This window comes from Brevundimonas sanguinis (genome assembly GCF_029636725.1).
GTDB classification, from domain to species: Bacteria; Pseudomonadota; Alphaproteobacteria; order Caulobacterales; family Caulobacteraceae; genus Brevundimonas; species Brevundimonas sanguinis.
On the sequence record NZ_CP116770.1, the window covers coordinates 911646 to 967372 of the forward strand.

Sequence of the window (55727 nt, forward strand, 5' to 3'; positions counted from 1 at the left end):
CGGGGCGTGGATGACGGCGGCGACCGGGCGGCCGTCCTCGACCACGGCGATGGGCACGCACCACCACGGCTTGTTCTTCATGAAGGCGACCGTGCCGTCGATCGGGTCGACGACGAAGATGCGCTTCTTCGATAGGCGCTCCGTGCTGTCGGCCGTCTCCTCGGACAGCCAGCCGTAGTCGGGGCGGGCGGTCAGGAGCGTGTCGCGCAGCAGCTGATCCACCGCCAGATCGGCGCTGGTGACGGGCGAGCCGCCGTCCTTGGACCAGACCTTCAGCCCGGCCTCGCGGTGTTCGAGCGCCAGCCGGCCTGCGGCCAGCGCCGCGTCGCGGATCAGGGCGAGGTCGGCGGCCCAAAGCGCTGAAGAAGCGTCGCTCATTTGCCCGCGATCGCCACCTTGTCGAACAGCAGGGAGGGGCTGTTGAACGCGCTGCGGAACTCCAGGTCTGCCGCGCGCTGCAGGCGGGCGTAGAGGTCGATCAGATTGCCCGCCACGGTGACTTCGCTGACCGGATAGGCGCGCTGACCGTTTTCGAACCAGAAGCCGGACACGCCCGCCGACCAGTCGCCGGTGTTGCCGTTCAGCGAGGGGCCGAACATGGAGGTGATCAGCAGGCCGGTCCCGGCCTGGGCCATCAGGGCGTCCAGATCGCCTTCGCCCGGCGTCAGATGCAGGTTGTGGGTCGAGACGCCCGACGGCCCCGCCAGCCCGCGCGAGGCGTGGCCGGTGGTCTGAAGGCCCAACTGCGCCGCTGAGGCCGTGTTCAGCAGCCAGGTGGTCAGCACGCCGTCCCTGACGATCTCGCGCCGTTCGACGGCCACGCCCTCGTCGTCGAAGGGGGTGGAGCCGAGGCCGCGCGGGCGGAACGGGTCGTCGATCAGGTCGACGCCGCTCGGCAGGACGCTCTGGTTCAGCTTGTCCTTCAGGAAGGAGCTGCCGCGCGCGATCGACGGACCGGAAATGGCGCCCAGCAGCGGCGACAGCACCTGGGTCGCGACGCGGTTCTCGAAGATGACCGGAGCCGAGGTCGAATCGATCTTGCGCGGGCCGACGCGGGCGACGGCGCGCTCGCCCGCTTTCAGGCCGATGGAGGCGGCGTCCGGCAGGTCGGACAGGTGGCGGACGGCGCGGCTTTCGCCGCCGCGCTCCATGGCGCCGTCCTTCTCGGCGATGACGCCGACGCCCAGAGAGAAGGCGCTGCCGCGATGGCGGCCGTCGAAGCCGTGCGAGGTGACGAGGCGCCACTCGCTGGCCGACCATGAGGCGTGGCCGCCTTCCGACTTGGACACGCCCGATACGGCCAGAGCCGCGGCCTCGGCTTCGGCGGCGGCCGCTTCGAGCGCTTCGGCCGAGCGTTCGGCGGGATCATAGAGGTCGAGATCGGCATGGGGCGCGGCGGCCAGCCGGTCCTGCGGCGCGAGCGAGGCGTAGGGATCTTCCGGCGCCAGCTTCGCCATGGCCACGGCGCGCTCTACCAGACGGGCGCGGGTGGCGTCGGACAGGTCAGAGGCGGACACCGTCGCCTGACGCCGCCCGATGAAGACGCGCAGGCCCAGGTCGCGGGCTTCTTCACGCTCCACGTCTTCCAGCGCGCCGTTGCGCACGCCGACGGACAGGGAAGCGCGATGGGCGGACACGGCCTCGGCCGCATCGGCGCCGGCCTTCAGCGCGGCGGAGATCAGATCGTTGAGGATGTCGGGGGAGGGCGTCTTATCGGACATGCCCCGATATGGCGGACGGAACCCGCGCCCGCAACAGCCAGACTAGAGAATGGACCAGGCGATCAGGCTGACCGCGGCCACCAGCAGGGCCAGCCACGTCAGGATCATGCCGACCGAACGGCCCAGCGACGGCCCTTCCTGGAACAGCAGGCCCAGCGCATGAATCACCCGCCCGGCGAACAGCATCCCGCCGACCGCATGGATCAACAGGGCCGGGGCGCCGAGGAAGGCCAGCAGGATCAGCCCGCACATGCCGGCGGGGATGTATTCGGCCGCATTGGAAAAGGCGCGGGTGGCGCAGACCAGTTCGCGCACGCCGCCGTCGCCGAACTCGACCAGATGTTTGCGCCGCCGGTTCACCACCACGCCCGACAGGACCAGCAGCAGCAGGATCAGCAGTCCGCCCCATAGGGCGGCCGCTTGAATGGTCGGGATCAGGCTCAATTTTCGCGCCCCACCGGATAGAGGCGATAGCGCTGGTCATAGAAGGGCGTGCGCTCATAGAACCAGGCCAGGCGCGCGTCGCCGTCGGCGGCGAAGGCGGGGTCGGCGGCCAGCTTGGCCTCGAACGCGGCCTTCAGCGCCGGATCGGCGGCCAGCATCTTTTCGGCCAGCGGTGCGATGGCGTAGGCCTCGATGTATTCGACGCGGTTCAGCACCTCGGGGAACATGCCCCAGGCGAAGAAGCTCTCGTTCGACTGCGGCTCCAGCAGAAGGACGGCGACGTCGCCCATCGGCTGATCGGTCGGCACGCGCACCGAGCCGACAGGGAAGGTCCACTCGTGGGCCTCCGCCCGGACGTCGCTGACCGAGATCGGCACATGGCCCTCGTTGGTGCGGCCCGACACCTTGGTATCGACCAGGCGCAGCATGTCGACGGCGACGGTGCGCGGGGCGTCCAGCGTCTCCATCTGCACGCCGTGGGTGCGCAGGCGCTCGATCACGTCCTGACGATAGGACGGCACCCAATAGGCGCTCGGCCGCTTCAGCGTCAGAGTCGGGTGCGAACCGTAGAAGGGCATCTGCCAAAGTTCGGCGTCCGGCTGGCCCAGCCAGCGGATCTCGGGGCGGCCCGAGGCGACGCTGTCGAACGTCTCGTAGCGGATGCCCTTGAACGGGCGGGTGCGCGAGGGCGTGTCGTCGCTGACGAAGTTGGCGGGCAGTTCGGCGGGACGCAGGGCGCGGTCGGCGGCGATGGCGGCGCGCAGGTCGCCGGACTTTTCAGCGAGCAGCTTCAGCGCCTGTTCGAGGAAGACGTAGGTTCCCAGCACCCGCTGTTCGTGCGGCTTCAGGCTGTGGTTCTCGATCAATATGGTCGGGATGTGGGCCGCCGAGCCCCAACCGTTGGAGAAGCGCTCGCCCAGACCGCCGTCGTTCAGGCCCTTCTTGGGATCCCGGTCGTCGATGGCGAAGATCAGTTCGCCGGGGATGTGCCCTTGAGCCTCCAGCGCCTCGTACATGGCGGGCTTGAAGGCGGCGTCCAGCCATTTGGCGATGGCCGGGCTGCGGCTCCAGACGCCGTCCTCGCCGTTGTAGCCGAAAGTGACGTCGTATTGATAATCGATGCCGTCAGTGACGTGGATGTCGACGTAGAGGTCCGGCTTGTACTTGTGGATCAGGCCCATGACGGCCTGCATCTCGGCCTGATCCAGCTTCATGAAGTCGCGGTTCAGGTTCTGGTTCGTCGCCGTGTGGCGCCAGCCCTGATTGCGCGGCCCGCGCTGGTTGGGGCGGGAATACGGGCCGGTGCGCTCATGGCCGTCGACGCTCAGGATCGGGATCAGGATCAGGTTGGCCCGGTCCAGCAGGTCGTCCTTGCCGTAAAAGGCGATGTCGCGCAGCAGCATCATGCCCGCGTCCTTGCCGTCGATCTCGCCGGGGTGGATGCCGGCCTGGGCCAGTAGGACGGGCTTGTTCGGATCGAAGGTCGCGCCGTCCTTGGAGGCGATCACGGCGTAGATCGGGCGCCCTTCCGGCGAGGTTCCGAACTGTTCGATGCGGATCAGGTCGCTGGCGGCGTCCAGCTTGTCGAACCAGGCGCGGGTGTCGGCGTAGCTCGGCGAGAAGTCGTGCGCCGCATCGGCCTCGAAGCCCGTGACCCACGGGTCGGCGGCGTCCCGCAACAGGGCGCGGCTGGCGCCGTTCCAGGCAGGCGCAGGAGGCAGGAAGGCCTGATCCCACGGCGCGACATTGGGCAGGGCCGATGGGGGCGTCTGGGACATGGCGGGACTCGCAAGCAGAAGGGCGGCGGCGAACAGCAGACAGGAGCGCATGCGCTTTGGTGGGCCGAATGGTCCGATGAGGCAAGCTTTCGCTGCTTCCAACCCTCTCCCGGCGGGAGAGGGCTTGAGCCTCCAAGAGCCGAAGGCGATTGGATAAGGCGAAAGGGTGAGGGGCTTGTCCTGTCCGTCGGCGTCAGCCGTCGCGCGACCTCCTCAACCGCGAACCCTCACCCTTTCGCGCAAGAACGATCGCTGCGCTCTCGTGCGCTCAAGCCCCCTCCCATCGGGAGAGGGGTCTATTTCCAGATCGGACTCTTGTCGCCCGGCAGGCCCAGGCGATCCCAGATGTCGTTGACCCGTTCGATCACATCCTCGTCCATGCGGATTTCCTCGCCCCATTCGCGCTTGGTCTCGGGCTCCCACTTGTCCGTGGCGTCCAGGCCGATCTTGGAGCCCAGGCCGCTCTCGGGCGAGGCGAAGTCCAGATAGTCGATGGGGGTGTTCTCGATGACGGTGATGTCGCGCGCCGGGTCCATCTTGGTCGAGACGGCCCACATGACGTCCTTCCAGTCGCGGGCGTTGATGTCGTCGTCCACGACGATGATCCACTTGGTGTACATGAACTGGCGCAGATAGCTCCAGCAGCCCATCATCACCCGCTTGGCGTGGCCGGGGTACGCCTTCTTCATCGACACCACGGCGATGCGGTAGCTGCATCCTTCGGGCGGCAGCCAGAAGTCGACGATCTCGGGGAACTGCTGCCGGATCAGGGGGATGAAGACCTCGTTCAGCGCCTCGCCCAGCACCGACGGCTCGTCCGGCGGACGGCCGGTGAAAGTCGTCAGATAGATGGGGTCCTTGCGCATGGTGATGGCGCTGACTTGGAAGACCGGGAACTTCTCGACCGAGTTGTAGTAGCCGGTGTGGTCGCCGTAGGGGCCTTCGTCCTCGAACTCGTCCAGCAGGACGTGGCCTTCCAGCACGATCTCGGCCTGGGCCGGGACCATCAGCGGCACGGTCTTGCACGGGGCCAGCTCGGCCTTGGCGCCGCGCATCAGGCCGGCGAACTGATATTCCGACAGGGTGTCCGGCACCGGGGTCACGGCGGCCAGGATGGTCCCCGGATCGGCGCCCAGAACCACGGCGCAGGGCAGGGGCTCCCGCTTTCCAGCCTTCTTGTGCCGGGCGTAGTGCTGGGCCCCGCCGCGATGGGCCAGCCAGCGCATGATGGCCTTGTCCTTGCCCAGCACCTGCATCCGATAGATGCCCAGGTTGAAGTCGTCCTCGCGGTCGTCCGACGGCCCCTTGGTGACGACCAGACCCCAGGTGATCAGCGGCGCGGGCTCACCGGGCCAGCAGCCTTGAATGGGCAGGGCGGTCAGGTCGATCTGATCGCCCGTCAGCACCACCTCTTGCACCGGGGCCTTCTTCACCGTCTTGGGCCGCATGGACATGACGGTCTGGGCCAGGGGCAGCATCTCCATCGCGTCGGAGAATCCGCGCGGCGGCGTCGGGTTGCGCAGGAAGGCCAGCAGTTCGCCGACTTCGCGCAGCTCGCCCGCCGTGGTGCGCTGCTTGCCCTCCAGCGTCACGCCCATGGCGACCCGCTTCACCGTGCCGAACAGGTTGGCCAGGCAGGGAATGGGGCTGATCGAGCCGTCGGGCATGACCGGCTTCTCAAACAGCACCGCCGGGCCGCCGTTGCGCAGCAGACGAGTCTGGATCTCGGTCATCTCCAGATGGGTGGAGACGGGCTCCGACACGCGGACCAGTTCGCCGTCGGCTTCGAGGGTCGCAAGAAAATCGCGCAGGGACTTGTAGGCCATGCGCTGACGCTTAGGCGGCAATCGCCCGTCTGTCACGCCATGCGCGCGTCAATAGGCCGGGACGTCGGACACCAGCGCCCACACCGGCAGGCGAAGGGCGCGAGTGGCGGCTTCGATGCCGGCGGAATCCAGATGCTGGCGGCCCGCCTCGACCCGTCGCAGGGCCTCGGGCGTCAGGTTCAGGGCGGCGGCGAGATCGGACGAAGCGACGCCTCGCTGATCCCGCCAGCGCCGAATACGGGCGCCGATGACGGCGTCGACCGGGTCAATGTTAGGGAACCCCAGAACCGAACCCATCCTTCGCCTCCCGACGGCCTGATCAGGCGGTCCCGTCAGACGGCATCCTTATCCCATTGGAAGGCGGCGTCCAGCCAGTCGCCCAGGCGCCCGTCGAGATGGGCCAGGGCGTGGATGCGCGCCATCTCCTCCGCCGACAGCTCGAAGTCGAAGATGTCGAAATTCTCGGCGGCGCGGGTTTCCTTGGCGGTGCGCGGAATGGCGATCACGCCCTGCTGGATGATCCAGCGCAGCGTGACCTGGCCGTTGGTCTTGCCGTGGGCGCGAGCAATCTCGCCGATCACGGCGTCGTCGGCGATCTTGCCCTGAGCCAGGGGCGACCAGGCGGTGATGGACGAGCCGAGCTCGCGCGCGGTCGCGATCAGCGTCTTCTGCGACAGATAGGGGTGATACTCGACCTGGTTGGTGATCAGCGGCGCCGTCGACAGGGCGGCCGCTTGGCGGAATAGGGCCGAAGGGAAGTTGGACAGGCCAATGTTCTTGGCGAATCCCTTCTCCTGCGCCTCGTTCAGGGCGCCGATGGTTTCCTCCAGCGCCGGCGTCGGCTTGGGCCAGTGCAGCAACAGCAGGTCCGGCGTCAGGCCCAAGCTGAGCGCCGATTCCTCGGCCTGACGCAGCAGGGCGTCGCGATGGAAATGCTCGACCCAGATCTTGGTGGTGACGAAGATGTCGTCGCGCGTGACGATCCCTTCGGCCACGGCGTCGGCGATGCCGTCGCCGACCGTCTTCTCGTTCTTGTAGATCCAGGCGGTGTCGATGTGGCGATAGCCGATGCGCAGGGCCTCGCGCACCATGCGGCGGGCGTCGTCGGGCTCCAGTTGCCAGGTGCCGAAGCCCAGCAGCGGAATCTCCACGCCCGAGGCGGTGACGGTCGGCTGGTTGGAATAGGGCATGGGAGGCTCCGCGAGATTCAGGAGCCTTCGATATAGGCGCCCGCTCGGGCGTCGCCATTGTCCAGCCAGTGGAAGATCCGGTCCTTCAGCGGCTCCATCCCCTCGCGGAAGGCACCCTCGTGACCGATGCGACGCGCGCCGAAGTCGCTGGGGGCGTGGACGCTGATCAGGGCGGGCTAACCGTCTAGGCGATGGACGCCGCGTCAGATCAAGGCTTGGCGGGTTCGGCGGCGGTGGTTGGGCCCAGAGCAAGCACGCCGTCGAAGGCGCCGTTCTCGTACGGCTGGACGATCACACCCCGTACAGCCGCGTCGTAAGACACAGGCAAGGGGGCGGGGCCGCAGCCGTCGCGGCGGCAGTTCCAGGATGTTCCGCCCTGCTGAACGACGTAGAGGCTCAGGACCTCGGCAGGCGGCAGGTGCACGACGGCCGGAATCAGGTTCATGCGCTCGATCGTTTTCCGTTGCGCGTGGATGTTGCCGACCAGAACCAGCATCCGGCTATCGGGCGCCTTGCGGGCGGCGGTCGCCAGTCGGTGAGCCATGTCCAGGTCGTAATAGGACTGGCTGAAGCCCTGCACGCGCGGGCTGTCGGGCGCAAAGGCGACGACCTTGAGGCTAGGCGTCTCGCGCTGCATCGCCCGCAGGCGCAGCAGCAGCTCCAGCATGGCGACGCTGCCGCGCCCGTCGTGGTGGACGAAGGGACCATGCGGATAGGCGGCCAGGATCGCGCGTGCGGCTTGCTCGGTTTCGGCCGCCATGAAGGCGTCCAGCATCGGCTGCATGCCTTCCGAGAATTCGAGCGCGACCGTCACCGGCCCCTTGTCCCGCGCCGCGCAGACCAGATCGGCGAAAGGGGCGGGGGTCTCGGTCGTGCCGTGCATCTCGCCGACGACGACGTAGCGGATCTCTTCCTTCCACAGGGCCTCGACGCCGGGAATGGGCGCACAGGCGGAAGGCGCAGCAAGGGCGGCGGCGGCTAGCAAAGTCGCGATCATGGCGTCTTCCTCATGTGGGCGCTGATCAATAGGCCAGGGCGTTGCCGTCCTTGCGCATTTCGGTGGCGGCGCCGTAGGTCCAGCGGCCCTGTTCGTTGATCTGCTTCATCACGTTCTGATAGCCGCCGAAGCCGCCGTCGGGCGGGCCGAGATCCCAGCCCATGGCGGTCAACTGCCGCTTGGTGGCCTCCGGCACGCCGGATTCCAGATGCAGCTTGCCGACGCCCTCGGCGGGCTGGCCGGTCGGTTCGGACGAGCCGTAGTGCTGCCAGCGCGGGCTGTCGCCGGCTTCCTGGGGGTCGAGGCCGTAGTCGACCATGTTGATGATGATCTGGGCCTGGCCTTGCGGCTGCATCCCGCCGCCCATGACGCCATAGGCCATCCACGGCTCTCCGTCCTTGCAGGCGAAGCCGGGGATGATGGTGTGGAAGGGGCGCTTGCCCGGCGCATAGACGTTCGGGTGGCCGTCGCTCAGAGCGAACAACTCGCCGCGATTCTGGAACATGAAGCCCAGGGTGCGGTCGTCAGGCCCGTCGGCGACCAGGCCGCCGCCCATGCCGCGATAGTTGGACTGGATCCAACTGACCATCATCCCGTCGCTGTCGGCGACGCTGAAGTAGGTGGTGTCGCCCTGGGTCGGGGCGTCGCCGGGGAAGACGCGGTCCATCACGCGGTTCGGGTTGATCAGCTTGGCCCGCTCGGCGGCGTAGGCCTTGGAGTTCAGCCAGGCGGTCGGGGCCTTGGCGAAGCGCTCATCGGCGAAGTAGCGGGCGCGGTCCTCGAACGCCAGGCGCTTGGCCTCGGCCTGGATGTGGATCGAGGCGGCGGACTGGAAGCCCATGGCTTTCAGGTCGAACTGTTCGCAGATGTTCAGGATCTGATTGGTCGACAGGCCTTGGGTGTTCGGGCCGAGCGAATAGACCTCGACGCCGCGATAGGTGGTCATCAGCGGCTCGACCCATTCGGTGCGGTGGGCGGCCAGGTCGGCGCGGGTCATCCAGCCGCCGATACGCTTGAAATAGCGCTCGATGTGGTCGGCGATCACCCCGTCATAGAAGGCGTCGCGGCCGCCCTCGGCGATCAGGCGGTAGGTGCGGCCGAGATCCGGATTGGCGAAGATCTCGCCGGTCTTGGGCGTGCGCCCGCCGGTCAGCCAGACCTTCCTGCGGTTGTCGTTTTCCTCGATCGTCGCGGCGCTGCGGTCGAAGCCGGCCATGTTGCGTTCAAGGTAGTAGGCCACGACCTGCGGCACGGGCACGCCCTGTTCGCACAGTTCGGCGACGGGCAGCAGCACATCCTTCCATGGCAGCTTGCCGTAGCGCTGGTGCGCGCTCCACCAGGCGTCGACCGTGCCGGGGACGTTGACCGTCACGGCGCCGTAGCGGGGCAGGTAGCCGTCCGGCCCGGCCTTGGATCGCGCGGTCTCCAGCGACAGGCCGCGCGGGCTGGCCCCCGAGCCGTTGAAGCCGACGACCTTTTTCTGGGCCGGGTCCCACATCAGGCAGAAGGCGTCGCCGCCGATGCCGTTGGCGGTCGGCTCCAGAAAGCCCAGGGCGGCGTTGATGGCGATGGCCGCGTCGATGGCCGAGCCGCCGCGCCGCAGAGTGTCCAACCCGATCATCGTCGCAGCGGGGTGGGCCGTGGCGGCGGCGCCGTTGGCGCCCCAGACGGTCGAACGGCCGACGAAACGCGGCCCGGTGATGCGGTCGCCGATGCCGACTCCGGCGTAAGGGTCGGGCGTCGGCGCGGGCTGGACCGAAGCCGGATTGGCGACCGGCGCAGCGGCGGGCGCCTGCTGGGCGCGGGCGGCGCCCGCCATCAAGGCTCCGGCGGGCAGGGCCGACAGAAAAGTGCGGCGACGCATGATGTTTGACTCCCCCTCGTTCGAGGCGCGCATTGAGGCCGGAACAGGGGCAGGGCGCAAGCTGCAGATAAGCTTGCCGCAAAGAAAAAGGGCCGCCCGAAGGCGACCCTTTCGATGTTCAACTGGAAGACCCGATCAGGTGATGTCTTCGTTCAGCAGACCGACCTTGAAGTAGCCGTTCTCCTGCAGGGTGTTCATGACTTCCATGAACTGATTGTACTTCACTTCCGGCTGGGCGCGGACGAAGACGCGCTCCTCACGGCAGTCCGCCACGGCGCCTTGGGCGGCGCAGACGTCGCCGGCCAGCTTGGCCAGCGTGGTTTCCTGTTCAGCGATGAACAGCGAGCCGGATTCCTGGATGGTGATGTACACCGGTTCCTTGGGCTCGGCGTTGTCGGCCGGCGGCGTCGCCGGCGGCAGGTCCAGACGGATCGACACGGTGGCCATCGGGGCCGCGACCATGAAGATGATCAGCAGCACCAGCATGATGTCCACGAACGGCGTGACGTTGATGTCCGCGTTCTGTGCCGCCAGCTTGCCGCTGCCGCCGCCGCCGCCCGAAGAAAGTCTCGCGCCCATTACGCCCTCGTCTCTATCAAGACCCGCACCCTCCGGCGGGCCAAACTGAAAGTCTCGCTCGTCTCTTGGCGTCCTCAAGCGAGCTTGTAAAGCCGTTGAATGCGAGGAAATGACGCTGCTGGGGGAATAAGATTGCGAATTCGGCGTAAGCCCGCCTTGGCCGCGATCAATTCAGCCCCGTATCACAGCCCTTTGCGGCTCAGCCCCGGGCCAGTTTGAGGAATCGCTCGGCCAGGGCCGGGTCGGCCTTGAAGGCGCCGGTGAAGCGGGTGGTGATGGTCGAGACGTGGCGGTGGTGCACGCCGCGCGTCGTCATGCACTGGTGCGCCGCATCGACCATGACGGCCACGCCCCTGGGCTGCAGGTGCGATTCGATGGCGTCGATGATGTCGTTGGTCAGGGTCTCCTGATTCTGGAGACGGCGGGCGAAGATCTCGACCACACGCGCCAGCTTGGAGATGCCCACCACCTTCTCGCCCGGCAGATAGGCGACGTAGGCCTTGCCCAGGAAGGGGGCCAGGTGGTGCTCGCAGTGGCTCTCGACCTCGATGTCGCGCAGGATGACCATGTCGTCATAGCCGGTCACGTCCTCGAAGGTGCGTGACAGCTCCTTGCCCGCATCGGCGTCATACCCGTCGAACCACTCGCCATAGGCGTCGACCACGCGCTTGGGCGTGTCCAGCAGGCCGGGGCGGTCGGGGTTGTCCCCGGCCCAGGCGATCAGGGTGCGCACCGCCTCCAGCGCCTGTTCGCGGCTGGGACGCTGGGGCGCCTCATTGGCGACGAGGACGGGCTTGGCGGGGGTGCTGCTCATGAAACGATCCGGCGGCGGCGAGAGCGCCTGTTCAGAATACTATTATATATGGACTTGGGCGCGCGGCCCTGACTGTCTATCAGGCCGCTATATGGGACACCTCGTCCGTCCCGCAAGAAAACTCGCAAAAGACCTGACCTATGGCCCTGCACATCCACGACACCCTGCGCCGTGAAAAGCGCCTGTTCACGCCGCGTGATCCGAACCGGGTGAGCCTCTATGTCTGCGGCCCTACGGTCTATGACTACGCCCACATCGGCAACGCCCGTCCGCCGGTGGTGTTCGACGTGCTGGTGCGGCTGCTGCGCCGCACCTATGGCGCCGACAAGGTGCTCTACGCCCGCAACGTCACCGACGTGGACGACAAGATCAACGCCAAGGCCGCCAGGGAAGGCGTCGCCATCGGCGAGATCACCGCACGCTATGAGGCCGCCTATCTGGCCGACATGGGCCTGTTGAACGTCAGCCCGCCCGACATCGCCCCGCACGTCACCGACTACATCGAGGCGATCACCAAGCAGATCCAGGCCATCATCGACGCCGGTTGCGCCTATGCGGCTGAGGGTCATGTGCTGTTCGACGTGTCGTCCTATCCGTCCTACGGCGCGCTGTCGGGGCGCAATCTGGACGACATGATCGCCGGCGCCCGCGTTGAGGTGGCCCCCTATAAGAAGAACCCGCACGACTTCGTGCTGTGGAAGCCGTCCAAGGCGGACGAGCCGTCCTGGGCGTCGCCGTGGGGCGAAGGCCGTCCCGGCTGGCACATCGAATGCTCGGCCATGATCGAACAGACGCTGGGCCTGCCCATCGACATCCACGGCGGCGGCATCGACCTGGTCTTCCCGCACCATGAGAATGAGATCGCGCAAGGGGTCTGCGCCCACGGCCACGCCCATGGCGACGACGCGCATGACGCATACGCCCGCTACTGGATGCACAACGGCTTCCTGACCGTGGACGCCGAGAAGATGTCCAAGTCGATCGGCAACGTCCTGCTGCTGCACGATCTGGTGCAGGCCATGCCGGGCGAGGTGGTGCGCTGGGCCCTGCTGAGCGCCCACTATCGTCAGCCGCTGGACTGGAACCAGACCCTGCTGGAGCAGAGCCGCAAGAACCTCGACCGCCTCTACGGCGCCCTGCACCGCGCGGCCTCGGTCGAGGCGGCGGAGGTCGAGCCGCCGGTGGAGTTCCTGAAGTCCATCGAGGACGACCTGAACACGCCGGGGGCCATGGCGACCCTGTTCGCCCTGTCCAGCGAGATCGAGCGCGGCATGACGGCGGGCGACGAGGGGGCGGTGGCGACGGCCAAGGGCCAGCTGATCGCGGCGGCTTCGATCCTAGGCGTGCTTCAGGCGGATCCGGCGGAATGGTTCTCGGGCGTCGACGAAGGGCTGAAGGCCGAGGTCGAAGGCCTGCTGGAACAGCGCGCGGCCGCCCGCACGGCCAAGAACTGGGCCGAGGCCGACCGTATCCGCGACCGCCTGAACGAACTGAACGTCGTGGTCATGGACGGCACGCAAGGCGCGACCTGGCGGATGAAGGGCTAGGAAACCCTCTCCCGGCGGGAGAGGGCTTGAGCGCACGAGAGCGTTAGCGATCGTTCTTGCGCGAAAGGGTGAGGGGCTTGTCCTGTCAGTCGGCGTCAGCCGTCTCGCTGCGGCCTTCGGCCGACTTCACCCGCGAACCCTCACCCTTTCGCCTTAGCCAATCGCTTCGCTCTTGGAGGCTCAAGCCCTCTCCCAACAGGAGAGGGAGAGGCTCAGCGCGCTCTTCTGATCAACTCGTCCGCCAAGACGTCGGTCAGGTATCCGTCAGCCGTCCGCCCGTTCGCCTGTTGCCAGCGGCGCAGGGCGGCGCGGGTGTTGGAGCCGATGACGCCGTCCACGCCCTGGGTGTCGAAGCCCATGCGGGTCAGGGCCTGTTGAGCGCCGATTCGCTGGTCCCGCGTCAGGGGGCCGTCGTTGGGCCAGGAGGCCTTGAGGGGCGGCTTGCCCGCCACCCCGTCGGCGATCATGCCGATGGCCAGCGCATAGCTGACCGAGTTGTTGTAGCGGCGAATCACATAGTGGTTGGGCAGGGCCAGGAAGGCCGGCCCCTTGGCGCCCTGCGGCAGCAGGATGGCCGCGCCCTCGGCCGCCTCGGCGCTGTTGGGCGAGGCGCCGTCGGCCAGACGCACCCCGCGCGCGACCCAATAGGACCACGGGTGTTTCGGCCCCTCAGCCTGACTGTAGTCGAAGTTGGAGGGCAGGACGACCTCATAGGCCCAGCCCTGGCCGCGCTTCCATCCCGCCTGAGCCAGCAGGTTCGCCGCCGAGGCCAGGGCGTCGGCGTCGGAGCCCCAGATGTCGACCTTGCCGTCGCCGTTCTGATCGACGCCCAGCTTCAGATAGTTGTCCGGCATGAACTGGGTCTGGCCCATCGCCCCGGCCCAGCTGCCCTTCAGCCCTGCGCGGTCGCGCTTGCCCGACACGACGATGTCGAGGGCGTGTTTCAGCTGTTCCTCGGCCCAGTCGCGGCGGCGGCCGTCATAGGCCAGGGTCGCCAGGGAGCGGATGACGTCAAAGTCGCCCTGAACCTGGCCGAAGGCGCTCTCCTGCGCCCAGATACCCAAGAGAATCTCGGTCGGCACGCCGTATTTCTGGGTCACCTCCCAGGGCACGCGGTCGACGCGCTGGCGGGCCATGGCGATTCGCGCCGGGGTGGTGGCGTTCTGGATGTAGACCCCGGCGGGGCGTGAAAACTCAGGCTGGTTGCGGTCCAGGCGCACGACGCTGGGGTTCGGCGTCACGCCTTCCAGTTCGCGGGCGTATTCCCACTTATGCGCGCCGCCGTGGCGCTCAAGGAAACTCTGTTTCCAGGCGTCGAAGCTGGCGTGGTCATAGGCCTCGCTCAGATCGGTCTGGGCGGGAGGCGGCGTGGGCGCAGGCGTCGCGGGCGCAGGCTCGACCACGGGCGGCGGCGCCGGCTGAGGCTGCGGCGGCATGGGGACCATAGGGGCGCACGCGGCGACCGAACCCAACAAAACAAGGCGATAAGCGATACGCATGAGCACAGGCTAACGCCCCCGAATTCCACGACCAATCACAAGCGCGCGAAGGCAGGATCAGTTTCCGTGATAAGGGTGAAAGCGCCGTTAACCCTTTTCGACAGCAGGCGGTTAAGGGGCGGGAATTTACATTGTGTCGTTCCCTGAGCACGGCCTGGTGGCGGAGGGGCGACGCGTCGGACGTGCATGTCCGGAGATCCTCCGTTCGACTCGGAGGCCAGGCCTCCAGCGGATTCCCCGCGCGGAATGTTGACGAAAGGCCAAGGCCTCTCTATACGACCGCCTCCGCCGCAGGTTCGCCCGCGGCTCTTTTGTTTTACCCGCCCTCACGGGCCTCCAAATCCGGGACGTCCGACCATGAAGGTCCGTAGCTCGCTGAAATCGCTGAAGGGTCGCCACCGCGACTGCAAGATCGTTCGCCGCAAGGGCGTTCTGTACGTCATCAACAAGACCGACCCGCGCTTCAAAGCCAAACAAGGCTGATCAGGCGCGATCCGGCGCGCCCCGCCTGCTGAAGGCGAGGCGCGCGCCGATCGTCGGTGGATGGGATGACTATCCACAGGGCCGCGGGCGTTGTCCGCGGCTTTTTCGCGTCCGGCGTTGAGCCTGGCCCTTGCGCGTGATTAGTGAGTCTTTCTCAAGCGGCCCTAACGGCCCTTGGCCTGCTTGAGGGCGTGCTTAGTCGCCCTAACGGCCTTCGGCCTGTTTGAGAGCTTTATTTCTTGCCCTAACGGCCCTTGGCCTGTTTGAGGGCGCAGCCTGTTTATGAGTTCTGGAGTTCAGTCATGGACGACGCTTCCTTCGACGCCAGCCCCGACGTCCTGACCGCCACGGCCCAGGGCCGTCTGCGCTCCATCATCGAGCGCCTGGAGCGCCTCGAAGAGGACAAGCAGGCCGTCATGGGCGACATGAAGGAGGTCTTCGCCGAGGCCAAGGGCGAAGGCTATGACGTCAAGGTGCTGCGCAAGGTTCTGCGCCTGCGCAAGCAGGACAAGGCCAAGCGTCAGGAAGAAGAAGCGATTCTTGACCTCTATCTGTCGGCGCTCGGCGAGATCTAAGGGAGGCGGGCCTGAAGCGTACGACCTTCAAGCCCTCCCACGGCCCTTCACGCTCCAGCAGCCTGAAGGGCGGCGACGCGAAGCTGCGTTCCAGCGGCCTTTCGCGCTCAAGCAGCCCGAAGGGCGATAGCGCTTCTAAACTGCGCTCAAGCAGCCCGAAGGGCGATAGCGCCCTTAAAACCAAGCCTTCGCTGAGCCCCTGGGAGCAGCAGAAGGAGGCGGCCAAGCGGTCCGCGCTCAACGCCCTGAAACGCGCCCGCCGCTCGGCCGAGAAGGCGGGCGTTTCCCTGTCCGAATGGGAGGGCGAGTTTCTCGATTCGGTCGGGGAGCGGATTCGTGAACACGGCCGCGCCTTCGCCGATCCGGAAAAGGGCGCGCCGGGTCAACCGCTGTCGGCCATGCAGGGCCGCAAGTTGAAAGAGATCACCGCCAAGGCCAAGGGCGAACCGCGCCGATCTGCGCGGGGCTGGGGCCGACCTGCGCCGCCCAAGACAGAAGACTGAAGGCAACCGCCCAGCTTGGCTGTGCGTTGCGCCTGCTGATTTTCCGTATTTCCCGAGAGAGAAGACTGATGACACGCTTCGGCCCCGCCGCCCTGACCGGCGGTCTTCTGAGCCTCAGCCTGGCCCTGGCTGCGTGCGGGGATCGTCCAGGCGCCGCGCCCGAGGCCGCTACAGCGGCGACGACGGATCTCAGTGGCGGTCCTGCGGCCGCGCCCCAGGCGGTAACCGCGGCGCCGGACGCGGTCTCGCCCCTGCCTGCGGTCGATGAAGCGGCCGCGCGCGCCTTTGTCAGGGATGCAGGCTCCACGCTGGAGGCGCTTTCCTTCGAGCGGATCGGTTCGGTGACGAAGGAAGGGACGGTGAAGGGGTATGCGGCGCCGGTCTATGCGGTGCCCGTGGCGTCAGGGCAGACCCTGAAGGTCGCCTTCAAGCCGTCGAACGCTAATCTGTATGTCAACATCAGCGATGCGGCCGATCAGAGCGGCGCGGCCGTATTTCGAGGCGAGGTCGACGGCGAAACGGCTGAGCTGAAAGCGTCCAAGGACACGACCTACGTCATCACGCCCTATCAGCCTCGGGCCATGGCGCGTCGGGGATCGGAAGGAAGCTACACCCTGACGATCAGCCGCAACTGATCCGGGAAAACCCGAAAGGGGGGCGGCGGAGACAAACTCCGCCGCCCTGCTGTTGCTTCAGGGCAAGGCGTCCAGGCGCATGGCGCTGAAGTAGGGCTGGTAGGCTGCGCGCGCCGCGTCTGCGCCGGACAGGTCGTCTTGTTCGATGCCGATGCTCAGGGCGTAGCGGCACTTGAGCACGCTCATCAGCGCGCCGACGCGGCCGTCGGCGTCCTTGGGCTCGACGCTGATGACGGCGGGCTCGCCCGTCGGGCCGTCCATCACGACGGACAGATAGTTTTCGCCGCCGACCGACGCGACGGCGGTCGGGGAGGTGAGGGCGGCCTCGCGCACGCCTTTGACCATGATGACGCCGCGAGAGACGCTTTCATAAGCGGTCTGCTGGGCCTTGGAGAGCAGACCCGCCAGGGCGCCCGCGTCCTCGGGAATCGGCGCCTGGGCGTCGATCAGGGTGATGTTGGAGCTGGCGCCCGGCTCGCCATAGGTCATCGCGACGGAGAAGGCCTGACACTCGACCTCGGTCAGCGGCTTGCCGGCGATGATCTGGGCCGTCGGCATGGCCGCCAGAAGGGGATGGTTCTCGCACTCGGGCGGCAGGGCGATCTTGCTCGCGGCGGAAGCGGCGGCTTCAGCCTTGGCCGGCGCCTCGGCGTTGGAGCAGGCGGCGGTCAGGGCGGCGACGGACGCCAGACTCAGGGCGATAACAACGGGACGTAGCAAGGTGGAAGGCTCCCCTCCGTGAACAGGAGGGAAGAGGTTTGGCCTGTAAAACCCGCCGATGGAACCCCGAAGGGCGTCAGTCCAGTTCCTGAACGCCGCCGCCGGAGACCGTCAGAATCTGGCCGCTGATCCAGGACGCGGCGGGCGAACACAGGAACAGCGCCGCCCGGGCGATGTCGTCGGCCGTTCCGAGCCGACCCAGCGGGGTGTGCTTCAGCATGGCCTCTTCGATCTGCGGCGTCAGGACGCTGGCCAGGGCGTCGGTCTTGATGGCGCCCGGCGCGATGGCGTTGACGCGAATCCCCTTGGGCCCCAGGTCAAAGGCGACGTTGCGGGTCAGGTGGCTGACTGCGGCCTTGGACGAGCCGTAGGACGCCATGCGGGCGTTCTTGTTGTCGCCCGCCATCGAGGTGATGTTCAGAACCGCCCCGCCGCCTGCGGCCTGCATGTGCGGCGCCGCCAGTTGCATGAAACGGAAGGGGGCGAAGACGTTGAGCTGATAGGCGCGCTCGAAATCGCTCATCGGCATGTCGAACGGCTTGGGTCCGCCGCCGCCCGCATTGTTCACCAGCAGGGTCAGCTTGCCGAAGGCCGCGACGACGGCCTGAACGGCGGCGATGCGCTGGTCTTCATCGGTGACGTCGCAGGCCAGGCCGACGGCGCGTCCGCCCGCCTGCGTAACCCCGTCCGCCACAGCCAGGGCCTTGGCCACGTCCAGATCGGTGACGGCCACCGCGGCGCCCGCCGCAGCGAAGGTCTCGGCGATGGCGCGGCCGATGCCCGCCCCTGCCCCCGTCACCAGGGCGACGTGCCCATCCAGTCGGAAATGTGCGTCCATCGTCTGCGCCGCCTGTTGCTGTCCGTTGCCTTCACCAGCAAGCGTGGATCGGCCACGCTAGGTTCCATTGTCGGAAATCTGCAACATCCAGGGGCCGCATGCTTATGGCCCGGTCGTCGACGACGCCTGACGATGGCGGGGCCTTCAGCCCGCTTCTCGAACCTGCTCCTCCAGCCCCTGTTCGCGGACCTTGCGGTAGAGGGTGGAGCGGCCGATGCCCAGACGACGGGCGATCTCCGACATGTGGCCGGAATAGACTTCGATGGCGTGCTGGATCAGGTCGCGTTCGATTTCCTCGAGGGTGCGGACATGGCCGCGTTCATCGGTGATGCGGACCGGGCTGTCGTGCTGGCCGTCGTCGCCGTCGGCCGGCGAGGCGGCTGTCGTCAGGTAGGACGCTATCGCTCCGGCCGGGGCGGCTGTGATCGACCCCAGCGGCACGGCGACGCCGGAAATGGCCGGAAAATCGTGCGGCTGGAGCAGGGGCGAATCGGCCAGCACCAGGGCGCGATAGACGGCGTTCTCCAGCTGGCGGACATTGCCGGGCCAGTCGTGGGCCTGCAGCAGGGCCAGGGTCTCGGCCGAGCAGCCGGTGACGCGCTTGCCTTCCTCGACGTTGAAGCGGGCGATGAAGTGGTCGACCAGGGCGGGGATGTCCTCGCGCCGTTCGCGCAGGGCCGGCGCCTCGATCGGGAAGACGTTCAGGCGATAGAAGAGGTCTTCGCGGAAGGCGCCCTCCTTCACCTGCTGGGCCGGGTCGCGGTTGGTGGCCGAGACGATGCGGACGTCGACCTTGACCGGACGCTTGCCGCCGACGGGATCGACCTCGCCTTCTTGCAGCGCGCGCAGCAGCTTGACCTGCATGTCGAGCGGCAGTTCGCCGATCTCGTCCAGGAACAGGGTGCCGCCGTTCGCCTCGACGAACTTGCCGGCGTGTTTCTCATGAGCGCCGGTGAAGGCGCCCTTCTCGTGGCCGAACAGGATGGATTCGACCAGATTGGCGGGCAGGGCGCCGCAGTTGACGGCGATGAAGGGCTTGCCTGCCCGGTCCGAGGCGCCGTGCAGGGCGCGGGCGATGACTTCCTTGCCGACGCCGCTTTCGCCGGTGATCAGCACCGGGATGGAGGACTTGGCCGCGCGTTGGCCCAGCGCCTTGACCATGCGCATGGGCGCGCTGTCGCCGACCATGTCGTCGAAGGAGGTCCGGCCGGCGGCGCGCTTCCTCAGACGGCCGATCTCGGCCGTCAGCTGGGTCATCTGCAGGGCGTTGCGCACGCCGACCAGCAGGCGTTCCGGCCCGACCGGCTTGACGAAGAAGTCCTGGGCCCCGGCCTGCATCGCCTTGACCACCGTCTCGATGCCCCCGTTGGCCGTCAGCACGATGACCGGCGTGGTCACGCCTGCCGTGCGCAGCTCGGCCAGGGCTTCCAGACCCGACAGGCCCGGCATCACCAGATCCAGCAGCACGACATCGGCGCCGCCGCCCTTAGTCAGCCGATCAATGGCCTCGCCGCCGGATTCGGCATGGACGACGGCATAGGATTCACGCTCCAGCACCGCCTGCAGCAGGCGGCGCTGGGTAGGATCATCGTCGACGACCAGAATGGTCTTGGCCATTGGAGCACACCCTTCAACATCACCATCGAACGGCCGTCCTCATTGGCTCGGGACTGGCTCGTTTCGACACAATCCTAGAACGGAGGGAATGAAGATCGGGTTTCGGAGACCTGAGTCAGGGGTTAACGACAGCGGGTTTCGGGCAGACGGTTTCCGGCTGAAGTCGACCGGTTACGTCGCCCATTTTCAGATCGGGCCAGGGCGGGGCGGCGGTCTTCAGATCGGGATCTTTGAGCGCCTCGCGCAGGTCGCGGCCGCCGGCGCCGGGGCCGGGGCAATGCGGAACCTGATAGTCGCCCTGATGAACCCAGCGGCCGTCGGCGTCCTGAGCGAACAGGGCGATCCTGTAGGTCGTCGCCAGCAGGATTTCATCGCGGCCGTCGCCGTTCAGGTCGCGCTGAGCGGCAAGGCAGTTGTCGTCGCTGTTGCAGGCGTAGCGCGGATCCGGGGGCGCCGTCGGGGCCAGGAAGGCGGCGGGCAGGGGCTTGTCCGCTGGCCAGGGGGCGATGTTGGGCGCGCGCGGGGGCGTGGTCGCGTCCGTCAGCTCATAGCGCGAGGTCGAGGCTTGAGCGGCCTTGGCGTGACGGGCGACTTCCGCGTCGGGTGATTTCGCCAGCTCGGCCAGGGCGGCGCGCCCAGCCTTGCCCGCATCATAGCGCAGGAAGGCGTAGTCGAACTGGGCTGCGCTGACGGCGCCGCGCTTCAGCCGCGCCATCTGATCGTTGACCGACAGGCGCGCCGGGTCGGCCAGGGGGCTGAACAGGGCCAGGATGACCAGCACCGTCAGGACGGCGGCCAGGACATTGGTGCGCTCCAGCGGCTTCATCCACGCGGTCTTTCGCCACAGCGGCGACAGGGCGGCCCACCCGTATCCGGCGGCATAGATGACGCCCACGAGGGCGCAGGCCGAGGCGATGATGCGGTCCGGCGTCAGGCCATGCTGACCGATGCGAAGGCTCAGACCCCAGATCGCGATCAGGATCAGCGGCGTCAGCAGCACCGAGGCGACGCGCGCGCCCAGGCGCAGGGCGGCGGGCGGCAGATTATCCTCGCGTCCGTCCTGATAGGCGGTGTTGATCAGCACGATCAGGGCGGCGGCCGCCGACAGCACCAGGGCCGTGGCGCTGCCCGTCTTCCACAGCCCGTCCAGGCCGGTGAAGGGCAGGGCGGCCAGAAAACCCGCCACCAGGACGGTGATGACCAGCAGCAGCCAGGATAACAGCATCAACGCCACCGTCCGCACGCCCCGGATCAGCCCGCCGCGCACGTCGGTCAGCTGCACCGCCACGGCGAAGACCAGGCAGGTGACGGGGATGGAGAACCACTCCTTGCCCAGCAGGTCGCTCAGGAAGCTGAGGCCGATGACGCGGAACAGTGCCGCTCCCAGGAACAGCAGCAGCCAGAAGGCGCCGGTGAAGCCCAGCGACAGCACCAGTTGCACGCCGGCCTTCCACGCCGTGTCGAAATAGTCGTCGAAATCAGCGATCCAGCGTCTGGCGGCGACGGCCGGCACGATCAGATGGTGGGCGATGAACAGAGCCGCCGCCGCGAAGGCGACGACGGGAAAGCGCAGATAGGGCGGGTGGAAATAGTCGCTCGCTCGTTGGGCCGCGTCATGCCAGCCCATCAGCGCCAGCACCGCCGCCGCGACGACGCCCCACAGCGCCAGCGCCTTCCATCCCACCCGCCCGACGCCCGCCAGCAGCATCACCGGCGCGAACAGGGTCGCCAGCACCAGGGCGGCGAACAGCGACGGCTGGGTCGCAGGCCAGGCCAGGGCCTCACTGTCCGACGCCGAGCGGTAGAGCAGATAGAGGATCAGCCCCTGCATCAGGCCGATGCCGATCCGAAGGGCGGCAAGCCCGCGCGCGCCATCCAGCGAGGCGCGTCCGGTAGGGTCGGTGGCGGCGTAGGTCATGACAGGTCTTTCCTGAGCTTGGCCGGCAAGGTGGCGCGCGAAGGCCGGCGTGGGAAGCCCCGCGTCTTCTTCTCGCGTCGCAGAAGAAGGAAGAAGCGTTGACAGTCGGGGCCCGGCGTTGAAGCGTGGCCGCATGAAAATCGCGTCCCGTGTGCTTGTTCTCGCCGCCGTTCTCGCCTTGCCGACGACGGTTCTCGCCCAGACTGAGGCTTCGGCCAATCACCGCGCCTTGGCGGCGGGGTACAAGGCGCTGACGGTGTGCAGCGCCGTCCATTCGGCGCGCGCGGCGGGCGCCGAGCGGACGGTCGCCAGCGTCGAGGCGAACGAACTGGTCGGCATCTATCCTGAGCTCCAGCCTCTGGTGGGCGCCATGAAGGTCGAGATGGCGGGAAACACGGTCGCCGTCCCCTGGGATCAGGCCGCCCGGCCGCGCGTGGCGACCTGGACCGAGGGGCGCGGCTGCGTCATCGAGCCGATGGGTTATGTGCAGGGCAGCGCGCCTGAACGCGCCCCGCTGGCGCGCCGGGCCTCGGCCCCGGACCTGCCGACCGCGCGGCCCAAGGGGAACGCCCGCGCGCTGGAGGCCGCCGTCGGCCGCGCTTTCGATCAGGGTTTCGGCGAGGGGACCAACACCACCGGCGTGGTGGTGATGCAGGGCGGCAAACGGGTGGCGGAACGCTATGCGACTGACTTCGGCCCGAACACGCCGCAGCGCACCTGGTCGGTGGCCAAGAGCCTGGCCGGAACCGTCATCGGCGCGGCGGTGCAGCGCGGCGATCTGGACGTGAAGGCGCCTGCCGCCATCGCCAACTGGCGCACGCCGGGCGACCCGCGCGCGGCCATCACCGTCGACGCCCTGATGCGGATGTCGTCGGGCCTGACCAGCGACACGGCGGGAAACCGCACTGACGGCCTCTATTTCGGGGGCGTGGCGGTCGATGAGCAGGCGCCCGGCTGGCCGCTGTTGGCGCCGGTGGGGACGGTTTATCGCTACGCCAACAACGACACGCTTCTGGCGACCATGGCGGCGGCTCCCAGCTTCGCCGCCCATCCGCCGGCCGAACTGTTCGACGCGCTGGGCATGACCCACACCTGGGCCGAGACCGGCTGGCGCGGCAACTACATCCTGTCGAGCCAGGTCTGGACCACGGCGCGCGATCTGGCCCGCTTCGGCCAACTGTATCTGCAGGACGGGGTGTGGGAGGGGCGGCGCCTCTTGCCCGAGGGGTGGCGTGACTATGTGACCGCTCCGACCGGGCCGCAGCCGCCGACGGGCGACTTCGGCTATGGCGCGACCTTCTGGCTGATGAACCGCTCCGAGGGCGTGCCCGCCGACGCCTTCGCCGCCTTCGGCAACCGGGGTCAGTATGTGGTGGTCGTGCCCAGCCGTCAGGTGGTCATCGTGCGGCGCGGCGAAGACCCGGCGGGCAAGCCGTTCGACGTCGCCGCCTTTACACGTGCGGTGCTGGAAAGCCTCGACTGAAGCGCTTGAGGCCCCACGGACTTGAGCCGCGCGCAGGCCTCGCTATAAGAGCCGTCGAAATCCCGACTCTTTTTTGGAAGACCCCATGGCCGACCAGCACGCTGAAGCGACCGCCCCCCACGTCCACGGGGAAATGAACATCTCGGAACAGGCCTGGACCTGGGCGCTGTTCCTGGGCCTGACCAAGTGGGTCTCGCTGGCCACGGCGGTGGTGATCCTGTTCCTGACGGTGTGGTTCGGCGTGGGCGCTGGATTCCTCCCGGCCTTTATCGTCTCGGTGGTGGTGTCGGTCGTCGGCTTCTTCATGCTGAAGAGCAAGAAGACCCACTAAGCCCGGTTTCCCGGACGGAAGTGATTGAAAGGCCCGTCGGCGCGTCCGGCGGGCTTTTTGCTTGCGTGCTAGGCGGCTTGGGTGGTCGAAACTTCCGACGTGGGCCGAACGGGTGGCCTAGGCGGCAAGAAAATCGCTCTCCCTCGCAGACGCGCCTTTGACGCCCGCTTCGGCTTCGGCCTAACGTCGGTTCGACCCTGGGGAGTGGGAGGGATTCGCTTGGCCGTCGCCATCGCCGTCACCCGCGAACGCCGTGAAGGCGAAACGCGCTGCGCCGTAACGCCGGAGACGGTGAAGAAGCTTATCGCCCTGGGAGCCACGGTCAGCGTGGAGGCCGGGACGGGCCTGGGCTCCTCCCTGACCGATGCCGACTACGCCGACGCGGGGGCCAGCGTGAAGCCTGACCTGTCGGCGGCGCTGGCCGGGGCTGACGTGCTGCTGAAGGTGCGCGGACCCACCGCGTCCGAGATCAGCGCCCTGAAGCCCGGCGCGGTGGTGGTCAGCCTGCTGGACGCCTGGCGCGACAAGGCGACGGTTGAGGCGTTGAGGGGCGCTCAGGCCACCGCCTTCGCGATGGAGTTCGTGCCGCGCATCACCCGCGCCCAGGTCATGGACGTGCTGTCGTCCCAGGCCAACCTGGCTGGATACCGGGCGGTGATCGAGGCGGCCTACGCCTATGGCAAGGGCTTCCCCATGATGATGACGGCCGCCGGGACGGCGGCCGCCGCCAAGACCTTCGTCATGGGGGCGGGGGTCGCGGGACTTCAGGCCATCGCCACGGCGCGGCGCCTAGGCGCGGTCGTCACGGCCACTGACGTGCGCCCCGCCGCCAAGGAGCAGGTCGAGAGCCTGGGCGCCAAATTCGTCGCGGTCGAGGATGAAGAGTTCAAGGCGGCCGAGACGGCGGGCGGCTACGCCAAGGCCATGTCCGCCGACTATCAGGCCAAGCAGGCCGAACTGACCGCCGCCCATATCGTCAAGCAGGACGTGGTGATCACCACGGCTCTGATCCCCGGCCGCCCGGCGCCCAAGCTGGTGACGGCGGCGCACGTCGCCTCGATGAAGCCGGGCTCGATCATCATCGACCTGGCGGTCGAGGCGGGCGGCAATGTCGAGGGCTCGAAACCGAACGAGGTGGTGACTACGGCCAACGGCGTGAAGATCGTCGGCTGGAGCAATATGCCCGGCCGCATCGCGGCAGACGCCAGCGCCCTTTACGCCCGCAACCTGGTGGCCTTCCTGGGGTTGATGATTAAGGACGGCGTCCTAGCGGTCGATCTGGAGGAGGAAATCCTCAAGGCCGCCGTCGTCACCCACGGCGGCGCCGTGGTGCATGAAGGAGTGAGAGGCTGATGGAACACGTCGATCCCACTGTCTTTCGCCTGGCGATCTTCGTCCTGTCGATCTTCGTCGGCTACTATGTCGTCTGGAGCGTGACGCCGGCGCTGCATACGCCCCTGATGGCCGTGACCAACGCCATTTCCAGCGTCATCATCGTCGGCGGCCTGATCGCGGCGGCGGCGATGAGCGCCCAGGCGGGCGGACCGAACGCCTGGATCGCCAAGGGGGCGGGCGTGGCCGCCGTGACGCTGGCCAGCGTCAACATCTTCGGCGGCTTCATGGTCACGCGCCGGATGTTGGCCATGTACAAGAAGAAGGAACGACGCGGGTGACGAGTCTGAGCGTCGGCATGCTGACTCTGCTCCTCGCCGGGGGCGTGCTGCTCATTCTGGGCGCAGCCATGGTTGGGGGCAGGTTGTCGGTCGATGCGCGTCGCCGGATCGAACTGGCCTTGGCGCTGACCTTCTATCCCGGCGTCGCCAGCCTGTTTCTCTGGCGGGCCGCCACGCAGGATGATTGGGCGGTGGTGGTCGGCTCGCTCATTTTTGCGGGATTGGTCGTCTGGAACGGCGTGCGCATTGTCCGTGCACGACTGAAGCGGCCGGATAATACTGAGGCCGCCTCGTGAGTTTGTCCGCCTATCTGTTGGCCTTCTACGCCTCTTGGGCCGTCACGGGTCTGGGCGTGGCGCTGTGGATCGTGAGCTGGGTGCGGATCAAGGATCCCATCGGGCGGCTGCGGTTCCAGGACTGCGGCGTGGTCATGGTGTTCGCCGCCGTGCTGACGCGCATCATCATTCAGGATCGCGAGATGACGGTCTTCGACTGGGCGATGATGCTGCTGGGCCCTCTTTTCATCGCGGCGGCGCTGTGGCGTCTGTCGCGCACTCAATCCGTCAAACGCTAACCCAACGAAGAGTATCGCGTGATGAAAGCTTCCCTGATTTCCGCCTTGGTCCTGTCCGCCGCTGTCGCCGCCGCCGGCGCCGCCTCGGCTCAGTCGGACCGCGAAGTGGGCAAGAACCCCTATGCGGGCCTGCACTGGTCGGTCGTCGCGCCTCAGGGCGCCAGCTGGGCGCTGGAGTGCGGCTTCACCCCGGTCACGATCCGGGGGATTCACATGAACCGCATCAATCACACCGGCTCGGGCCGGATGGCCGGTCGCCTGCCCGGCGACAACGGTCGCTGCAAGGTGACCAAGACCGGCGGCGAAGGCCCCGTCGGCCTGGCGGTGGTCAAGGACGGCGAAGCCAAGGCTGCGGGCACAAACGGCGGCGCGCCCGCCATCGTCAACGTTTTCTGATTCAGGATTGAAAGAGGGGGAGGGGGATGAACGCATCCATCGCGGCGCTGGCCTATCTGGCGGCGGGGGTTCTGTTCATCCTCTCTCTCAGGGGTCTATCCAGCCCCGAGACCAGCCGACGGGGCAATACGCTGGGCATGGTCGGCATGGCCCTGGCCGTCGGCGTCACCCTGCTGACGCTGGGGACATCGGGCGCGCTGGACCCGCTCACCTTGGCCCTGATCGCGGGCGGGGTCGTGGTCGGCGGCGGGGCGGGGGCGGTGATCGCCAACCGCGTGCCGATGACGGCCATGCCGCAGCTGGTCGCCGCCTTCCACTCCCTCGTCGGCCTGGCGGCCTGTCTGGTGGCGGTCGGTGCCGTTTATGCGCCCGACGCCTTCGGCATCGTCACCGCCAGCGGCGGGATCAAGACTCTGTCGATCGTCGAGCTGAGCCTGGGCGTGGCCATCGGGGCCGTCACCTTCACCGGCTCGGTCATCGCCTTCGCCAAGCTGGATGGGCGGATGAGCGGGGCGCCGATCCTTCTGCCCGCGCGGCACCTGATCAATATCGCCCTGGCTCTGGCCCTGGTCTTCCTGATCGGCATTCTGATCGGGACGGGCGGCACGGCGGTCTGGGCCTTCTGGGGCGTGTTCGCCATCGCCCTGATCCTGGGCGCGACCCTGATCATCCCCATCGGCGGGGCCGACATGCCGGTGGTGGTGTCCATGCTGAACTCCTACTCCGGCTGGGCGGCGGCCGCCCTGGGCTTCACGCTGGAGAACATCGCCCTGATCATCACCGGCGCCCTGGTCGGGTCGTCGGGCGCGATCCTCAGCTACATCATGTGCAAGGGCATGAACCGCAGCTTCATCAGCGTCATCCTGGGCGGCTTCGGCGCCGAGGCGGGCGCGGCGGCGGGCGGCGGGGCGGTCGAGACGCGGCCGGTCAAGCAGGGCTCGGCCGAGGACGCCGCCTTCATCCTGAAGAACGCCTCCAAGGTCATCATCGTGCCCGGCTACGGCATGGCGGTGGCCCAGGCCCAGCACGCCCTTCGCGAGATGGCCGACACCCTGAAGGAAGAAGGCGTCGAGGTGAAATACGCCATCCATCCCGTCGCGGGCCGGATGCCGGGACATATGAACGTCCTGCTGGCCGAGGCCAACGTCCCCTATGACGAGGTGTTCGAGCTGGAGGACATCAACAGCGAATTCGCCTCGGCCGACGTCGCCTTCGTCATCGGCGCCAACGACGTGACCAATCCGGCGGCCAAGACCGACCCCCAGTCGCCCATCTACGGCATGCCGGTTCTGGACGTGGAGAAGGCGGGCACGGTCCTGTTCATCAAGCGCTCGATGGGCAGCGGCTATGCAGGCGTCGAGAACGAGCTCTTCTTCCGCGACAACACCATGATGCTGTTCGCCGACGCCAAGAAGATGGTCGAGGGGATCGTCAAGGCGCTCTGAGGTCGCTTCCGCATCATCGCGATCGGCGCCGCCTTAGTCCGCCGATCGCGGCTGTTCGGGCGATGATGCAGGCGGTGGTTCGTCGTCGGCTGGGCAGGCGCCATAGGCCTCATTATAGGGGCGGCCAAAACAGGCGATGAAGCCGTCCAGCACCCCGAGATTGGCAGGCCACTTCAACTCCAACCCGTACTGGGCTTTGAAGCGCCGGGCGGCGTCGTCAAAATCGGGCGGTTTGGGCAGGGCGGCCAGCCGCTCTCTGGCGGCGAGCAGGCCGGCGCGGTCCTGATGCAGGAAGGCGATGGTCCCCAGCGCATAGTCGGCAAAGCCGCTGCGGGCCATGTCCGGGTTCACCCCGGCCATCATCAGCCGTGTCGCCGCCTGCGTCTGGCCCAGCCCCGCGCGCAGCTGTCCCTCGTGCCAATAGTTGGTGTGGAGTTCGCCTGGGGTCAGTTCGCCCCAGCGCGTCTTCCGATAATCGGCCAGCAGGTCGGCGGCGATTTCGGCGCACTCCGGCTTTTCGCCAAGAGGGCGCCAGCCGCCGTCCAGATCCTGATCAAAGTCCGCAGGCAACAGCGCCAGAAGCGCGGCGCGGTCATGGACGCATGTGTCAGCAACTGCGCCGGGATCGGCCTGGGCGATCGCCAGGGACATCAGAGCCGTCAACATTTCAAACTCCCCCGAGTGGTGGATCATGAAAACGACGTTCTGCGGCTGAAATATGTCTGGCGCGCACGGCATTGGCGAGGGGGGCGAACGGCGCCATCTAGCGCTGCTGGCGAACATTGGGGGCGGGCGAAGAGGCGTGGATTTCACGGTCGAGGAAGTCATCGGCAATCTGGGCCTGCAAGCCTTGGACGACGGCGTCTGGGAGCGTGCGATGGCGGCTGCGGGCGGCGCGGAGCCTTGCACCGTGGTCAGCGCCTATCGCCTGCTGACGCCCGAGGCTTCGCACGACTGGCGCGCGGTCGAGGCGGAGGAGCTTTGGACCGTCTATATGGGGGCGGCCCTGGAGGTCGACCTGGCGACCGAAGCAGGCGTGCGGTTGGAAACTCTGGCGGCCGGATCGGGCCGCTGGCTCACGGTTCCTGAAGGCGGCTGGATCCGGACGCGGGCGATCGGCGGATGGTGTCTGGCGGGGCGGATCGGACCGGTGCAGGGTGTCGGCCTGTCCTGAAGCGGAGGCCGGGAATGAGCGAACCTAAGACCAAGCCCACCGACGCCTCGGTCGAGGATTTCCTGGCGTCGGTCGAGCCCGCGCGGCGACGCGAGGAGGCCCGCACGGTCTGCGCCCTGATGCAGGCTGTCACCGGGGATGCGCCGGTGATGTGGGGGCCGTCCATCGTCGGTTTCGGCCGCTACACCTACGTCAACAGCACGAACAAGCCGGCGGATTGGCCGCCCATCGGCTTTTCTCCGCGCAAGGCGGCGCTGACGCTCTACATCATGCCGGGATTCCAGACGCAGGCGGCGCTTCTGGGCCGTCTGGGGCCGCACACGACCAGCGTCTCTTGCCTGTATATCAAGCGGCTGGATCAGGTGGACATGGCGGCGCTGCGGGCGCTGTGCGAATGGTCTTTCGAAGAGATGAAACGCCGCTATCCCTGATTGGCTTGCCCGAGCGAGCGAAGGGCCTATAGCGGATTCATGCGCACCTTTCTGATCGCCGCCTCCGCCCTGCTGTCCGCCTGCGCCCTGGCGCCGCTGGCCGCCGCCCAAACGCCGGTACAGCCGGTCGACCTGCTGCTGACTTCGGCCACCGTGGTGGACATCGAGAAGGGGACGACGACGCCGGATCAGCTGGTGGCCGTGCGCGGCGGCGATATCGTGGCTGTGGGCCCCGAGGGCGAGGCGGGCCGTTATCAGGCCGCGCGGACGCTGGATCTGGGCGACCGCTACGTCATGCCGGGCCTGTGGGACATGCACGTCCACTTCGGCGGCGGCGAGCCTCTGATCGAAGAGAACGCCGAACTGATGCCTCTGTTCGTCATCAACGGCGTGGTGGCGGTGCGCGACGCGGCGGGCGATCTGGCGCAGCAGGTGCTGGACTGGCGCGATGCGCCGCCCACGGCCGACGCCCCGCGGATCTTCACTTCTGGGCCCAAGATCGAGGGCGTCGCCCCCGTCTGGAAAGGCGTGATCGAGACGGGCAGCGAGGCCGATGTGGACGCCGCGCTCGACCGGCTGCAGGCCCTGCGCGTCGACTTCGTCAAGATCACCGACAACACCCTGACGCCCGAGCTTTTCCTCTACGCTGTGCGCGAGGCGAAGAAGCGGGGCATGAAGACCTCGGCCCACATTCCCGCCAGCATCACCGTGCTGGAGGCCGCCGAGGCGGGCCTGTCGTCGATCGAGCACCTCGACTACGCGATGAAGGCGGGCTCGCGCGATGAGGCGGCCATCGCGGCCGACTATCTGGCGGGCAAATACACCTACGCCCAGACCATGCGGCGCTACGCCGACACCTTCGACGTGGAGACGGCGCGGCGCGTCTATGCGCGGCTGAGGGCGCTAGGCACGGCGGTGTCGCCGACCCTCTACGGCTCGACCACCCTGGCCAATCTGGATCTGGACGACCACTCGCACGACGAGGGTCTGGCCTATGTCGGGCCGGGCATCCGGGCGACCTATGACTGGCGCATCCAGCGCGCCGCTCAGGCCACGCCGCAGCAGGTCGAGGATCGCCATTTCGTCAAGGACGTGACCGCGCGCACCCTGCCCATGCTGCGCGACGCGGGCGTGACCATCCTGACCGGGACGGACGCGGGGTTCCTCAACTCGTTCAACTATCCGGGCTTCTCGCTGCACGACGAGCTGGAGCTGTACGTCAAGCTGGGCCTGACGCCGCGCGAGGCCTTGATGGGCTCGGTCGTGGACGGGCCGCGCTTCCTGAATCAGGGCGAACGCTACGGCGCGGTGGCGGCGGGCAAGTCGGCCGACCTGCTGGTGCTGGAGGCTGATCCCCTGAAGGACGTCAGCGCCACCCGGGGCGCCGAGGCCGTGGTGCTGCGCGGCCGCCTGATCGATGCGGCCGAACTGGAGCGGATGCGGGCCGAAATCCGCGCTCGGGTCGCGGCGCGCAACGCCAGCTTCACGCCATCGCCGGCGTCCTGATCGGAGCTGGAGCTCAGGCCGCCATGCGCCAGTCTGAGCGGGCGTTGAAGGGCAGAGTGTGGAACTCGTCCCACAAGGCGTCTTCGTTGGTGTAGCGGCTGGTCGAGGCGCTGATCACGTCGACGACCTGTTCCTCCTGACAGTCCCAGATGACGGCGAGATCGCTCTCCGTTTCGCACGGCACGATCATGTAGCGTTCGGCGAAGGTCTTCTTGGCGGGCTTTTGAACGGTCGGGGTGCGGGCGAAGGCCATGTCGTGATCTCCTGAAGCGAATGCCTCTTGCTGATGATGAGAGGATGCGACAGCATTGCGCCAATTTCGGACGTATCGCTGTGGAGAAGTTTCTTGCGGCACGACAAGGCGGCCATGGTCATCGACCTGGCGCGGGGCATGGCGGCCAGCGCGGAGGGGCTGACGCTGAATGAAATGGCGGCCCAGCTGAACGTCAGGCGCCGCACGGCCGAGCGGATGCGCGACGCCGTGCTGATGCTGTTTCCCCAGGTCGAGGAGGTGTCGGATCCGCCGACCAAGCGCTGGCGCATCCGCGGCGGGCTTTCGGCTTTCGAACAGGCGCCAACGGCGACCGAGATGCTGGAGCTGACCAAGGCGGCGGCCGCCCTGCGCGCCGCGGGCGAACCGGCGCGGGCGGCGGCGCTGGAAAGCTTGGAGCGCAAGGTGAAGGCGGCGATGCGCTCGACCACATTGAACCGCATGGCGCCGGATCTGGAGGCTCTGGTCCGGGCCGAGACCATCGCCGTCCAGGCCGGGCCGCGCCCCAGCGCCGACGAGACGGTGCTGGCCGAGATTCGCGGCGCGGTGCTGGCCGAGCGGCCGCTGAACTTCATCTACGCCCGGCCCGGCGCTGAGGCGCGCACCCGCACCATGACGCCATGCGGCCTGATGTTCGGGCGCGCCAACTATCTGGTGGCGGCGGACCGCGAAAGCGGACGCATCCAGACCTTCCGCCTGGACCGAATGAGCGCGGTCGAGGCGGGCGAGGGCACGGCGCGGCCGCCCGCGGACTTCGACCTGGGCGCCTTCGCCAGCCAGTCCTTCGGCATCTATCAGGACGAGATCGAAGAGGTGGCCCTGCGCATCTCGCCCGAGGGCGCCGCCGAGGCGCGCGGCTGGCGCTGGCACCCGACCCAGACCATCGAGGATCAGGCCGACGGATCGGTCATCGTGCGGTTCCGCGCCTCGGGCATGCGCGAACTGGCCTGGCACCTGTTCACCTGGGGCGAGCAGGCGACGATCGTGGGGCCGGATCGGCTGAAGGCGGTGATGGCCGAAGCGCTGGCGGCGGCGGGCCGCGCCCTCGAACGGGCGTAAAGCTGAGCAAAGCGTAAGGTGACGGGCGTAAGGCTTGGCCTCTAGCTTTCACCCGTCACCCTCGGGTCAAGCCGAGGATGACGAAGAGTGATGGCGAGAGGGTCGGGAGAGTGAACATGCAGAACGGGAGCCGTGCGTGCGTCTGAAGATCCTGGCCACGGGGGCTGCCGCAGCCGCCCTCCTGCTGACCGCCTGCGCCGCCGCGCCCGCGCCCGGCCCATGGAACGTCGAGGCGGCGCCGCAGGTGACGGTGACGCGGGCCGACGGGCGGCTGACGGTCGACTACCACTTCAACCGCGACGCCGTGGTCTGGGCCTTCATGGACTCGGCCCTGATCGACGAGGTTCGCGAGCCGTGGCGGCCGCGCCAGTGGACGGTCGAGACGCCCGGCGTGGTGATGGAGCGGCGCGGCCACTACGACATCATCCGCAGCGCAAACGGCGGCCCCGTGCCGCGCCATGTCCGTTTCAGCGTCACGCCTCAGGCGGTCGAGCTGGAGGCGGAATACAAGACTCTGGTCTTCTCGGACGGGGCGGTGGCCTTGCCGACACGGCAGATGGATGTCTTCGCCCTGGGCTCGCCCGAGGCGGCGGCGGCGGTTCCGGCCGATCTGAACGGGGTCAATCTGGATGGCGGACCCTCGCGCGTGACCTGGCGCGACCTGGACGGGCCGGTGCTGTTCAACGGCGAGCGTCACGCCGAACTGACGACGACGGGCGAGCGGTCTTATGTTCTGCTGGGCCAGGCGCGCGTGACCCCGGGGGAAGGGCTGACCACGGTCATGGACCCGAACCTGCCGCCGTGGATCGGCGAGAAGATCCGCGACTTCGCCCCGCGCGTGGGCCAGTTCTACATGCAGCGGCTGGGGCGCCCGGGCGCGGGCGGCGACAAGCCGGTCGTCATGGTGTCGTGGAACGGCCCGACCGAGCGGATGACCAGCATGGGCGGCAGCGTCCTGCCCGGCCTGATCGTCATGTCGTTCGAGGGGACGGGCGTGACCCGTCCGACGGCGGAGATGGAGACGGTGTCCCGTTGGTTCATCGCCCATGAGAGCGCCCATTTCTGGCTGGGCCAGGCGGTGCGCTATGAATTCGCCCGCGACGCGTGGATCACCGAGGGCGGGGCCGACCTGATGGCGGTGCGGGCGCTGAAGGCGCTGGACCCGGCCTATGACGACCGCAAGGCCCTGCAGGAAGAGGTCGACGACTGCGTGACCCTGAGCCAAGGGCGCGGCGTGGCCGGAGCGGCGGAGCGGGGCGAGCACCGCGCCTATTACGCCTGCGGCGCCGTCTTCGCCATGATGGCCGAGGGGGCGCAGAAGCGGCGCGACGGCGGCGACTGGTTCGGCTTCCTGCGGACCCTGCTGGACGCCAACCGCGGGGATGGCGTGCTGTCCCGCGCCGAATGGCTGAACGCTCTGACGCGGGTGTCGGGCGATCCGACGCTGGCGGCCGACATCGGGCGGATGCTGGATCAGGGGGCGGCCGATCCCGCAGCCGAGATCGCCGATCTGTTCGGCCGCGCGGGCGTGCCGCATCGGGTTGAAGGCGGGCGGATCGTTCTGACGACCTGATGGGACGAATTGATCAGGCTCAAGGCGCGGAACGGCGGTTTGTGCGTTGATGGGGCGTGTCCTGAAACAGGAGGCCGCCATGCCCTGGGCCAGTCTGATCGTTTACGTCGATGACGAAGCCGACAACCCTGCTCGCCTGATCGAGGCCTGCGCCCTCGCCGGCGCGCACGGGGCCCGACTGATCGGGGTGTCCGCTTGCGCACCGGAGACGCCGGTGGCCGACGCCTATGGCGCGGGCATATTGCTGGGCGAGGTGATGGCGGCCCAGCAGGCGCGCAACGAAACCACGCTGAAATCGGCCGAGCAGCGTTTCCGCGCCGCCGTCGAGGCGGCGGGGATCGAAGGCGAATGGCGGGGCGATGTGGGCGATCCCACGGCTCTGACCCTGCGCCACCTGCGGGCGGCGGATGCGGCTCTTGTCGGGCGCGATGCGGGCGGGGTCAGCGCGTGGCGCGCGCCGCATCCGGCGGACCTGGCCATGCGGGCAGGCCGGCCGGTCGTGGTGCTGCCGCCCAATCCGATCCGGTCGATGGTGGATGCTCCGGCGCTGCTGGCCTGGACCGACACGCGCGAAAGCCGGCTTGCGGCGCAGGCGGCCCTGCCGCTGCTGAAGCGCGCCGATAGCGTGCGGGTGGTCGAACTGTGCGACCCTGAGGATATCGACGGGGCGCGGATCAGGACGCAGGACGTCGTCCGGTGGCTGGCGGGACATGGCGTCGCCGCCGAGCCCGACGCCCGCGCCCACGACGACCGCTCGGGCGGACGACGCCTGATCGACTGCGCCGAGGAAATGGGCGCCGGGCTGATCGTGGCCGGGGCCTGGGGCCATGCGCGGATGCGGCAATGGATCTTCGGCGGGGTGACGCAGACCCTGCTGACCGAAGCGCCCGTGGCGCTGATGCTGGCGCACTAATCCTTCTCCCCTTGTGGGAGAAGGTGGCGGCCGCAGGCCGACGGATGAAGGGTGTTTGCGCCTGCATCGGCCGTTGATGCTCGTCTCTTAGAAACGGCCAGCCGCCCCATCGACACCCCTCATCCGGTCCTCGCGGACCACCTTCTCCCACAAGGGGAGAAGGAAAATTATGCGAACGGATACGGGCTCACCGACTTCGACCAGTCGTCGACCGTCAGCGCCCGCCCCACCGGCGGCGCGGCGCGTTCGGCGCAGGGGTGGCGTTCGCACAGGCGGCAGGCCGGTCCGATGGGCGTGACCTCCGGCTTCTGAAGGTCCAGACCGCGCGCATAGATCAGGCGGTGGGCGTGTTTCAGTTCGCAGCCCAGGCCGATGGCCAGGTCGTGGCCCTCGGTGAAGGCGTCCTGGCCCTGACGATCCACGGTGCGGGCCAGGGTGAACCAGCGACCGCCGTCCGGCGTCTCGATGATCTGGGTGACGATGCGGCCCGGCGTTCGGAAGGCCGAGTGCAGCCGCCAGCGCGGGCAGGCGCCGCCGAAGCGCGAGAAGGGAAAGGCGCCCGAGGCGTATCGCTTCGACACATTGCCTGCCTGATCCACTCGCATCAGGAAGAAGGGCACGCCCCGCGCCGTGGGCCGCGACAGGGTGGTCAGCCGGTGCGCCGCCTGCTCGAAACCGACGCCGAAGCGGGCCTGCAGCCGGGACAGGTCATAGCCGGTTTCCTCGGCCGCGCGCTGGAAGGCGCCGTAGGGCATCAGCACGGCGGCGGCCAGGGTGTTGGCCAACGACGCCTTCAGCAGGTTGCGCGTCGGGGCGTCAGGGGCGTTCGCCGCCTCGGTCAGGGCCTGAAGTTCAGGCCCATGCTCCATCAGGGCCAACTGGTTGGCGACGGCGAAGGCGCGCGACGACGGGCCCAGCGCGTCGGACAGCAGCAGCCGCCTCCGGTGCGGGTCGAAGCGGCGGGTCCACTCGACCATGACCTCGGCGGGCAGGGTGCGGACCGTCAGACCGTGGCGGACGAACAGTCGGGCGCGGGCCAGAGCTTCAAAGCCTTCGTCGGGGCCGGGGGCCTCGGCGCGCAGGGCCTCGTGCAAGGCCTCGCCCAGGGCGTCGAGCTCGGGAAAGTGGTTGTGGCGGGCCTGGACGTATTCGCGCACCCATTCGGACGGGCTGTCGGTCGGAGCCGCGCCGCCGCCGGCCTCGGTCTCGGCCCGGTCGCGCACGCGGCGGTCGGAGAAGGCGCGGTAGAGGCGCAGCACGGCGTCGGCGGCGGCGGGCTGGTCCTCGGCCAGTTGCATGATCTCGTGGCGGGGCACGGTCAGGCCCTGAAACAGCGGGTCGGCGAAGATCTCGGACAGTTCCGCCTCAGACGCCGGGCCGCCCGACTGACCGAGGTTGCGCAGGTCGACATCGTAGGTTTCGGCCAGACGCAGCAGCAGCTGGGCCGAGACGGGGCGCTGGTTGCGCTCGATATGGTTCAGATAGGAGGGCGAGACGCCCAGGTCCGCCGCCATCGCTGTCTGCGACAGGCCAAGGTCGCGCCGCAGCCGCTTGAGGCGGCCGCCCAGGAACAGCTTGCGATCAGCGGCGGCGCTCATGGCGCGATCATGTCACATCATGACTTCGTTGCAAGGGTCATGATGTGACTGGTTGACTTGAATCTCGCGACTGGTTCTGTGTCATTCGTGACGGGTGCGTGTTCAGGTCTTCGGGACAGCAGCTACGGCCGCGCCTTATTGAGACCGAGACGAACATGACGACCTTCGCCGATCTGGTTCCTTCGCCCGCGGGCCGTTTCGACGGCATTGAACGCCCTTACTCGCCGGAGGACGTTCTGCGTCTGCGCGGCTCGGTGCCGGTCACCCATACGCTGGCCGAACGCGGCGCCAACCGTTTGTGGGAGCTGCTGCACAGCGAGCCCTACATCAACGCCCTGGGCGCTGTGACCGGCAACCAGGCGATGCAGATGGTCCGCGCCGGTCTGAAGGCCATCTATCTGTCGGGCTGGCAGGTCGCGGCCGACGCCAATACGGCCGGGGCCATGTATCCGGACCAGTCGCTGTATCCGGCCAACGCCGCGCCGGAACTGTGCCGCCGCATCAACCGCACCCTGCAGCGCGCCGACCAGATCGAGCATGCCGAAGGCGGCGCCAAGCGTGACTGGTTCGCCCCCATCGTCGCTGACGCCGAGGCTGGTTTCGGCGGCCCGCTGAACAGCTTTGAGATCATGAAGGCCTTCATCGAGGCGGGCGCCGCGGGCGTCCATTTCGAGGACCAACTGGCCAGCGAGAAGAAGTGCGGCCACCTGGGCGGCAAGGTGCTGATCCCGACGCAGGCGCATGAGCGCAACCTGATCGCGGCGCGTCTGGCGGCCGACGTCTGCGGCACGCCGACCCTGACGGTGGCGCGCACCGATGCGGAATCCGCCCAACTGATCACCTCGGACATCGACGAGCGGGACCACCCCTTCATCGACCGCGAAAACCGCACGCCGGAGGGCTTCTATCGCCTGAAGCCGGGCACGGGTCTGGACCACTGCATCGCGCGCGGCCTGTCGTATGCGAAATACGCCGACCTGCTGTGGTGGGAGACCTCGCATCCCGATCTGGACGACGCCAAGACGTTCGCCGAGGCGATCCAGAAGGAGCATCCGGGCAAGCTGATGGCCTACAATTGCTCGCCCTCTTTCAATTGGGAAGCCAAGCTGGACAAGGACACCATCGCCAAGTTCCAGCGCGAGCTTGGCGCCATGGGCTACAAGTTCCAGTTCGTGACGCTGGCAGGCTTCCACAGCCTGAACAACGGGATGTTCGAGCTGGCCTCGGGCTATCGCGATCGCGGCATGGCGGCCTATTCGGAGCTGCAACAGCGCGAGTTCGCCAATGAGGCGACCGGCTACACCGCCACGCGCCACCAGCGCGAGGTCGGCACCGGCTATTTCGACGATGTCGCCACGGTGATCTCTTCCGGCCAGTCCTCGACCACGGCCCTGAAGGACTCGACCGAAACCGCCCAGTTCCACGCCGCCTGAGTTCCAGACTTCACAGGAAAGGAAACCCTATGGAACCGCTGAGCAGACCACAGGCCATCATCGACTTCTGTCTGGCTCCGCTGGGGCTCGACGGATCAGGCGAGGGCGAGCGAGAGGCCCGTCGCCGCCTGGAGCACGTCATCAGGACGTTCCAGTCCAAGGCCGCCCGGCCGCTGAGCGTGGATTTCTCGTCCATGCCCAGCCAGGTCATCAATGAAGCGGCGCACGGCTACGAATAGGGGCTGTCGCCATTGACTGTAGGCGATCTCAGGCCGCGGCTTCCGCGGCCTGAGGCGTTTGCGCGGTCAGCTCGGCGACAGTGGAAAGCAGCGTCTCGACGCTGAACGGCTTGGCCATATGCCGGTCGGCGCCGGCGACCAGAGCCTGCTCCAGATGTTCCGGCAAGGCGTTGGCCGTCAGCATGACGATGGGCGTGGGCGTAAGGCCAAGGACCGCCTCATGCAGCCGGATTTCACGCACGGCGGTCACGCCGTCCATGACGGGCATCTGCATATCCATCAGCACCAGATCGAAGGTCTGGGCCCTATAGGTCTCGACCGCTTCGGCGCCGTTCTCGACGGAGACCAGGTCGACCAGGGACGGGTCGAGGATCAGTTCGACCACCCTGCGGTTCGTGGGGTGATCATCGGCGGCGAGGATGCGCAGGCGGCGCGGGGCCGGGTCGCAAGCGTGCGGCTCGCAGGCCTGCGGCAGGGAGGCGGGCGCGGCGACCTCGCGCCACGGCAGGGTCAGGATGAAGGCGGCGCCCGCGCCCGGTTCGCTCTCGCAGTCCAGGTCGCCGCCCATCATGGCCGCCAGATCGCGCGAAATCGCCAGCCCCAGGCCTGAACCGCCATAATGGCGGGTGATGTCGCCGTCGGCCTGTTCAAAGCGGTTGAACAGGCGATCGCGAGTAGGGGCGTCAAAGCCGATGCCGGTGTCCTGCACGACGAAGCGCAGGGTCAGAGGCCCCTGCGCCGGGGCGGCTCGACGGTCAGGCTGACGAAGCCGGAGGTTGTGAATTTGACCGCATTGGAGACCAGATTGGTCAGCACCTGTTTCCAGTCGAACGGGGTCTCCCATGACCCAGGCGCGGGCTTCGGGCGCCACCTCGACGATGAACTGCAGGCCCTTGTCGCGCGCGGCGGCGGCGTAGAGCAGGGCGGCTTCTTCGACGACGCGGGCCAGATCAAAGGCTTCCTCCTTCAGGTCCAGCCGTCCGGACTCGATCCGGGCCAGGTCGAGAATGTCGCTGAGCAGGGTCTGCAGGGTGCGGCTGGACGACTGGATCAGGTCCAGCATCTCATGCTGGGCTGCGCTCAGTTCGGTTCGCGCCAGCGCCTGGGCCACGCCGATGACGCCGTTCAGGGGCGTGCGGATCTCGTGGCTCATATTGGCCAGGAAGCGGCTCTTGGCGCGGTTGGCGGTTTCGGCGGCGTCGCGCGCCTCGGCCAGGGCTTCGGCGCTGCGGATCATGTCGGTGATGTCCGAGCAGACGGTGACCAGGCCGCCGCCGGTAGTGCGACGGTCCTGGACTCGCAGCCATCGATCGCCGACCTGAAGCTCGCGCGGGCCCTGGGGATTGCGGCGTTGGGCCAGTCGTTCTGCGGCCCAGGCGTCTTCGCGGCCGACAGCCTCGGGATAGACGCCCGCCTTCAGGCCGATGTCGAGAAGTTCTTCAAACGAGACGCCGACTTTCAACGTGCTGGTTAGATGCGGGCTGATATCCAGATACCGCTGGTTCCAGATTTGCAGCCGGTCGTCGGCGTCATAGACGCCCAGGCCGTCGGGCATGGCGTGAATCGCCTCCAGCACCTGCCCCAGGACGCTGCGCCGCGACCACCACATCATGCCGGTCAGGAAGGCGGCGATCAGCACCGTCAGGCCGACGCCGATCATCGTCCACAGGCCGATGAGCCGGGCCGAGGCGGCGGCTTCGGGCAGCAGCACGCCGGGCGCCGGGGTGACGGCGGCTGCGCTCATGCCGACGAAATGCAGCCAGCAGACGCCCAGCGCCGCAATGCCGGTTCCGCCCGCCAGCGCCCGCCAGTCGCGCCATGAGGGCAGGAAGGCGATGGAGGCGAAAATGGCGACGCCGCCGGCGACGGCCGCTATCGCCAGAGGCAGGTTCCAGACAATGACGGCGCCGGACAGGCGCACGGCGTCCATGCCCACGAAATGCATGGCGGCGACGCCGAAACCTGCTGTCACCGCTGGAAGGAGGCCGCCCGGCGCTCTGCGTCCCAAGGTGACGATTGAACGGTGGCGGGGACCCAGGGCTGCGAAGCCGAGGCTGATGCTGGCGCCCAGAGCCAGGACGATGACGGCCAGCGACAACAGGGTTTCGGCCGGGTCATAGCGCACCGGCACGCCTGCGTCATAAGCCTGCATGGCGATGAAATGGGTGCTCCACACTCCCAGGCCGCCCACCAGCGCCGCCGCCGCCATGTAGGGCAGGCGCGAGCGCCGCGCCACGCGCCGCGCCCGGTCGGCCAGCACGAAGGCGGTCGCCAGACTGAACAGGCAGACCAGTATGGCGACCGGGAGCAGGCGCCAGTCGTGATCATTGACGAGGCAACTGATGACGGTCCTCATGGCCTGTGTTCCGCTTGCTCCGAAAACTGTTGAAAAATCCGCCGTAAATCCGTGAAGAAACGCCGTTAGTGTCGTTTGACGTCGTGCGACTCGGCGCCCCCAAGGCCAGCAGCCTAACGTCGGTCTGCTGAAGAATGAGATAACGTCGATCACCATGCCTTATGAGCATCCGCCATCACCCGTAGCCCCAACGGCGACGTCCCGGCTCTGGACGGCGGGCGCCAGCGGCGGCGTGGCGGTCCTGGTCATGGCGGTGTTGGCGGTGATGAAGCCGGAATTGGCCGGGTGGCTGGCGGCGGGCGCGGCGGCGGTGATTCTGGCGACCTGGCTGGTCAACCGGACGCCCCCGGCGCCGGTGGATATTTCCGAGCTGGACGGCGGCGCCGTGGACCTGGGGCCGGATGCGGCTTTGCTGGGCGATGTGTTCGAAGCGCTGGACGATCCTCTGTTCATCATCAGCGGCGGCGAGGCGGACGATATCGCCGGGCGCCGCATCGCCCTGGCCAATGCGGCGGCGCGTGATCTGTTTCGGCTGGGCGGGACCGGCGCGGGGCTGCTGGTCTCGGTGATCCGCGAGCCGCGCGTTCTGGAAGCGGTGGATGAAGCCCTTTTCGAGGGCGTGGCGGGGGCGGTGGAATATGTCGGGGGCGGCGCTCAGGAACGGCACTGGCGCGCCCTGATCCGGCCGCTTCCCGCGCGCGAGGCGAACGACTGGGGCGGCGGCGCCCTGGCCCTGCTGGCCCTGCGCGACGAGACGGACGTGCGGCGCATGGAGAAGATGCGCGTCGACTTCCTGGCCAACGCCAGCCACGAATTGCGGACCCCTCTGGCCTCGCTGTCAGGCTTCATCGAGACGCTGAAGGGCCACGCCAAGGACGACCCCAAGGCGCGCGACAAATTCCTCGACATCATGGCGGTGCAGGCCGACCGAATGCGGCGTCTGGTGGCCGACCTGCTGTCGCTGAGCCGGATCGAGCTGAACGAACACATCGCGCCGCTGGGCCGGGTCAATCTGGCGCGGGCGACGGCTGACGTGGTCGATGCGGTCAGCGTCATCTCGCGCGAGCGCCAAGTGACGATCAAGGCGGAACTGCCGCACGGCGGCTCCGCCGTGACCGGCGACCGGGACGAGATCGCCCAGGTGGTGCAGAACCTGATCGACAACGCCCTTAAGTACTCCAGCGCGGGCGGAACCATAGAGGTCGGCATCGAGATCGACCGCACGCTGGACGAGGCCATGTCGAGCCGGATGGCCGAGGGCAACCGCCTGTCGCTGGCCACGCCGGACCGCGAGGCGGGTCAGCGCTACGCTGTGGTTACGGTGCGCGATCACGGGCCGGGGATGGCGCGCGAGCATCTGCCGCGCCTGACCGAGCGCTTCTATCGTGTCGAGGGACAGAAGAGCGGCGATCGTCAGGGCACGGGTCTGGGCCTGGCCATTGTTCGGCACATCATCATTCGCCACCGAGGCGGCCTGTCTGTGGACAGCGCGCCGGCACAGGGGGCTATCTTTGCGGCCTGTTTCCCGCTGGCTCCGACCTCTGAAAGCTGACGGAAGCGAAGGAAATCCGGGCGTTTGCGGATTCACCGTCACAGGACTGCGACATGACGGACCTGCGCCGTAACATAACTGTCATCCAGCCGTCTTAATCCGCTGACGTATCGCAGGCAGTTTCCCGGCCGAAACGCACCGCGCCCGGCGCGTTTGTCGATTCCTGCGCTGATCGGACCGGATGATCTGGATTTTCCTGCTGCTGCTGATCGCCTTCGTCGTCATGGCCTATGTGGCCGGGCGGGCGCTGGCCGTGCGTCGGAGCCGAGGCGCGAAGTCGCATTCGCGGCCCGGCCAACATGGACTTTACGCCCTGATCTGGGTCGGGGCGCCGGCGCTGGCCATGCTGATCGCCGCCTCCGTCTTCTCGACCTCGATCGAGCAGCAGATGATGCGGGCGGGCGCGCCGGACAGCGTCGCTCAGCTTGAGCCCTTCCGCCGCGAGGCCTTCTTCGCCGACGCCCGCCTGGTCGGGGCGGGGCAGGAGGCGCGCCAGATCTGGCCCGCGCCCTACGCCGAGGAGCTGCCGGCCGAGGGCCGTCGCGCCCACCGTATCGCCTCGACCCTGAGCTGGGGCGGGGGCGTCGCCGCCCTGATCGCCGCGGTGCTGGGCGGCCTGTTCGTCTTCACTCGCATCCGTCCGGACCTGCGGGCGCGCAACAAGGTCGAGGGCTGGATCACCGGCGTCCTGTTCGCCTGTTCGGCGGTGGCGGTGCTGACGACGCTGGGCATCATCTTCTCGCTGGTGATCGATTCGCTGCGTTTCTTCAGCATGGTGCCGATCACCGAGTTCCTGTTCGGGACCAAGTGGAGCCCGCAGATCGCCATTCGCGCCGATCAGGTCGGATCGTCGGGCGCCTTCGGGGCCGTGCCCCTGTTCGCAGGCACCTTCCTGATCATGCTGATCGCGATGGCGGTGGCGGCGCCGATCGGCCTGTTCTCGGCCGTCTATCTGTCGGAGTATTCGGGGCGTAAGACCCGCGCCCTGGTCAAGCCTGCGCTTGAGGTTCTGGCGGGCGTGCCGACCGTGGTCTACGGCTTCTTCGCCGCCTTGACGGTGGGACCGGCCCTGCGCGTTTTCTTCAACGGCATTGGCGACCTGCTGATCGGCGGGCCGTTGAACGGCCTCGGCGTCTACCTGTCGCTGGTGCAGAACCAGATGGCTCTGGTGGCGGGGGCGGTCATGGGGATCATGCTGATCCCCTTCGTCAGCTCCCTGTCCGACGACATCCTGAACGCCGTGCCGCAGTCCCTGCGCGACGGGTCCTACGCCATGGGCGCCACCAAGTCCGAGACGGTCAAGAAGGTGCTTCTGCCCGCCGCCCTGCCGGGCATCGCCGGCGCCCTGCTGCTGGCCGTGTCGCGCGCCATCGGCGAGACCATGATCGTGACCATGGCCGCCGGCCTGGCCGCCAATCTGACCCTGAACCCGCTGGAGACGGTCACCACCGTCACCGTCCAGATCGTCACCCTGCTGACCGGCGACCAGGAGTTCAACAGTCCCAAGACGCTGGCTGCTTTCGGCCTCGGCCTGACGCTGTTCGTCGTCACCCTTCTGCTGAACATCGTCGCCATGCGTATCGTGCAAGCCTACCGGGAACAGTATGACTGACGCGGCTTCCCCCATGACCGGCGTCAGCCCGCGCACCCAGCGCCTGAAGGCCCGGCTGCGCGCCCGCTATGCGCGCGAGACGCGCTTCCGCTGGTACGGCCGTGCGGCCATCGGCGTAGCGCTGGCCTTCCTGGTGATCCTGCTCGGCAGCATCGTCACCCAGGGCTACACCGCCTTCTACGCCCACACCGTGACCCTGCCGGTCTATATGGATCCGGCGCGGATCGACCGTTCCTATCCGCAGGGCGCCAATTTCGAGCAGATCGTCGCCGAGCAGCAGATCCGCCGCCTGGGCGTTCAGGACGACGATCAGGGGACCAGAGCCTCGGCCATGAAGGCCCTGCTGTCCTCGGAACTGAAGTTCCAGGCCGCCAAGATGATCGCGCGCCAGCCGAGCCTGCTGGGCCAGACCGTGCCGGTCGCCGCCCCGCTGTCCGACGACGCCGAGATGTATCTGAAGGGCAAGATCACCCGCGATCAGCCCGAGGACCAGCGCCGGGTCTCCAATGCGCAGATGGACTGGCTGGACCGGATGAAGGCCTCGGGCACCATCCGCGCCCACTTCAACTCGGCCCTGTTCACCAAGGGCGACTCGACCCAGCCGGAATTGGCGGGCCTGCTGGGCGCCGTGGTCGGTTCGGCCCTGATGCTGATGGTGACGGCCCTGATCGCCATTCCGGTCGGCGTCGGCGCCGCCGTCTGGCTGGAGGAATATTCGCCGCGCAACCGCATCACGGCGATCATCGAGGTCAACATCAACAACCTGGCCGCCGTGCCGTCCATCGTCTACGGCCTGCTGGGTCTGGCGCTGTTCATCAACTTCCTGCACCTGCCCAGGGCCAGTCCGCTGGTCGGGGGTCTGGTGCTGGCGCTGATGGCTCTGCCGACCATCATCATCGCCACCCGTTCGTCGCTGAAGGCGGTGCCGCCGTCGATCCGTGAGGCGGCCCTGGCCATGGGCGCCAGCCGCACCCAGACGGTGTTCGGCCACGTCCTGCCGCTGGCCATGCCCGGCGTGATGACCGGCGCGATCATCTCCATGGCCCACGCCCTGGGCGAGACGGCGCCGCTGTTGCTGATCGGCATGATCAGTTTCGTGCCGGGCGTGCCGCACGCGATCGACGAGCCCGTCGGCGCTCTGCCGTCGCTGATCTACATCTGGGAGAACGCCTCGGAGCGCGCCTTCCATGAACGGACGGCGGCCGCCATCCTTGTCCTTCTCGCCTTCATGATCGTCATGAACGCCGCCGCAGTCCTGCTGCGCCGTCGCTTCGAACGCCGGTGGTAAATCCTATGAAGTCCCCCATCCTCCGCGCTCCCGAAGGCGCCTCGAACGGCGGCGCCTCCGAGCCCGCCACCCTGACGACCGCGCCGACGGTCGGCGCCCACGCCTCGGCGCCCCTGGGGCCCATCAAGATCGCCGCGCGCGACGTCAGCGTCTTCTACGGCGACAAGCAGGCTCTGTTCGACGTCTCGCTGGACATCCCGGACAAGACGGTGACGGCGCTTATCGGGCCGTCGGGTTGCGGCAAGTCGACCTTCCTGCGGACGATGAACCGCATGAACGACACCATCCCTGGCGCCCGCGTGACCGGCCGCATCGAGATGGACGGCGGCGATATCAATGACCGCAAGATCGATCCGGTGCTGCTGCGCGCCCAGGTCGGCATGGTGTTCCAGAAGCCGAACCCCTTCCCCAAGACCATCTATGAAAACGTCGCCTACGGGCCCAAGATTCATGGTCTGGCCTCGTCCAAGGCCGAGATGGACGAGATCGTGCAGAAGGCGCTGAAGCGCGCCGGCCTGTGGGACGAGGTCGCCGACCGCCTGCACTCGCCGGGCACCGGCCTGTCGGGCGGTCAGCAGCAGCGCCTGGTCATCGCCCGCGCCATCGCGGTCGAGCCCGAAGTCATCCTGATGGACGAGCCCTGCTCGGCGCTGGACCCGATCGCCACGGCCAAGATCGAGGAACTGATCGACGAACTGCGCGAACGCTACTGCATCGTCATCGTCACCCACTCCATGGCCCAGGCGGCCCGCGTGTCGCAGCGCACGGCCTTCTTCCACATGGGCAAGCTGGTCGAGACCGGCGACACCGAAGAGATCTTCACCAACCCGCGCGAGCGGCGCACGCTCGACTACATCACCGGCCGCTTCGGCTGAGGACGCCACGATGAACCAGCATACGGTCAAGGCTTACGGCGACGAACTGAACCAGCTAACGGCCGAGGTGGTCCGCATGGGCGGCCTGGCCGAGGCCCAGGTGGCGGACGCCATCGAATCCGTCGCCCGCCGCGACGTGGCGTTGGCCAAGGCGGTGGTCGAGCGCGACAGCCGCCTGGACGCACTGCATCGCGACATCGAGAAGAAGGCGATCCGCCTGATCGCCCTGCGCCAGCCGGTCGCCAGCGACCTGCGCCGCACGCTGGGGGCGATGAAGCTGGCCTCGGACCTGGAGCGGACCGGCGATCTGGCCAAGAACATCGCCAAGCGGGCGCTGATCCTGGCCGAGGCCGAGCCGATGCAGCCGCTGACCCGCTCCATCGAGCGGATGGGGCGGCTGGTGTCGAACCGCCTGCGCGACGTGCTGGACGCCTATACGGCCTCTGAGATCGAGCGCGCCCTGTCGGTCTGGCAGACCGACGACGAGGTGGACGAGCACTACAATGCCCTGTTCCGCGAACTGCTCACCTACATGATGGGCGACCCGCGCACGATCACGGCCTGCACCCACCTGCTGTTCATGGCCAAGAACCTGGAGCGGATCGGCGACCACGCGACCAATATCGCCGAGACGGTCCACTATGAGATCACCGGCGAGGAAATGCTGGGCGAACGGCCCAAGGCCGTGCCCGGTCCCGGCGAAGAACCGACGCCGACCCCGCATCTGTCTGCGTCTCCCGACGCGGCGGACGACTGATCCCCCTACATCGCTGACGACTTCGACGAACCGGAGAGGCTGACGTGCAACCCTATATCCTGGTGATGGAAGACGAGGACGCCCTGGCCACCCTGCTTCAGTATAATCTGGAGAAGGAAGGCTATGACGTGGCCGTCGCCTCGGACGGCGAGGAGGGGATGCTGCAGGTCGAGGAGCGCACCCCCGACCTGATCCTGCTGGATTGGATGCTGCCCAAGCTGTCGGGCATCGAGGTCTGCCGCCGCATCCGCGGCCGGGCCGAGACGCGCAACCTGCCGATCATCATGCTGACCGCGCGCGGCGAAGAGACGGACCGCGTGCGCGGCCTGGACACCGGCGCCGACGATTACATGACCAAGCCCTTCTCGATGACGGAGCTGACCGCGCGTATCCGCGCCGTGCTGCGTCGCATCCGTCCGGGCCTGGCCGACGACCGGGTCAACCACGCCGACATCATCATGGACCGCGTCGCCCACCGCGTCAGCCGTGCGGGTCGCGAGGTGCACCTGGGGCCGACGGAGTTCCGCCTCTTGGATCACTTCCTGAAACATCCGGGCCGGGTGTTCAGCCGTGAGCAGCTTCTGGATGCGGTCTGGGGCTCGGACGTCTATGTCGAGGCCCGCACCGTGGACGTCCACGTCGGCCGCCTGCGCAAGGCGCTGAACGTCGAAGGCACGGTCAACCCGATCCGCACCGTACGCTCGGCGGGCTATTCGCTGGATCTGAATAACTGACCCGAGCCCTCTTCCTCCCCGGGACGGGGAGGGAGAGGCGTGGCGCTTCCGTCAGCCGGTGATCTCTTCCGGGTCGATGTCATAAACGGCCGAGCAATATTCGCACGTCACGCGGATCTTGCCGTCGTCCTCGACCATCTCGGCGCGTTCTTCCGTCGGGAAGGATTGCAGCACGGTGGCGATACGGTCCTTCGAGCAGCGGCAGACCGCGGCCAGCGCCTTGGCGCCTTCCAGCCGCACGCCGTCCTCGTGGAACAGCCGATACAGCAGAGTCTCGGCGCTGATGGTGGGGTCGATCAGTTCGTCGTCGCCCAGGGTGGCGAACAGGGCGCGGGTGCGCTCCCACACCTCCTCGGTCGAGCCGCGCGATTCGTCGCCGGCGATGACCTGGATCATGGCCCCGCCGGCGCGCCAGGACCGGCCCTGATCCGTCTCGACCTCGCCGACGGCCAGGCGCACCTTGGTCGGCACCTGCTCGGACTGGGAGAAATAGTGTTCGGCGCACAGCGACAGGCTTTCGCCCTCAATGGGGGTCACGCCTTGGGTGCGTTCAAAGTCGGCGCCGCGATCCACCGTCATGATGAAGACGCCGCCGCCCAACAGGGTCTTGGCGCCCGGACGTGCGAAGCCTTCGGCGGCCTTGGCCACTTCTTCAGGATCGAAGCGGCAGAAGCCGCGCAGATGCCCGTCCGTGCCGTAGTCGGCCACGACATAGCGCACCGGGCCGTCGCCCTGGGCCTGAACGATCAGGCGGCCGTCGAACTTCAGCGCCGAGCCGACGATGGCGGCCAGCACGCAGGCCTCGCCCAGCAGGGCGGCGACGGGTTCCGGATAGGCGTGGGCCGATAGCACCTTGTCGATCGCCTCGCCCAGGCGGACCAGGCGGCCGCGCACCGGCCAGCCTTCGATCTGGAAGGCTGCGGCGAAGTCGTCCGTGGGGGCGGCGATGGGGGCGTCGGGCGCGTGATCGGTCACGGCGAAAATCCTGCAAACTGTCGGAAGCGGCGCAACATAGGGAGGCGAAGGCCGCTTGGTAAGGGGAGGGCGTGTCGCTCACGCCACGCGCCGGCGCGGTTCGTCAGGCTTGACCGGGACCATGGAACTCTTTGTGCTGAAGCTCGCTCCCTTAGCTGAAAAAGCCCTTCCCTTCCCATCCGCCTACATGAGGTCTGACATGATGGATCATGAGTTCAACGTCGTGGACGAGGTCCGCAAACACCCTGGGATCGTGGCGGGCGTGGTGGCTGTGCTGGCGGGCGTGGGTCTGGCGACGATCTTGCTGAATCAGCGCAACGGCCCGACGCGCTATGAGCGGATCAAGACCCGCATCGACCCGCGCGGCTGGTTCGACGCCGAGGCCCTGCGTCATCGCTTCGACGACATCGCGCGCGGCGTGCGCCACGGGGCTGATGATTTGAACCATCGCGCCGCCGACATGGGCGGCCACGCCCATGAACGGGCCGGCCGCTTTGGCGCTGAGGCTCGCGAACGGGCCGACCAATGGTATCGCCAGGCCAAGAAGAAGTCGCGCCGCCCGATGCGCCGCTACACCAAGCAGGCGCGCCGCTACGCCGAAGACGCCGGCGAGTTCGCCCTCGACCACGCCAAGGAGGGCGGCGCCCTTCTGGCCGTCGCCACTATCGCCGCCGTGATCGGCGCGGCCGCGCTGGAAAGCCGTCGCAAGGGGTGACGCGAGAGCGGCTAAGCCGGCTTTCACCGTTAGGTGGAAAAATCATGCGGAAAGGGGCGCTGCGGCGCCCCTTTTTATTGCTGCGGATGCGAAGAGGGGCTAGAGCCCGCGCATGATCTCGCCTGTCTTCATCTTCGACTTCGATTCCACCCTGGTTCGCATCGAGACGCTGGAGGCTCTGGCCGACCTGGCGCTCAAGGATGCGCCGGACGCCGCCGAGCGCAAGGCCCGGATCGCCGCCTTGACCGACGACGCCATGAACGGCCGCATCGGTTTTGGCGAGGCGCTGAAGCAGCGCCTGGATCTGCTGGCTCTGCGTCGTGAACACGTCGAGGCCCTGACCGATCGGATTCTGGACGAGGCGACGGTCTCCATCCGCCGCAACGTCGACTTCTTCCAGCGCAACGCCGAGCGCATCTACATCCTGTCCGGCGGTTTCCGCGAGGTGATCGCGCCCCTGGCCGAGCGCCTGGGCGTGGCCGCCGACCATGTGCTGGCCAACGACCTGATCTATGACGACGAAGACCGGGTGACGGGCGTGGATACGGCCAACCTCCTGTCGCGCGAGAACGGCAAGCCTGAGGTCATCCGCGCGCTGCAGCTGGAAGGTCCGGTTGTCATGGTCGGCGACGGCTGGACCGACGCCGAAGTCAAGATTCAGGGCGCGGCCGACCGCTTCTACGCCTTCACCGAGATCGTCAGCCGCGCCAAGGTGGTCGAGGCCGCCGACGCCGTCGCCTCCTCGCTGGACGAGGTGCTCTACGCCGAGGGCGTGGCCGGGCGCTGGTCCTATCCGCGCAACCGCATCCGCATGCTGCTGCTGGAGAACGTCCACCCCGCGGCCGTCGAGCGGCTGGAGGAGGCGGGCTATACCGTCGAGACGATGAAGGGCGCGCTGGACGAAGACGACCTGATCGAGGCGATCAAGGGCGTGCACGTCCTGGGCATCCGGTCCAAGACCAACGTCAGCCGCAGAGTGCTGGACGCGGCCGACCGCCTGATGGCCGTGGCGGCCTTCTGCATCGGCACCAATCAGGTCGACCTGGATGCGGCGGCGGACAAGGGCGTGGCCGTGTTCAACGCCCCCTATTCCAACACCCGTTCGGTGGTCGAACTGGCCATCGGCATGATGATCGTCCTGATGCGCGACGTGACGGACAAGTCGCGCGAGATGCACAAGGGCAAGTGGAACAAGTCCGCGACCGGTTCGCGCGAAGTGCGCGGCAAGACGCTGGGCATCGTCGGCTACGGCGCCATCGGCAGCCAGTTGTCGGTGCTGGCCGAGAACCTGGGCATGCGGGTGCTGTTCTACGACCTGTCCGAGCGGCTGGCGCTGGGCAACGCCCGGCGGATGCGCTCGCTGGACGCTTTGCTGGCCGAGGCGGACGTGGTGACGCTGCACGTCGACGGCCGCAAGGAAAACACCGCCATCATCGGCGCCGATCAGTTCGCCAGGATGAAGCCGGGCACCCTGTTCCTGAACCTGTCGCGCGGCCATGTGGTCGATGTCGACGCGATGGCGGCGGCGCTGAAGTCCGGCCGTCTGGGCGGAGCGGCGGTCGACGTCTTCCCCGAGGAGCCGCGCACCAACGCCGACCCGTTCGACAGCCCGCTGGTCGGTCTGGACAAGACCATCCTGACCCCGCACATCGGCGGCTCGACCGAAGAGGCGCAGGAAGCCATCGCCGAGTTCGCGGCAGAGCGTCTGCTGGGCTATCTGAACCGGGGCGACACGACCTTCTGCGTCAACCTGCCGAACGTGCAACTGGCCGAGGTGAGCCGCGCGCACCGTCTGCTCCACATCCACAGGAACCAGCCGGGCGTGCTGGCCGAACTGAACCGCGCGCTGTCGGATGCGGGCCTGAACATTCTGGGCCAGCACCTGAAGACGGACGAGCGCACCGGCTATGTCATCACCGACGTGGACCGCGACTATGACCGCGAGGCGTTGACGGCGCTGAAGCAGCTTCCGGGCACGATCCGCTTCCGCCGATTGCACTGATCATCGATCACCTTCCCCAGGGGCATCTTGCGTCCTGAGAAAAGCGGCGCAGAGTGCGGTTTAACGGCCGCATACTGACGGTCGATGGGAGGGATTGCGATGACTCGTCTTCTTCGCGGAGCGGCGCTGGCCGCCCTGAGCCTGGCCGCCGTGTCTGTCGCCGGGGCCGCCTCGGCCCAGAGCTACAGCCGTCTGGTGGTGTTCGGCGACAGCCTTTCGGACAACGGCAACCTCTATCTGGCGACCGGCGGATCGACGCCGGCCTCGCCGCCCTATGGCGCGGGGCGATTCTCCAACGGTCCGGTCTTTACCGAACGGCTGGGCTTCAACGCCGCCAACTTCATGGGCCCTGTGACGGGCAGCATCAACTACGCCTTCGGCGGCGCGCGCACGGACAGCCAGGCTCAACCCCTGGGGATGCGGCTGCAACTGGCCCAGTATCTGCAGCGCGGCGGGACGTTCGGCGCGAATGATCTGGTCAGCGTCCTGGGCGGGGCGAACAACATCTTCCAGGGGCTGCCCGCGGCCGGGGCCTCGACCAATCCGACCGGCGCCATTACGCCCGTGGCCCTAGGCGCTGCGTCAGACATGAACTTCATCGTCAATAGCATCGCCCAGGCGGGAGCGGGGACGGTGCTGGTCACCAACCTGCCCAAGCTCAGTCTGACGCCGCAGTTCCGGGCCACGCCGGCCGCGCCGCTGGCGGATTTCGCCGTCACGACCTTCAACGGCGCCCTGCTGACCGGGCTGAACGCAACGGCGGCGGCGAGGCCGGGGACCAACATCATCATGATGGACCTGTTCAAGGTCGGCGATGTGATTTCCGGCAACCCCAGCGCGTTTGGCGTGTCGAACGTGACGCAGCCCTGCTTCAACGGCGTGACCGTGTGCTCTAACCCTGACTCCTACTTCTATTTCGACGGGGTGCATCCGACGGCCAAGGGGCATGAGGTGATCGCGCGGCTGGCGAACGACTACCTCTACTACGGCGACTTGGGCAGCCAGACGGCCGTGCTGGGCGAGACGGCGTGGCGTCACCGAGAGGACGCGCTGGACGGTTCGACGGCGGCCCTGTCGGGGCGCGAGGCGTGGATGGGCGGGACCTCCATCTCGGTCGGCGCCCTTGCCGACAAGACCGAGACGGACGCGCGCGGCGCCATCGGCAAGGCGACGTCCGACGGCTACGGCGTGCGCATCGCCCTGGAGTCGGGCAGCGAGACCTGGCGTTTCGGCCTGTCCGGTTCCTATCGCAACGCCGATGTCGATGCAGGCGCCCTGCGCGCGGACATCGACAGCTTCGGACTGGACGTCTACGGCGGCTGGCGCGCGGGCGACCTGTTCGTCAACGCCGCGGCGGGCGTGGCTCAGGACGACTTCAACGACATCAATCGTCTGACCAGCCTGGCGCCGATCGTTCACAGCGGCTCGACGCGCGGCGTCTCGACCGGGGCGCGGCTGCAGGGCGGGATGTGGTTCGACATGGGCGGGTTCGCCCTGTCGCCGCGCGCGGCGGTGGCCTGGATCAACGCCGATGTGGACGGCTTCAGCGAGCAGGGACCGGCGGCGCAATACGCCTATGCCGACCGTTCGGTGCAGGCGACGACGGCCGAGATCGCCCTGCGCGCCGAGGGCGGGACCGAGCGCGTCCGCTTCTACGCCGAGGGCGGCTATCGCGACAGCCTCAGCGACGACAGCGACGCGGTGCGCACCGGCATCCTGGGCAATCCGGCCAAGGTGTTGGCCCGCGGCGTGGACCTGCCGTTCGGCGGGCAGGTGTTGGCCGCCGCCGGGATCGAGGGCACGGTCATGGAGCGGCTGAAGGTCTCGATCGGCTACAAGGGCCGTTTCGGCGACCATGCCGACAGCCATATGGCGGCGGTGAAGTTCAGCCTGCCGCTGTAGAGTTGGAAAACGAAGGTTCCCGAGGTGCGACGCCGTGTCGCCCTCGGGGCGCCCCATTCATGTCCCGGTGAAATTGCAAAAGGCGGTCAAATCCGGCCGTCGGCGAGCCTTGGTTGTTCGCTTTGCGTGCGTGTTCGCGCCTTCCTGACGGCTCCCCCCGCGCTGACGAAGCGCTCAGAATGAGTCGTTTGAGTATGCGTCTAGTCCCCCCGGCCGTTCGGCCGCATGTCATCCGTTTTGGTCAAACCGGCGCCCTGGTCGCCCTGTCGGTCCTGGCGATGGCTGCTGCGCCCGTCGGCATGATCGCCGCCGCGCCTGAGAAGGTCGTCGAAGTGTCGGCCCCCATCGCCCCGCCCGTAAAGGCGGTGGCGGAGCCCGCCGGACCGGTGACGCGCAAGATCGTCTTCGAAGCCCCGGTGAAGGGATATCGCATCAACTCGTCGTTCGGCCTGCGCAAGCTGGCGATCGAAGCCAAGGCACGGGCGCACAAGGGCGTGGATATCGCCGCCCCCACCGGCACAGGAGTCTTCGCCACGACCGAGGGCAAGGTGCTGCGCGCCGGCTATCAGGCGGGCGGCTACGGCAACTTCATCGAGGTGCAGCATCCCAACGGCATGACCAGCCTGTACGGCCACCTCAGCCGCATCGACGTCCACTCGGGCAAGACTGTGGAGGCGGGCGAGCGCATCGGCCTGGTCGGTTCGACCGGCTATTCGACCGGCCCGCACCTGCATTTCGAGGTCCGCCGCAACGGCGGTCAGGTCGACCCCGCCAAGATCGTTGGACAGAGCTTCGATATCCGGGTGAAGGCGCCGGTCTGACCGCATCCGGCGGCGCGGCATCATGACCAAACCGTAATGTAAAAGTTGCTTTACTCGAAGCGGCTCGCGCCCTTACCTTCGACCGTTGAATTATCGCAGGGGAACCGAATGGTCGCGGCGCTGACGCTGGACGGAATCAGCAAGAGATACGGAGGCTTCCAGGCGGTCTCCGACCTGAGCTTTCAGGTCGAGAAAGGCTCGATCTGCGGCTTCCTGGGGCCCAACGGGGCGGGCAAGACCTCGACCCTGCGGATGATCCTGGGACTGCAGCCCGCCACCAGCGGACGCATCGACATTCTGGGCGCCGACGACGGCCGCAAGGTGCGCCACCGGATCGGCTTCCTGCCCGAGGAGCGCGGCCTCTATAAGAAGATGACGCCGGTGGACGCCATCGCCTTCTTCGGCGGCCTGAAGGGCCTGCCCCTGCCCGAGGGGCGCCGTCGCGGCCGCGAGATGCTGGAGCAGATGGGCCTGGGCGAGGCCAGCAAGAAGAAGATGAAGGAGCTGTCCAAGGGGATGGCCCAGAAGGTCCAGTTGATCGCATCGGTGGTGCATCAGCCTGAGTTCGTGATCCTGGACGAACCTTTCTCGGGGCTCGACCCGATGAACCAGCAGGGGCTGGAAGCCATGATCCGCGCCCTGGCCGCCGATGGGGCGACGGTGCTGTTCTCGACCCACGTGATGCAGCACGCCGAGCGCCTGTGCGACAAGGTCGTGCTGCTGGCCCGGGGGCGTAAAGCCTTCGAGGGCACAGTGGATCAGGCGCGCGCAACCTCGCCGCGCTTTCTGGAGCTGGAGGGGTCGCTGGACCGCAACGCGGTCGCCGCCCTGCCGGGCGTCAGCGGCATCGAGATCCTGGCGGAGGACGGCGCCGTCAGCACCCTGCGCGTCGGCCTGGCGCCGGGGGCGGAGGCGCAATCCGCCCTGCGCGCCGCCTTCCTGGGCGGGCTGGACGTGCGGCGCTTCCAGATGAAGGAGCCGACCCTGCACGACGCCTTCATCGCCCTGACCGGCGACCACCCGGACGAGGATCAGTCCGTCGCCAAGACCGACAAGATGGAGGCCGCGCGATGAGCCGCATTCTTCTGATCGCGCGCCGCGAGTTTCTGGCCTACGCCAAGACGGTCGGCTTCTGGCTGTCCCTGCTGGCCTTTCCGCTGTTCGCCGTGCTGGGCGGCGCCATTCCGGTGTTGATGAAACATGCAGAGCCTCAGCGCGAAGCCGTCATCATAGACGAAACCCCGGCCGGGTCGGGTCTGGCCGCCGCCGTGCGCCAGGCCCTGGAGACGGAACGCGGGCGCGCCGATATCGCCGCCCTGCGCCTTGCGGCCGTGCCCGAGGCGGGAACGGCGGGCGGGGACCGCGTGCGCGAGGCCGCTGAGAAGGGCGGCTTCGACGCCGGGCTGGAGGCGTTGAAGAAGGAGGCGCCGCGCGCCGCCGCTGGCTTCAAGACGCCAAAGCGTTCGTTTGAGCTGGTCGAGGCGCCGGCTGACCTGCTGGCCGCTGCGCCCGGCGAGGCGCGCGACGCCCTGGCCCGCCGCTATGTCGATAAGGACGCGCCTGAGGGCGAGCGTTTGAACGCCGTCGTCTTCCTGACCGAAAAGGACGGCCAGCCCGGCGCGCGCGTCTGGACCGGGCGCGCCACCGACGATGTGGTGGAAGACGCCGTGCGCGACGCCCTGAAGTCCGCCAACCGCAGCCGCGTCTTCGTGTCCAGCGGCATCGATCCTTCGGTGGTGGCGCAGACCGAGCGGTTCCGGCCTGAAGTGTCGGTCTTCTCGCCGCGCGCCGCGTCGGGCGGAGAGGTTTCGTTCCGCGACAAGCTGCCGGTCCTCGTCGGCCTGGCGGTGGGCTTCATCCTGTGGTCCCTCGTCATGACCGGCGCCTCGATCCTGCTGAACAGCGTGATGGAGGAGAAGTCGAACAAGATCCTGGAGGTCCTGCTGTCCTCGGCCTCGGCCACCGAGATCCTGACGGGCAAGGTGCTGGGCGTGGCCCTGCTGACTCTGGCCGTGCTGGGCGCCTGGGGCGGCATCGGCGCCATCGGCCTGATGGCGAGCATGCCTGACGTGGCGCGCGACATCGGCTCGGTGCTGCTGACCGACGGCCTGTTCGTCTGGTTCCTGCTGCTGCTGGTCGGCGGCTATCTGATGTATGCGGTGCTGTTCGCCGCCATCGGCGCCTTCTGCGACACGCCGCGCGACGCCCAGACCCTGATGGGGCCGATCATGATGGTGCTGATCGTGCCGATCCTAGTCATGCAAATGGCCATCCGCACGCCGGACGCCATGGTGGTGAAGGTGATCAGCCTGATCCCGCCCTTCACCCCCTTCGTCATGGCCGCCCGCGCGCCCAGCGGGCCGCCTCTGATCGAAATGATCGGCGGCCTGGTCGGCATGTTCCTGTTCGCCGCCTTGATGGTCTGGGCGGCGGGCCGCGCCTTCCGCGCCGGCGCCCTGTCCGACGTGAAGCTGAGCTGGAAGAGCTTCAT

General features: G+C 67.9%; 54 protein-coding genes and 1 tRNA gene (2 of these 55 cut by a window edge). 34 read left to right on the forward strand and 21 right to left on the reverse strand.

All coding sequences use genetic code 11. The annotated features are described in order from the left end of the window. The 11 genes from PIB44_RS04720 to folE all read right to left on the reverse strand — a co-directional run. On the reverse strand, window positions 1–378 hold the 5' portion of the coding sequence (locus tag PIB44_RS04720) for a 3'(2'),5'-bisphosphate nucleotidase CysQ (RefSeq protein WP_025978343.1). It extends 432 nt beyond the left edge of the window; the window shows 378 of its 810 coding nt (coding positions 1–378); the start codon lies at window positions 376–378; its stop codon lies off the left edge, out of view. Beyond that, window positions 375–1721, reverse strand: coding sequence for a TldD/PmbA family protein (locus tag PIB44_RS04725; RefSeq protein ID WP_278070607.1), 1347 nt, complete (start codon window positions 1719–1721; stop codon window positions 375–377). The genes PIB44_RS04720 and PIB44_RS04725 overlap by 4 nt, the downstream gene beginning before the upstream one ends. A gap of 42 nt (window positions 1722–1763) precedes the next feature. Beyond that, window positions 1764–2165, reverse strand: coding sequence for an MAPEG family protein (locus tag PIB44_RS04730; protein WP_025978341.1), 402 nt, complete (start codon window positions 2163–2165; stop codon window positions 1764–1766). Next, window positions 2162–3943 carry a M14 family metallopeptidase gene (locus PIB44_RS04735; protein ID WP_376787729.1) on the reverse strand — a complete coding sequence of 594 codons (1782 nt, stop codon included), beginning with the start codon at window positions 3941–3943 and terminating at the stop codon, window positions 2162–2164. The genes PIB44_RS04730 and PIB44_RS04735 overlap by 4 nt, the downstream gene beginning before the upstream one ends. Before the next feature lie 296 nt (window positions 3944–4239). After that, a complete protein-coding gene (locus PIB44_RS04740; RefSeq protein WP_278070609.1) occupies window positions 4240–5769 on the reverse strand; it encodes a UbiD family decarboxylase in 1530 nt (509 codons plus the stop codon). A gap of 48 nt (window positions 5770–5817) precedes the next feature. Beyond that, a complete protein-coding gene (locus PIB44_RS04745) occupies window positions 5818–6066 on the reverse strand; it encodes a helix-turn-helix domain-containing protein (protein ID WP_134580075.1) in 249 nt (82 codons plus the stop codon). Between the two features lie 35 nt (window positions 6067–6101). Next, window positions 6102–6959 (reverse strand): aldo/keto reductase, encoded by an 858-nt coding sequence (locus PIB44_RS04750; protein WP_278070610.1) that lies wholly within the window; start codon window positions 6957–6959, stop codon window positions 6102–6104. A gap of 208 nt (window positions 6960–7167) precedes the next feature. Next, window positions 7168–7956, reverse strand: coding sequence for a TraB/GumN family protein (locus tag PIB44_RS04755; protein WP_278070611.1), 789 nt, complete (start codon window positions 7954–7956; stop codon window positions 7168–7170). Window positions 7957–7981: 25 nt separating this feature from the next. Continuing rightward, window positions 7982–9820 carry a gamma-glutamyltransferase family protein gene (locus PIB44_RS04760; protein ID WP_278070612.1) on the reverse strand — a complete coding sequence of 613 codons (1839 nt, stop codon included), beginning with the start codon at window positions 9818–9820 and terminating at the stop codon, window positions 7982–7984. A gap of 135 nt (window positions 9821–9955) precedes the next feature. Next, a complete protein-coding gene (locus PIB44_RS04765; RefSeq protein WP_025978334.1) occupies window positions 9956–10399 on the reverse strand; it encodes a biopolymer transporter ExbD in 444 nt (147 codons plus the stop codon). 199 nt (window positions 10400–10598) lie between these two features. Beyond that, window positions 10599–11213 carry a GTP cyclohydrolase I FolE gene (gene folE / locus PIB44_RS04770; RefSeq protein WP_025978333.1) on the reverse strand — a complete coding sequence of 205 codons (615 nt, stop codon included), beginning with the start codon at window positions 11211–11213 and terminating at the stop codon, window positions 10599–10601. Between the two features lie 140 nt (window positions 11214–11353). On the opposite strand from folE, the gene cysS reads away from it, so the two are divergent. After that, window positions 11354–12760 carry a cysteine--tRNA ligase gene (cysS, locus tag PIB44_RS04775; RefSeq protein ID WP_278070613.1) on the forward strand — a complete coding sequence of 469 codons (1407 nt, stop codon included), beginning with the start codon at window positions 11354–11356 and terminating at the stop codon, window positions 12758–12760. A gap of 212 nt (window positions 12761–12972) precedes the next feature. Here cysS and PIB44_RS04780 read toward each other — a convergent pair whose 3' ends face one another. Beyond that, window positions 12973–14259 carry a lytic murein transglycosylase gene (locus PIB44_RS04780; RefSeq protein WP_278070614.1) on the reverse strand — a complete coding sequence of 429 codons (1287 nt, stop codon included), beginning with the start codon at window positions 14257–14259 and terminating at the stop codon, window positions 12973–12975. 151 nt (window positions 14260–14410) lie between these two features. Between PIB44_RS04780 and PIB44_RS04785 the strand changes: the two genes are divergently transcribed. From PIB44_RS04785 to PIB44_RS04805, 5 genes are all read left to right on the forward strand, one after another. Then, a tRNA-Ala gene (locus PIB44_RS04785) sits at window positions 14411–14487 on the forward strand. A 129-nt stretch (window positions 14488–14616) separates the two neighbouring features. Then, window positions 14617–14742, forward strand: a complete 126-nt coding sequence (gene ykgO / locus PIB44_RS04790; protein WP_003165750.1) for a type B 50S ribosomal protein L36 — start codon at window positions 14617–14619, stop codon at window positions 14740–14742. 302 nt (window positions 14743–15044) lie between these two features. Then, entirely contained in the window at window positions 15045–15317 is a 273-nt protein-coding gene (gapR, locus tag PIB44_RS04795; RefSeq protein WP_024353345.1) for a nucleoid-associated protein GapR, read from the forward strand. Between the two features lie 191 nt (window positions 15318–15508). Beyond that, the gene (locus PIB44_RS04800) at window positions 15509–15820 is read left to right on the forward strand and encodes a hypothetical protein (protein WP_208542180.1); all 312 of its coding nucleotides are present in this window, start codon (window positions 15509–15511) and stop codon (window positions 15818–15820) included. A 68-nt stretch (window positions 15821–15888) separates the two neighbouring features. Then, window positions 15889–16455, forward strand: a complete 567-nt coding sequence (locus PIB44_RS04805; protein WP_278070615.1) for a hypothetical protein — start codon at window positions 15889–15891, stop codon at window positions 16453–16455. 57 nt (window positions 16456–16512) lie between these two features. Here PIB44_RS04805 and PIB44_RS04810 read toward each other — a convergent pair whose 3' ends face one another. The 4 genes from PIB44_RS04810 to PIB44_RS04825 form a co-directional block, all read right to left on the reverse strand. Beyond that, window positions 16513–17175, reverse strand: coding sequence for a hypothetical protein (locus tag PIB44_RS04810; RefSeq protein WP_278070616.1), 663 nt, complete (start codon window positions 17173–17175; stop codon window positions 16513–16515). Between the two features lie 76 nt (window positions 17176–17251). Beyond that, window positions 17252–18013, reverse strand: a complete 762-nt coding sequence (gene hdhA, locus PIB44_RS04815; protein ID WP_278070617.1) for a 7-alpha-hydroxysteroid dehydrogenase — start codon at window positions 18011–18013, stop codon at window positions 17252–17254. 144 nt (window positions 18014–18157) lie between these two features. Then, the gene (locus PIB44_RS04820) at window positions 18158–19630 is read right to left on the reverse strand and encodes a sigma-54-dependent transcriptional regulator (RefSeq protein WP_278070618.1); all 1473 of its coding nucleotides are present in this window, start codon (window positions 19628–19630) and stop codon (window positions 18158–18160) included. A 115-nt stretch (window positions 19631–19745) separates the two neighbouring features. Continuing rightward, a complete protein-coding gene (locus PIB44_RS04825) occupies window positions 19746–21548 on the reverse strand; it encodes a DUF4153 domain-containing protein (protein ID WP_134580103.1) in 1803 nt (600 codons plus the stop codon). A gap of 133 nt (window positions 21549–21681) precedes the next feature. On the opposite strand from PIB44_RS04825, the gene PIB44_RS04830 reads away from it, so the two are divergent. From PIB44_RS04830 to PIB44_RS04865, 8 genes are all read left to right on the forward strand, one after another. After that, window positions 21682–23031 carry a serine hydrolase domain-containing protein gene (locus tag PIB44_RS04830; protein ID WP_278070619.1) on the forward strand — a complete coding sequence of 450 codons (1350 nt, stop codon included), beginning with the start codon at window positions 21682–21684 and terminating at the stop codon, window positions 23029–23031. 85 nt (window positions 23032–23116) lie between these two features. Beyond that, on the forward strand, window positions 23117–23362 hold the full coding sequence (locus PIB44_RS04835) for an aa3-type cytochrome c oxidase subunit IV (protein WP_278070620.1): 246 nt from the start codon (window positions 23117–23119) through the stop codon (window positions 23360–23362). A gap of 219 nt (window positions 23363–23581) precedes the next feature. Continuing rightward, a complete protein-coding gene (locus PIB44_RS04840; protein ID WP_278070621.1) occupies window positions 23582–24715 on the forward strand; it encodes a Re/Si-specific NAD(P)(+) transhydrogenase subunit alpha in 1134 nt (377 codons plus the stop codon). After that, window positions 24715–25035, forward strand: a complete 321-nt coding sequence (locus PIB44_RS04845) for an NAD(P) transhydrogenase subunit alpha part 2 (RefSeq protein WP_278070622.1) — start codon at window positions 24715–24717, stop codon at window positions 25033–25035. The genes PIB44_RS04840 and PIB44_RS04845 overlap by 1 nt, the downstream gene beginning before the upstream one ends. Before the next feature lie 17 nt (window positions 25036–25052). Then, entirely contained in the window at window positions 25053–25331 is a 279-nt protein-coding gene (locus PIB44_RS04850) for a hypothetical protein (RefSeq protein ID WP_278070623.1), read from the forward strand. After that, a complete protein-coding gene (locus PIB44_RS04855; protein ID WP_278070624.1) occupies window positions 25328–25609 on the forward strand; it encodes a hypothetical protein in 282 nt (93 codons plus the stop codon). The genes PIB44_RS04850 and PIB44_RS04855 overlap by 4 nt, the downstream gene beginning before the upstream one ends. Window positions 25610–25630: 21 nt before the next feature. Then, window positions 25631–26005 carry a hypothetical protein gene (locus PIB44_RS04860; protein WP_278070958.1) on the forward strand — a complete coding sequence of 125 codons (375 nt, stop codon included), beginning with the start codon at window positions 25631–25633 and terminating at the stop codon, window positions 26003–26005. Between the two features lie 26 nt (window positions 26006–26031). Further along, a complete protein-coding gene (locus tag PIB44_RS04865) occupies window positions 26032–27450 on the forward strand; it encodes an NAD(P)(+) transhydrogenase (Re/Si-specific) subunit beta (protein ID WP_025978318.1) in 1419 nt (472 codons plus the stop codon). Between the two features lie 33 nt (window positions 27451–27483). On the opposite strand, the gene PIB44_RS04870 is transcribed toward PIB44_RS04865, so the two are convergent. Continuing rightward, window positions 27484–28116, reverse strand: coding sequence for a hypothetical protein (locus PIB44_RS04870; RefSeq protein ID WP_278070625.1), 633 nt, complete (start codon window positions 28114–28116; stop codon window positions 27484–27486). 136 nt (window positions 28117–28252) lie between these two features. Between PIB44_RS04870 and PIB44_RS04875 the strand changes: the two genes are divergently transcribed. From PIB44_RS04875 to PIB44_RS04885, 3 genes are read left to right on the forward strand one after another with little or no spacing between them, the layout of a single operon-like run. Beyond that, window positions 28253–28624, forward strand: a complete 372-nt coding sequence (locus PIB44_RS04875) for a cupin domain-containing protein (protein ID WP_278070626.1) — start codon at window positions 28253–28255, stop codon at window positions 28622–28624. A 14-nt stretch (window positions 28625–28638) separates the two neighbouring features. Further along, window positions 28639–29055 (forward strand): DUF1801 domain-containing protein, encoded by a 417-nt coding sequence (locus tag PIB44_RS04880; protein ID WP_278070627.1) that lies wholly within the window; start codon window positions 28639–28641, stop codon window positions 29053–29055. 39 nt (window positions 29056–29094) lie between these two features. Beyond that, window positions 29095–30561 carry an amidohydrolase family protein gene (locus PIB44_RS04885; protein ID WP_278070628.1) on the forward strand — a complete coding sequence of 489 codons (1467 nt, stop codon included), beginning with the start codon at window positions 29095–29097 and terminating at the stop codon, window positions 30559–30561. Between the two features lie 13 nt (window positions 30562–30574). Here PIB44_RS04885 and PIB44_RS04890 read toward each other — a convergent pair whose 3' ends face one another. Continuing rightward, window positions 30575–30814, reverse strand: coding sequence for a hypothetical protein (locus PIB44_RS04890; RefSeq protein WP_278070629.1), 240 nt, complete (start codon window positions 30812–30814; stop codon window positions 30575–30577). Window positions 30815–30907: 93 nt separating this feature from the next. On the opposite strand from PIB44_RS04890, the gene PIB44_RS04895 reads away from it, so the two are divergent. The 3 genes from PIB44_RS04895 (at window position 30908) to PIB44_RS04905 (ending at window position 34377) form a co-directional block, all read left to right on the forward strand. Further along, complete coding sequence (locus tag PIB44_RS04895) at window positions 30908–31891, forward strand: helix-turn-helix transcriptional regulator (RefSeq protein WP_376787730.1); 984 nt, start codon at window positions 30908–30910, stop codon at window positions 31889–31891. Between the two features lie 136 nt (window positions 31892–32027). Continuing rightward, on the forward strand, window positions 32028–33464 hold the full coding sequence (locus tag PIB44_RS04900; protein ID WP_278070630.1) for a gluzincin family metallopeptidase: 1437 nt from the start codon (window positions 32028–32030) through the stop codon (window positions 33462–33464). 79 nt (window positions 33465–33543) lie between these two features. Continuing rightward, a complete protein-coding gene (locus PIB44_RS04905) occupies window positions 33544–34377 on the forward strand; it encodes a putative universal stress family protein (protein ID WP_253119469.1) in 834 nt (277 codons plus the stop codon). Window positions 34378–34544: 167 nt separating this feature from the next. Here the strand turns inward: PIB44_RS04905 and PIB44_RS04910 are convergent, their stop codons facing one another. After that, entirely contained in the window at window positions 34545–35975 is a 1431-nt protein-coding gene (locus PIB44_RS04910) for a helix-turn-helix domain-containing protein (protein WP_278070631.1), read from the reverse strand. Between the two features lie 155 nt (window positions 35976–36130). Between PIB44_RS04910 and aceA the strand changes: the two genes are divergently transcribed. Next, window positions 36131–37408 (forward strand): isocitrate lyase, encoded by a 1278-nt coding sequence (aceA, locus tag PIB44_RS04915; RefSeq protein ID WP_278070632.1) that lies wholly within the window; start codon window positions 36131–36133, stop codon window positions 37406–37408. 29 nt (window positions 37409–37437) lie between these two features. Beyond that, on the forward strand, window positions 37438–37647 hold the full coding sequence (locus tag PIB44_RS04920) for a hypothetical protein (RefSeq protein WP_024353321.1): 210 nt from the start codon (window positions 37438–37440) through the stop codon (window positions 37645–37647). A 28-nt stretch (window positions 37648–37675) separates the two neighbouring features. Here the strand turns inward: PIB44_RS04920 and PIB44_RS04925 are convergent, their stop codons facing one another. Then, window positions 37676–40003, reverse strand: coding sequence for a response regulator (locus tag PIB44_RS04925; RefSeq protein WP_278070633.1), 2328 nt, complete (start codon window positions 40001–40003; stop codon window positions 37676–37678). 232 nt (window positions 40004–40235) lie between these two features. Between PIB44_RS04925 and PIB44_RS04930 the strand changes: the two genes are divergently transcribed. The 6 genes from PIB44_RS04930 to phoB all read left to right on the forward strand — a co-directional run bounded on the left by PIB44_RS04930 (window position 40236) and on the right by phoB (window position 46821). After that, window positions 40236–41555 carry a sensor histidine kinase gene (locus PIB44_RS04930; protein WP_278070634.1) on the forward strand — a complete coding sequence of 440 codons (1320 nt, stop codon included), beginning with the start codon at window positions 40236–40238 and terminating at the stop codon, window positions 41553–41555. A 181-nt stretch (window positions 41556–41736) separates the two neighbouring features. Further along, complete coding sequence (gene pstC / locus PIB44_RS04935; protein WP_134580139.1) at window positions 41737–43167, forward strand: phosphate ABC transporter permease subunit PstC; 1431 nt, start codon at window positions 41737–41739, stop codon at window positions 43165–43167. Further along, the gene (gene pstA / locus PIB44_RS04940) at window positions 43160–44455 is read left to right on the forward strand and encodes a phosphate ABC transporter permease PstA (protein WP_278070635.1); all 1296 of its coding nucleotides are present in this window, start codon (window positions 43160–43162) and stop codon (window positions 44453–44455) included. Before pstC ends, pstA begins: the two co-directional genes overlap by 8 nt. A 5-nt stretch (window positions 44456–44460) precedes the next feature. Beyond that, window positions 44461–45330, forward strand: a complete 870-nt coding sequence (gene pstB, locus PIB44_RS04945) for a phosphate ABC transporter ATP-binding protein PstB (RefSeq protein ID WP_025978166.1) — start codon at window positions 44461–44463, stop codon at window positions 45328–45330. 10 nt (window positions 45331–45340) lie between these two features. Further along, on the forward strand, window positions 45341–46087 hold the full coding sequence (gene phoU / locus PIB44_RS04950) for a phosphate signaling complex protein PhoU (protein WP_278070636.1): 747 nt from the start codon (window positions 45341–45343) through the stop codon (window positions 46085–46087). A 44-nt stretch (window positions 46088–46131) separates the two neighbouring features. Beyond that, window positions 46132–46821, forward strand: coding sequence for a phosphate regulon transcriptional regulator PhoB (gene phoB, locus PIB44_RS04955; RefSeq protein WP_025978168.1), 690 nt, complete (start codon window positions 46132–46134; stop codon window positions 46819–46821). A gap of 51 nt (window positions 46822–46872) precedes the next feature. Here phoB and PIB44_RS04960 read toward each other — a convergent pair whose 3' ends face one another. After that, the gene (locus PIB44_RS04960) at window positions 46873–47796 is read right to left on the reverse strand and encodes an Hsp33 family molecular chaperone (RefSeq protein ID WP_025978169.1); all 924 of its coding nucleotides are present in this window, start codon (window positions 47794–47796) and stop codon (window positions 46873–46875) included. Window positions 47797–47995: 199 nt separating this feature from the next. Here PIB44_RS04960 and PIB44_RS04965 point away from each other — a divergent pair, with 199 nt between their 5' ends. The 6 genes from PIB44_RS04965 to PIB44_RS04990 form a co-directional block, all read left to right on the forward strand. Beyond that, window positions 47996–48511, forward strand: a complete 516-nt coding sequence (locus PIB44_RS04965) for a hypothetical protein (RefSeq protein ID WP_278070637.1) — start codon at window positions 47996–47998, stop codon at window positions 48509–48511. A 112-nt stretch (window positions 48512–48623) separates the two neighbouring features. Beyond that, window positions 48624–50513 (forward strand): phosphoglycerate dehydrogenase, encoded by a 1890-nt coding sequence (gene serA, locus PIB44_RS15220; RefSeq protein ID WP_278070638.1) that lies wholly within the window; start codon window positions 48624–48626, stop codon window positions 50511–50513. Between the two features lie 99 nt (window positions 50514–50612). After that, window positions 50613–52415: an autotransporter domain-containing protein gene (locus PIB44_RS04975; RefSeq protein ID WP_278070639.1), complete on the forward strand. Its 1803-nt coding sequence runs from the start codon at window positions 50613–50615 to the stop codon at window positions 52413–52415. 194 nt (window positions 52416–52609) lie between these two features. Beyond that, a complete protein-coding gene (locus tag PIB44_RS04980; protein WP_025978173.1) occupies window positions 52610–53236 on the forward strand; it encodes a M23 family metallopeptidase in 627 nt (208 codons plus the stop codon). A 108-nt stretch (window positions 53237–53344) separates the two neighbouring features. Further along, window positions 53345–54310, forward strand: coding sequence for an ABC transporter ATP-binding protein (locus tag PIB44_RS04985; protein ID WP_278070640.1), 966 nt, complete (start codon window positions 53345–53347; stop codon window positions 54308–54310). Further along, window positions 54307–55727 carry the 5' portion of an ABC transporter permease gene (locus PIB44_RS04990; protein ID WP_025978175.1) on the forward strand. It continues 22 nt past the right edge of the window, so 1421 of the gene's 1443 nt are visible here — the first part of the coding sequence; its start codon is at window positions 54307–54309; its stop codon lies beyond the right edge, outside the window. The genes PIB44_RS04985 and PIB44_RS04990 overlap by 4 nt, the downstream gene beginning before the upstream one ends.

What these genes read in the sequence shown, in the direction of transcription:
- PIB44_RS04725 (WP_278070607.1), bottom strand. Translation starts at nt 1,721, where the DNA reads ATGTCCGATAAGACGCCCTCCCCCGACATCCTCAACGATCTGATCTCC.
- PIB44_RS04735 (WP_376787729.1), bottom strand. Translation starts at nt 3,943, where the DNA reads ATGTCCCAGACGCCCCCATCGGCCCTGCCCAATGTCGCGCCGTGGGAT.
- PIB44_RS04740 (WP_278070609.1), bottom strand. Translation starts at nt 5,769, where the DNA reads ATGGCCTACAAGTCCCTGCGCGATTTTCTTGCGACCCTCGAAGCCGAC.
- PIB44_RS04745 (WP_134580075.1), bottom strand. Translation starts at nt 6,066, where the DNA reads ATGGGTTCGGTTCTGGGGTTCCCTAACATTGACCCGGTCGACGCCGTC.
- PIB44_RS04750 (WP_278070610.1), bottom strand. Translation starts at nt 6,959, where the DNA reads ATGCCCTATTCCAACCAGCCGACCGTCACCGCCTCGGGCGTGGAGATT.
- PIB44_RS04755 (WP_278070611.1), bottom strand. Translation starts at nt 7,956, where the DNA reads ATGATCGCGACTTTGCTAGCCGCCGCCGCCCTTGCTGCGCCTTCCGCC.
- PIB44_RS04760 (WP_278070612.1), bottom strand. Translation starts at nt 9,820, where the DNA reads ATGCGTCGCCGCACTTTTCTGTCGGCCCTGCCCGCCGGAGCCTTGATG.
- PIB44_RS04765 (WP_025978334.1), bottom strand. Translation starts at nt 10,399, where the DNA reads ATGGGCGCGAGACTTTCTTCGGGCGGCGGCGGCGGCAGCGGCAAGCTG.
- folE (WP_025978333.1), bottom strand. Translation starts at nt 11,213, where the DNA reads ATGAGCAGCACCCCCGCCAAGCCCGTCCTCGTCGCCAATGAGGCGCCC.
- cysS (WP_278070613.1), top strand. Translation starts at nt 11,354, where the DNA reads ATGGCCCTGCACATCCACGACACCCTGCGCCGTGAAAAGCGCCTGTTC.
- PIB44_RS04780 (WP_278070614.1), bottom strand. Translation starts at nt 14,259, where the DNA reads ATGCGTATCGCTTATCGCCTTGTTTTGTTGGGTTCGGTCGCCGCGTGC.
- ykgO (WP_003165750.1), top strand. Translation starts at nt 14,617, where the DNA reads ATGAAGGTCCGTAGCTCGCTGAAATCGCTGAAGGGTCGCCACCGCGAC.
- gapR (WP_024353345.1), top strand. Translation starts at nt 15,045, where the DNA reads ATGGACGACGCTTCCTTCGACGCCAGCCCCGACGTCCTGACCGCCACG.
- PIB44_RS04805 (WP_278070615.1), top strand. Translation starts at nt 15,889, where the DNA reads ATGACACGCTTCGGCCCCGCCGCCCTGACCGGCGGTCTTCTGAGCCTC.
- hdhA (WP_278070617.1), bottom strand. Translation starts at nt 18,013, where the DNA reads ATGGACGCACATTTCCGACTGGATGGGCACGTCGCCCTGGTGACGGGG.
- PIB44_RS04820 (WP_278070618.1), bottom strand. Translation starts at nt 19,630, where the DNA reads ATGGCCAAGACCATTCTGGTCGTCGACGATGATCCTACCCAGCGCCGC.
- PIB44_RS04825 (WP_134580103.1), bottom strand. Translation starts at nt 21,548, where the DNA reads ATGACCTACGCCGCCACCGACCCTACCGGACGCGCCTCGCTGGATGGC.
- PIB44_RS04830 (WP_278070619.1), top strand. Translation starts at nt 21,682, where the DNA reads ATGAAAATCGCGTCCCGTGTGCTTGTTCTCGCCGCCGTTCTCGCCTTG.
- PIB44_RS04835 (WP_278070620.1), top strand. Translation starts at nt 23,117, where the DNA reads ATGGCCGACCAGCACGCTGAAGCGACCGCCCCCCACGTCCACGGGGAA.
- PIB44_RS04845 (WP_278070622.1), top strand. Translation starts at nt 24,715, where the DNA reads ATGGAACACGTCGATCCCACTGTCTTTCGCCTGGCGATCTTCGTCCTG.
- PIB44_RS04850 (WP_278070623.1), top strand. Translation starts at nt 25,053, where the DNA reads ATGCTGACTCTGCTCCTCGCCGGGGGCGTGCTGCTCATTCTGGGCGCA.
- PIB44_RS04860 (WP_278070958.1), top strand. Translation starts at nt 25,631, where the DNA reads ATGAAAGCTTCCCTGATTTCCGCCTTGGTCCTGTCCGCCGCTGTCGCC.
- PIB44_RS04865 (WP_025978318.1), top strand. Translation starts at nt 26,032, where the DNA reads ATGAACGCATCCATCGCGGCGCTGGCCTATCTGGCGGCGGGGGTTCTG.
- PIB44_RS04870 (WP_278070625.1), bottom strand. Translation starts at nt 28,116, where the DNA reads ATGTTGACGGCTCTGATGTCCCTGGCGATCGCCCAGGCCGATCCCGGC.
- PIB44_RS04880 (WP_278070627.1), top strand. Translation starts at nt 28,639, where the DNA reads ATGAGCGAACCTAAGACCAAGCCCACCGACGCCTCGGTCGAGGATTTC.
- PIB44_RS04885 (WP_278070628.1), top strand. Translation starts at nt 29,095, where the DNA reads ATGCGCACCTTTCTGATCGCCGCCTCCGCCCTGCTGTCCGCCTGCGCC.
- PIB44_RS04890 (WP_278070629.1), bottom strand. Translation starts at nt 30,814, where the DNA reads ATGGCCTTCGCCCGCACCCCGACCGTTCAAAAGCCCGCCAAGAAGACC.
- PIB44_RS04905 (WP_253119469.1), top strand. Translation starts at nt 33,544, where the DNA reads ATGCCCTGGGCCAGTCTGATCGTTTACGTCGATGACGAAGCCGACAAC.
- PIB44_RS04910 (WP_278070631.1), bottom strand. Translation starts at nt 35,975, where the DNA reads ATGAGCGCCGCCGCTGATCGCAAGCTGTTCCTGGGCGGCCGCCTCAAG.
- aceA (WP_278070632.1), top strand. Translation starts at nt 36,131, where the DNA reads ATGACGACCTTCGCCGATCTGGTTCCTTCGCCCGCGGGCCGTTTCGAC.
- PIB44_RS04920 (WP_024353321.1), top strand. Translation starts at nt 37,438, where the DNA reads ATGGAACCGCTGAGCAGACCACAGGCCATCATCGACTTCTGTCTGGCT.
- PIB44_RS04925 (WP_278070633.1), bottom strand. Translation starts at nt 40,003, where the DNA reads ATGAGGACCGTCATCAGTTGCCTCGTCAATGATCACGACTGGCGCCTG.
- pstC (WP_134580139.1), top strand. Translation starts at nt 41,737, where the DNA reads ATGATCTGGATTTTCCTGCTGCTGCTGATCGCCTTCGTCGTCATGGCC.
- pstA (WP_278070635.1), top strand. Translation starts at nt 43,160, where the DNA reads ATGACTGACGCGGCTTCCCCCATGACCGGCGTCAGCCCGCGCACCCAG.
- pstB (WP_025978166.1), top strand. Translation starts at nt 44,461, where the DNA reads ATGAAGTCCCCCATCCTCCGCGCTCCCGAAGGCGCCTCGAACGGCGGC.
- phoU (WP_278070636.1), top strand. Translation starts at nt 45,341, where the DNA reads ATGAACCAGCATACGGTCAAGGCTTACGGCGACGAACTGAACCAGCTA.
- PIB44_RS04965 (WP_278070637.1), top strand. Translation starts at nt 47,996, where the DNA reads ATGATGGATCATGAGTTCAACGTCGTGGACGAGGTCCGCAAACACCCT.
- serA (WP_278070638.1), top strand. Translation starts at nt 48,624, where the DNA reads ATGATCTCGCCTGTCTTCATCTTCGACTTCGATTCCACCCTGGTTCGC.
- PIB44_RS04975 (WP_278070639.1), top strand. Translation starts at nt 50,613, where the DNA reads ATGACTCGTCTTCTTCGCGGAGCGGCGCTGGCCGCCCTGAGCCTGGCC.
- PIB44_RS04980 (WP_025978173.1), top strand. Translation starts at nt 52,610, where the DNA reads ATGCGTCTAGTCCCCCCGGCCGTTCGGCCGCATGTCATCCGTTTTGGT.
- PIB44_RS04985 (WP_278070640.1), top strand. Translation starts at nt 53,345, where the DNA reads ATGGTCGCGGCGCTGACGCTGGACGGAATCAGCAAGAGATACGGAGGC.